Below are 56312 nucleotides of genomic sequence, written 5' to 3' on the forward strand. Positions count from 1 at the left end.
ACGCGTCGTGTACTGGATCCGCCGGCTCAGCGAGCTGGCCATGTACGGCTGGCTCGGCCTCCTCCTGCTGATCGATGTCGTGTTCGCCGCGGGTCTGGGGCCTCAGCAGTGGCTCGTCCCGATCTGCGGAGTGGCCGGCATCACGGCGCTGGTGCTGCGGCGCAGGTACCGTACACAGGGCTACCTCGCCCTGCTCGGCCTGTCGTTCGTGACGTCGATGGCGCTGGCCGCCATCGGCAACGGCGGCCTGCCCGGCATGACGGAGACCGGCTCCCTGCTCATCCTGACCCTCGGCGTGCTGCGGCACGCCGAGCCGGTACGCAACGCCGCCCTGCTGTCCTGCCTCGGCCTCGCCGTCCTGATGGCCGAGGCCGGCGGCCGCGAGTACCACAACGCGGGGCTGATGTTCTCGTTCCTGCTGTTCGCGAGCTGGACGCTGACCGCGGGCGTCGGCGGCTACCTGCGCTTCCAGCAGGAGCGGCGGATCGAGGCGGTCCACTCGGTACGCAGGGCGGAGCGCCTTGAGCTGGCCAGGGAGCTGCATGACCTGGTCGCCCACCACATCACCGGCATCGTGGTGCAGGCACAGGCCGCGCGTACGGTCGCCGAGAGCAGCCCGCAGGCCGTGCTGCCCGCGCTGGACGCGATCGCCTCGGCCGGCTCGGACGCGCTGACGTCGATGCGCCGCATGGTCACCGTGCTGCGCGCGGCGGACGAGGCAGGCAGGACGCCCGGCGTCACGCTGGCCGACCTGCGCATGATGACCGAGCGGTTCTCGGCCGAGGGGCCGAAGGTGGCCTTCGAGATCGGGCAGGGCATCGACGACCGTACGCTGCCGCCCGAGGTCATGACCACCCTGCACCGGGTGCTCCTGGAGGCGCTGACGAACGTGCGCAAGCACGCGGCGCGCACCGCCTGGGTGGAGGCGGAGCTGCGCCGCCTTGAGCAGCTGGTGACGCTGCGGGTACGGAACTTCGGCTCCGGCTCGGATTCGCGCGTGTCCCGGCTCGGCGGCGGGTTCGGGCTGGTGGGCATGGCCGAGCGGGTGGAGGCGCTGGGGGGACGGCTCTACGCGGGCCCGTCCCCCGAGGGCGCGTGGGAAGTGGTGGCCGAGTTCCCGCTCTCCTGACAGGGAGCGGGAGCCCGTCAGTGGTTGGCCAGGAAGGCGAGCAGGTCCTGGCGGGTGATCAGCCCGGCCGGCTTGCCGTCCTCCAGCACAACGGCCGCATCGGCCTTCTCCAGCGCTTCCACCGCAATGGCCACAGGTTCACCAGAGCCGATCGTGGGTAGCGGCGCGGACATGTGATCGGAGATCGGATCGTCGGAGGAGAGCCTGCCGTGATAGAGGGCCTCGAGGAGATCTCGCTCGACGATGGATCCGACCACCTCGGCCGCCATGACCGGCGGCTCCTCCTTCATGACCGGCAGCTGCGACACCGAGTATTCGCGCATGATCGAGATGGCCGTGCCGACCGTCTCGTGCGGGTGCACGTGCACGAACTCCGGCAGCCCCGCCCCCTTGCGGGCCAGCACGTCGCCGACCGTGCCCTCGTCGGAGGACGTGATCAGGAAGCCGTAGTCGGCCATCCAGTCGTCGTTGAAGATCTTCGACAGGTAGCCGCGGCCGCCGTCGGGCAGCAGCACCACCACCACGTCGTCGGGCGCCGCCGTGGCCGCCACCCGCAGCGCCGCCACCACGGCCATGCCGCACGACCCGCCGACCAGCAGCCCTTCCTCGCGGGCGAGCCTGCGGGTCATGTTGAAGGAGTCCTTGTCGGACACGGCGATGATCTCGTCGCAGATCTCCGTGTCGTACGTGGCCGGCCAGATGTCCTCGCCCACGCCCTCCACGAGGTAGGGCCGCCCGGACCCGCCGGAGTAGACCGAGCCCTCGGGGTCGGCCCCGATGATCTTCACCCGGCCGCCGGAGACCTCCTTGAGGTAGCGCCCGGTGCCGGAGATCGTGCCGCCCGTGCCGATGCCCGCCACGAAGTGCGTGACCCGGCCCTCGGTCTGCTCCCAGATCTCGGGCCCCGTCGAGTGGTAGTGGGAGTCGGGGTTGTTCGGGTTGGAGTATTGGTCGGGCTTCCAGGCGTTGGGGATCTCGCGGGCCAGCCGGTCGGAGACCGAGTAGTAGGACTCGGGGTGGTCGGGCGAGACGGCGGTCGGGCAGACCACCACCTCGGCGCCGTACGCCCGCAGCACCGAGATCTTGTCCTGGGCCACCTTGTCGGGCACCACGAACAGGCACCTGTAGCCCTTCTGCTGGGCCACGATGGCCAGGCCGACGCCGGTGTTGCCCGAGGTCGGCTCGACGATCACGCCGCCGGGACGCAGCGCGCCCGACTTCTCGGCGGCCTCGATCATGCGCACCGCGATGCGGTCCTTGACCGAGCCCCCGGGGTTGAAGTACTCGACCTTGGCGAGCACCTGCGCGGGCACGCCCGCGGTGACTTTGTGCAGCCTGACGAGGGGCGTGTTGCCCATCAGGTCGACCAGGGAATCGTAAACGCGCACCGAGGTGTTCACCTTCTTTGCCGAAGCTTGGTCAGCTTGTCGATGGCCGAGGTCCAGTGGGGGTGGCCGGCCCTCGGTTAGTTTCATGCAAACGCTACCGCCGAGTTCGACTGGGGAGGGCACGTACGTGGTGTGGCCGGCTGGCATGGCACGCGCGGCAAGGAAGATCGCTACCGCTGCGGCGTTCGGAGGTGGCGGGCTGACGGCTCTCGGAGCCACGGCGTACGGCCTGCTGATCGCCGAAGGGCTGCTGGCACGCAAGGCCATCGGCCGCCCGCACGGCCTGGACGGCCCGCACTCCGACGGCGTCTACGGCGCCCATTTTCCCGGCGAGCCGATCAGGATGGCCATGCTGGGCGACTCCACGTCCGTCGGCCTGGGCATGACCGACCCGGCGCGGACGCCCGCGGTGCTGCTGGCCAACGGCCTGGCCGCGGTGGCCGACCGGCCGGTCGAGCTGAAGGTGGTGGGCAAGTCGGGCGCGCCGTCGGCGGAGCTGGCCGAGCAGGTGGACGCCGCGCTGCCCATGAGCCCCGACCTGGCGGTGATCTTCGTGGGGGCCAACGACATCATCACGCAGACGTCGCCCGCCACAGCCGTACGCCATCTGGTCAAGGCCGTGCGGCGGCTGCGTGACGCGGGGGCGGAGGTGGTCGTGGGCACGTGTCCCGACCTCGGCACCGTGCGGCCCATCGCGCAGCCGCTGCGCTGGGTGACGCGGCGCTGGAGCCGGCAGCTCGCCGCGGCGCAGACGGTGGCGGTGGTGGACGCGGGCGGCCGTACGGTGGCGTTCGCCGACGTCCTGGGCCCGGAGTTCGCTACAAATCCGACAGAAATGTTCGGACCGGATCGTTTCCATCCATCTGACCGAGGTTACGCGCAGGCCGCTTACGCGGTGCTACCGTCGGTGTGCGCTGCGTTGGGGCTGTGGCCTGAGCCGCGGCCCGCGCGCGGCGAAGCACTGCAACCGATCTACCTCGCGGCGGCTACGGCCGCGGAGGAGCCCGGCACCGAGGTCTCCGCGACCCGGGTCGACGGGCGGGCGACGGGCCTGCACGGCAAGTGGGCGACGTTGTTCCGCCGGCGGCTCGGCGAGGCGGTCAACGACACCTGACACCTGCGCACCCTCGACCGGTCACCCTCCGCTCCCGAGTCGCCACTCCCCGTCCTCATTGGAGTGGATTGCCCGTGCGCCGGCCCTCGTGGAAACCGTCCCTCGCCCTCGCTGGCACCTTCACCGCCGGCCTCGCCGTCGCCGGCTGCTCCGGCAGCGACGCCGCCACCTCCGCCTACCCCTCCTGGCACAACACCAGGATCAACGTCGTCAGCAGGGTGGCGGTGGGCGCCGACGTGGTCGCCGTCACCTCGATGAGGCCGGAGGGCGCGCTGGAGACCGTCGCCATGAGCCTGCGCGACGGCCGGCAGTTGTGGGCCCATCCGGCCACCATGGCGGGCCGCCTGCCCGGCATGGGCGTCTCGGCCCCCGCGCTCGTGCGGCAGGCCGACGGTCACAGCGTGGTGGTGGCGCTCGATCCCGCCAAGCAGGGCCGCTGGAACGCCACGCTCATCGCCCGCGACGCGCGTACGGGGGCGAAGAAGTGGACCAGGCCCGTGCACTCGACGTTCGGCCCGCAGCGCTGCGGCCCCTACGTGTGCCTGTCCGAGCACACGGCGCTGGCCAAGGCCCGCATGGTGGTGCTCGACCCGGCGACGGGCAAGCAGTTGTGGAAGCTGCCCGGCATCTCCGAGGTCGAGTGGTCGGACAAGAGCCGGGTGCTGCTGCTCAGGCTGGCCGCCAACCCCATGGTGGAGTCGTACGAGCTGAAGACCGGCAAGCTGCAGTGGCAGCAGCCGATCGAGCAGGCGCTCGGCCCCGGCATCGACCTGTCGGGCGGCTGGGCGTTCGGGGCGGCGGGCGACGACCTGGTGGGCTACGTCGCCCCGTACACGAACCCGAAGACGAAGAAGGTCTCGGCGTTCGGGCTGTTCAGCGTCAAGATCGCCGACGGGACCATCAACTGGATGCGGCCCTCTGTCGTACGCGTCTATCCGAGCGGCAGCCCGGGGCTCGCCCCTGTCGTCCGTCCCGTCGACCCCAACGGCGCCTACGGCGGCTTCGCCCGGCTCGACCCGGCCAGCGGGCGGGTGGTCGGCCAGATCACCGCCTCCGAGGTGCCCGGCTCCGGCTGGTGGCTGGCCTTCCCCGATCGCATGGACAAGCTGGGCTTCCTGCAGCACCGCGCCAAGGGCACGGCCTTCGACCTGGCGGCCGGCCGTCCGGTGCCGGCGGAGGGCGAGCGCGGCTGGTCGTTCTGCGTCACCGACCCCAAGCCGCTGCCGCTGCGCGGCCAGCCGCCCGGCTTCTACTCCACGGCCGCGCTCTGCGAGTACGACCTCGGCACCGGCAAGCGCATCACTCCCCCTTCGACGCCGCCGCCCTGGTTCACCGGCAGCCAGGAGGGCTGGCGGCTGTGGCGGGACGAGCGGGGCGGCCTGCACGCGGTGAACGACCAGACGGCGAACTCGCCCGGAATGTACGGATAAGAACGGCCCCGTCGGCCCTTGCACAGAGAACTGGAATATAGTTCTACTATTAGCGCCGACAAAGGAGGGGCCATGCCCGAGGCAGTCATCGTCGCAACCGCGCGTTCCCCGATCGGACGAGCCTTCAAGGGGTCGCTCAAGGACATCAGGCCCGATGATCTGACCGTCCAGATGATCAAGGCGGCGCTGGCCAAGGTGCCCCAGCTCGACCCCGCCTCGATCGAGGACATCATGCTCGGTTGCGGCCTGCCCGGCGGCGAGCAGGGCTTCAACATGGCCAGGGTCGTGGCGGTGATGCTGGGCCTCGACGACGTGCCCGGCACCACCGTGACCCGCTACTGCTCCTCGTCGCTGCAGACCACCCGGATGGCCTTCCACGCCATCAAGGCGGGCGAGGGCGACGTGTTCGTCTCGGCGGGCGTCGAGACCGTCTCCCGCTTCACCAAGGGCAACTCCGACTCGCTGCCCGACACGCACAACCCGGCCTTCCTCGGCGCCCGCGAGCGCAGCAAGGGGCTCGCCGAGGGCGGCCACGTCTGGCACGACCCGCGCGAGGACGGCGAGCTGCCCGACGTCTACATCGCCATGGGCCAGACCGCCGAGAACCTCGCCCAGCTCAAGGGCGTCTCCCGCCAGGAGCAGGACGAGTTCGGCGTGCGCTCGCAGAACCTCGCCGAGAAGGCGCTGGCCGACGGGTTCTGGCAGAAGGACATCACGCCGGTGACGCTGCCCGACGGCACCGTGGTGGCCAAGGACGACGGGCCCAGGGCGGGCACCACGTACGAGAAGGTCTCCACCCTCGCGCCCGTCTTCCGCCCCGACGGCACGGTCACCGCCGGCAACTGCTGCCCGCTCAACGACGGCGCCGCGGCGGTCGTCATCATGAGCGACGTCAAGGCAGCCGAGCTGGGCATCACGCCGCTGGCCAGGATCGTCTCGACCGGCGTGACCGGCCTGTCGCCCGAGATCATGGGACTCGGCCCGGTCGAGGCGTCGAAGCAGGCGCTGGCCAGGGCCGGCATGTCGATCGACGACATCGACCTGGTGGAGATCAACGAGGCGTTCGCCGCGCAGGTCATCCCGTCGTACCGGGAGCTCGGCATCGACATCGACCGGCTCAACGTCAACGGCGGCGCCATCGCGGTGGGCCACCCGTTCGGCATGACCGGCGCGCGCATCACCTCGACGCTGATCAACGGCCTCCAGCACCACGACAAGAGCATCGGCCTGGAGACGATGTGCGTGGGCGGCGGCCAGGGCATGGCCATGGTCATCGAGCGCCTGAGCTGAGCGTGCGGGCCGCGCGCCACGACGGCGTGCGGCCTCAGTGCGGGCCGCGCGACCGGGGACGCCTCCCGGCGTGCGGCCTCAGCCGTGGCGGTCGGGGCCGGCGTGGACCGGGGTGATGCGCATGAGGACGCGGCGCTCGCGTTCCATGGCGGCGCGGTAGTCGTCCCAGTCGGGGTGCTCGCCCGAGATGTCGCGGTAGTAGGTGATCAGCCGCTCCATCGCCTCGGGCAGGTGGACGATCTCGGCGGTGCCGTCGACCTGGATCCACTCGCCGAAGAAGCGGTCGGTGAAGACGCACAGCGACACGTGGGGGTCGCGCAGCGCGTTGCGCACCTTGGCCGCGGTCTCGCGGGTGCTGATCACGACGTGGTCACCCTGCACGCCTGCCGTGACCGGCGACATCTGCGGGCGCCCATCGCGGTGCCGGGTCAGCAGGACGGCGTGGTGGTGATCGCGGAGGAAACCGAGGGCCTTGTTGAGATCCATACCCCCATGATGACGCGCCCGCGCTTACGGCACGGGCGCGTGACGGTTGGGCTTAGATGAAGCCCATGCGGTTACGGCGGTGCCGCTCGTGCTCGTGTACGATCGCGGCGGCGTAGCCGTGGGTCAGCCCGTGCTCGTCGGCGAGCCAGTTGGCCCGTTCGTCGCACCTCAGGAAGCTCGGGCCGTTGTCGATGGCTTGGAACCACTCTGGGAGTTCGCGTCCCGTGATGGTCGGGACCCTGGCGATGAGCTTTGTCTGCGTCTCCGGTGAGTGGTTCAAGGACATGGGCACCTCCGCGGATTAAGGTCCTTTGCTTGACACTGCAACACGGACGTGCGAATGGCAAGCCCTCAGTCCGGCATCATTTTGTGACGGCAGGTAGATTTTCCGTCGCAGAGCGAAAGGGCCCCGCCGGTGCGGCGGAGCCCTTCACGAGACGGATGCGAGCAGGTCAGTCGCTACTGGTGAAGTAGCTGATGAACCGCAGCACCTCCAGGTAGATCCACACCAGGCTCAGCGTGAGGCCGAAGGCGCACTGCCAGGCGAACTTCTCCGGCGCGCCCTGCTTGACGCCCTGCTCGATCGAGTCGAAGTCGAGCAGCAGGAAGAAGCAGCCGAGCAGGATCATGGCGATGCTGAAGATCCAGCCGAGCGGGCTGTCGGTGCGCAGGCCCAGGCCGCCGTCGACCCAGATGCCCATGACGAGGTTGACCAGGACCAGGCCGAGCGCGGCGAGACCGGCCGCGATGGTGAACTTCACCAGCTTGGGTGTCACGCGAACGATGCGCAGCGCGTAGACGGTCAGCACCGCGCCGAACGCGAACGCCGTTCCTAGGACCGCCTGCAGCACGATGCCGCTGATCATGCCTTCGAAGACAGCGCTGATCTTGCCGAGGAAGACGCCCTCGAACACCGCGTACGCCAGGATGAGCGCCGGGTTGGTGCTCTGGGTGAACGAGGCGATCAGGCCGAGGACCAGCGCGATGACCGCCGCGCCGATGGCGACCACCGGGGGGACGTCGAGGATCCAGGCCGCGGCGGCGGCGACGACCAGCGCGCCGAGGGTCAGGAACCCTCGGACCACGACGTCGTCCAGCGTCATGGTCCGGTGTGCCGGCCGGGAAGGTGGTGCGTACGACGGCGAGTCGTACATGTTCTGCAGCTGGTCGGGGGACGGGGTGGGACCGGCCCAGCCCGTCGCGGCCTGCTGCCGCGACCTGCTGAATACGGGGTTCTTGCTCTCCATCGCTGCCTCCTGTGACGACGAGCCTACGGTGCGCGCCGCCACCTTGGTCAACTGACGCTCATATGGATGTTCATACGGGATGTCGGCTGCGTTCACAACGATCCGGCCCGCCCCGGAGTTCCCGCGGTCGTGAATTGCCCGCGGGCGGCCTCCGGCAGGGCATCGACGTGCGCCGATGCGCCCAGGGGAAGAGTATGGCCCCTTTCCGTCGCGGGAAAGGGCGGTTGTCAGGCGTAGTCAGGCATTCACAGAAAGGAATCTCCGCAAAGGGCGGAGAAAGCAGAAAATCCGGGGCCTGTCAATGTCGGGGGGCCGGCGAAAACTTTTCGGACGGGCAAACAGCGGCGGTCGGGCGGTCCGTACGCGCCGGAGGTCAGGACCGGCGGCGGGACCGCTCGGCGGCCGCGTGGCCGGGTATCCACCAGCAGTGATCACACGGTGACAGGACAAACTCGATAACAACTCGATATCGGCCGGTAACACCGTAGTGATGGTCTGTCTCGCGATGGCGGTAAACCTCCAGGTCAGAGACCTGGAGTCAATGGAGATGGCAAGTGCCCCCGGCGGGATTCGAACCCGCACGTCAACCCTTTTAAGGGGTTTGCCTCTGCCATTGGGCTACGGGGGCGCCGCAATCATACGAAACAGACCATGCTTCCGAGGAGCACAACTTCGCATCAAGCGTCACAAGTGTGAAGCTTGCGGTGAAGTGATAGCGCTCCAGGGACTCTGTCCAAGAAGAGTAGACCGTCTAGATGGTCCAGTTGGTGCTGAATGCAGCGAGCTTCCACGGCATCCGCTTCGATGGTGACGGTCTCCCCGGATCCTGGCAAATGCCCATGTACGGTGATACGCGTCGCTCTCCGTACGTCGGCGGTCAGCCCGGGGATCGACGCGCACCCCTCACGCCCCTCGTCCCAATCGGCTGCCCCCGCGAGCCTGGGATTGACGAGGACGGTCTCTCCGGCCCAGGAACGACTCCTGGGGTGGCGACCGGCGTCAAAGGCGATCAGCCGCCAGCTGAGGCCGATCTGAGGGGCCGCCAGCCCCGTCGTGGCGGGCGTGCGGCGCAGGGTCGCCAGCAGATCGGCCGCGGCGGCCACCACCTCGGGGTCGCCCGGGTCCACGGGCTCCGCCACGGCGGACAGGACGGGATGCGGGGCGCCGAGCACGTCCCGCACGGTGCCGGCCGGTCTCGGGCCCCGCCGGTTCACAACAGGTCCGGTTCGACGGGACGGAAGGTGATGTCGGAGTCGAGGCTCGCGCCGACGGCCGCCAGCCTGCGCATGAGCGCGGCGACGTCGACGTCCTTCGGCAGCTCGACGTCCGCGATGAGCACGTACAGGCGGCCGGTGAGCCGTGTGCTCATGCCGGTGATGTTGCCGCCGTCCTCGGCCAGCACGGCGCTGACGGCGGAGACGATGCCGGGACGGTCGGGGCCGTGCACGGTCAGCACGTAGCCCAGCCCGCCGCCGTAGCCGCCGCAGAAGTGGCGGCGGGCGGCGATCGCCGAGGCGGTGACCACGAGATCGGGAGCACCCACCCGTTTGGTCAGCTCGGCGGGATCGAGGTCGCCCGAGACCAGGAGCATCATCGCGACGTGCCCGCCCAGCAACGTCATGGTCGAGTCCTGGATGTTCACCCCGCAGTCGGCGAGCGACCCGGTTACCGCGGCGATCACGCCTGGCCGGTCGACGCCCAGCACGGTCACCGCTGACAGACCCACCCGTGGCACCCCTTCCGCTTGCTCCATGGGCGCCGAGAACGCCCCGGCGCATGGATCGCCGGGGCGCTGCCGTACCCGAGCTAGCGGCGAGTCGTCGCCACCGCCGCCCTGAAGCCGTCGCGGGGGTGCTCCATCTCTCCCAGAGAGATCGTCTCTCGCTTGAAGAACAGAGCCAGAGTCCAGTCGACGACCACACGGACCTTGCGGTTCAGCGTCGGCACCCGCGACAGATGGTAGGTGCGGTGCATGAACCACGCAGGGAATCCGCGAAGCTTGACGCCATAGACATTGGCCACGCCCTGATGCAGGCCGAGTCCGGCGACCGATCCGACGTACTTGTGGCGGTAATCGACCAGTTCCTCGCCGCGGAGGTGGCGGACGATGTTGTCGGCCAGCACCTTCGCCTGGCGGACGGCGTGCTGGGCGTTGGGCGCGCAGTACTGGCCCGGGTTGGTCACGTCGGGCACCCCCGCGGCGTCGCCCGCCGCGAACGCGCCGGGCGAGCCCGCCACGGTGAGCATGGCCGTGGTCTTGATCCGGCCGCGCTCGTCGAGCGGCAGGTCGCTGTCGCCGACCACCGGGCTGGGCTTGACGCCGGCCGTCCAGACGAGCGTCTCGGCGTCGAACTCGGTGCCGTCCGACAGCACCACGTGGCCGCCCACGCAGGACTCGAGCCGGGTGTCGAGCTTGACCTCGATGCCGCGCTCGCGCAGTTGCTCCAGCGTCCACCGGCCCATCTCGGGCCCGACCTCGGGCAGCACCCGGTTCGTCGCCTCGACGAGCACCCAGCGGATGTCGGACGGCTTGATGTTGCGGTAGTAGCGGGTCGAGTGCTTGGCCATGTCCTCCAGCTCGGCCAGCGCCTCGACGCCCGCGAAGCCGGCCCCGACCACCACGAACGTCAGCGCCCTGCGCCGCACCTCGGGATCCTCGGTCGACTCGGCCACGTCGAGCAGGTGGAGCACCCGGTTGCGCAGCGCGATCGCCTCGCCGACCGTCTTGAAGCCGATGCCGATGTCGGTGAGCCCGGGGATGGGCAGCGTGCGGGAGATCGACCCGGCGGCCATCACGATCACGTCGTACGCGATCTCGCGCGGCTCGCCCTCGGCCGGCTGGAAGGTGACGACGCGCCCGGCGTGGTCGACCTTGGTCACGGTGCCGTTCAGGATGTGCGCCTGGGGCAGGACCCGCCGCAGCGGGGCCACCATGTGGCGCGGCGAGAGGTTGCCCGCCGCCGCCTCCGGGAGGAACGGCTGGTAGGTCATGTAGGACTGGGGGTCGATGATCGTGATGCGGGCTTCGCCGCCGCGCAGCTCGCTCCGGAGCTTGCGCTGCAGCCTGAGCGCTGTGTAGAGGCCGACGTAGCCGCCGCCGACGATCACAATGTGCTTGTTCATCCTGAGGCCCCATCCCTCGTGGAAAGTGCTTGTGAAAGCATTCACAAGCCTACGTCAAGGGCTCTCGAAGAAGCCAGCCGAGAGGTGGTGGGACGCGTCACACAGCCAGCGACCCGGCCCTGGAGAAGACGTCGTCCAGCATCTGGGCGGTGACGCGGCCGGTGAAGGTGTTCTGCTGACTGGGGTGGTAGCAGCCCATGAGCGTGACGGGCGACCCGCCGTGACGAACCTCCACCTCCACCCCGTGACCGAACGGCGGGCGGCTGCGCGGCAGCTCGTAACCCGCCTCCTTGAGCGCCGGCCACATGGCCTGCCAGGCGTAGCCGCCGAGCGCCACGACCACCCGTACGGTCCCGGCCACCAGCGCGATCTCCCTGGACATCCACGGGAAACAGGTGGCCTTCTCCTGTGGGGTCGGCTTGTTCGCCGGCGGCGCGCAGCGCACCGACGCCAGCACGCGGGTGCCGATCAGCCGCTGGCCGTCGCCCGCGTACGTGCTGGTCTCCTGCGCGGCGAGGCCGCACCGGTGGAGCGAGGCGAACAGCCAGTCGCCGCTGCGGTCGCCGGTGAAGATGCGGCCCGTCCTGTTGCCCCCGTGGGCCGCCGGCGCCAGCCCGACCAGCAGGATCCGCGGCCGCTCGTCGCCCCACCCGGGGACGGGACGGCCCCAGTACGTCTCGTCCGCGAACGCCCGCCGCTTGGTCCGCGCGACCTCCTCGCGCCACTCGACCAGGCGGGGGCAGGCGCGGCAGACGGACTGCGCGGCCGTGAGCTCCTCGATCGTGCCGGCGGCGGCGGCGATGCGTTTCACGTCGGCGGGGTCGAGGGCGACCGGGGTGTCAGCGGTCGCCGGGTCGTCGGGCCAGCCGGTGCCAGGAGGTACGAAGCTCATGACACCGATGGTGCCCGATCACTCGGAGCGCTTGGGCTCCGGCGTGGCGCTCGGGTCCGCTGCGCCCTCGGTGGGGCCCTCGGTGGGGCTCTCGGTGGGACAGGCGGACGGCGTCGCCGCTCCGGCGCTCTCCCGCCGGTCGATCAGCGGCAGCGGGTAGCGGTTGCGCACCGGCTCGCCGCACGACCTGTCGATCTCGAAGCCGAAGGACTCAGGCCAGGTGGTGAACGGCTTGCCGTCCTGGTCGTAGAGGAAGACGTCGGTCAGCGGGGTGCCGTCCTTGGCGTACGTCCGCAGGTTGGCCACCCCCTGGGCGCTGCCACCGCCCACCAGCAGCACGTTCGCGGCCGTCTGGACCTGCGGCGACGGGTCGGCGCCCGCCCCCGCGAAGCCCGCGAGCAGCGCCATGGCGGCCAGCGCGTTCGCGGCCACCGCGGTCAGCACGACGGAGCGCCCCCGTGGCCGCCGGCCGAGCCAGACCGAGGCGATGATCGCGAGCACCACGAGCGCCCAGTCGGGCGGGGTCGCGGGGACGAGCCTGGCCTCGCTCGACAGCATGAGGGTGGTGAGCATGCCCAGGGCGTAGCCGCGCAGCACCCACCAGCCGGGCCTCAGCTCGCGCAGGAAGCCCGCGAGACCGCTGCTCGAACCGGTGCGCAGCAGGGCGGCGCGGGCCCGGCTCAGGAGCGTGGGGGCGCGCCTGACGCCGCTCGCCCCGTAGGCGGCGGACAACTCGGCGGCGTACGCCTCGGGCGGGCCGAGCCTGGTGTCGAGCGGCAGGTCCGACTCGGCGGCGATCTCCGCCAGGTGGTCGTCGAGGTCCTCCAGCAGCTCCTCCCTGTCGGGATGGCCGGCCAGGGCCTCGCGTACGGCCTGTGCGTACTGGTCGGGGGTCATGGTCGTTCCTCCTTGAGCAGGGCTGCCATGGTGGCCGAGAAGGAGGCCCAGGTCTTGGCGGAGTCGGCGTACAGGCGCCGGCCGGTGTCGTTGAGCCCGTAGTACTTGCGGTGCGGCCCCTCGTCGGAGGCCACCACGTACGAGGTCAGCGCGCCCGCTTTGAACAGGCGGCGCAGGGTGCCGTAGACGGAGGCGTCGCCGACCTCGTCGAGCCCGGCCTCCCTGAGCCTGCGTACGACGTCGTAGCCGTAGCCGTCACGCTCGTCGAGCACGGCCAGGACGGCCAGGTCGAGCACGCCCTTGAGAAGCTGGCTGCTGTCCACGCGTCACACAGTACTGTGCAATGCACAGTAGTAGCAAACGGAAAAACCGGGCGGCTCCCGAAGGTACCGCCCGGTTCAGCCGATCAGTACGGCGTCGCGCTCCTGGTCAGGCCAGAGGCATGCGTGCCGCACTTGTCAGAGCGCGTCCCCGATCTTGGTCTCGGGTGCGGGCGCGGAGTCGGTCGGCGTCTCCGTCGGCTTGGGCTCCGGCCTGCAGGGCGCGTAGCGGTCGCTGGAGGAGTCGCTGTTGTCCGGCCCGGTGACGGAGAGCGTCACCACGCCGCCCTTGGTGGCGTGGCCACTCAGAGCGGTGGAGAACCCGGGAATGACGATGGTGCCGCCGTCACGGCCGAAGTAGGTCGAGCCGTCGCTGACCGTACGACCGTTGAGCGACCAGCGGTAGGTGACCCGGCCCGCACCGGTGGAGGTGACGGAGCCGCTGGCCCTGACCGAGCAGTCGGTGCCGGTCGTGGCGTGGGCGGAGGCGGAGATCTTGGTGTGCGGCTTCGGAGCCTCGTAGTCCTTGCACCAGACCTTGTAGTAGGCCCGGTTGGACGACGCGCTGTCGGGGCTCAGGACCTGCAGCTGCGCCCAGCCGCGCTGGCTGTGACGCGGGGAGATGCTGAGGCCGACCTTCCGCGAGTCGCGGACCTTGATCTTGCCGTAGTCGACGGCGTCACCGTTGACCACCCAGCGGTAACGCACCCAGGCCGGGCGCGAGGAGCTGATCACGCCGGTGAAGCCGATCCTGGCGCCAGGGGCGCAGCGACCGGCGTAGGAGCTCGGGCTGGCCCACGCGCGGGCGCTGATGGTGGGGTCGAGCTGGGTGCGCTCGACCTCCTTCAGCGACTGGCAGTTGACCGAGAAGTAGCCCTTCTTGGACGTGACCTTCTTCGGGCCGAGGACCTGAACGGCCTCCCAGCCCTTCTTGACGTCCTCGGTGAAGGTGATGGACTGCTTGACCGTGACGGTCTTGGTGCCCTTGCCCTTGACCGTGACGGTCTTGACCTTGCTCTTGGAGCCGTCGCCGTGCAGCCAGCGGTAGGCCACCTTGGTGGAGCCCTTGACCGGGACCTTGATCTTGGCCGAGAAGTTGACCTTGACCGGGCAGGACCCCTCGTAGGCGCCGGGCGCGGCCTTCGGCGTGGTGGCCGAGACCTTCGCCTTGGACGCGGGCTTGGCGGCCGTGGCCGCCTGGGCGGGCCCGGCGACCAGGCCCGCGGCCAGCGCCGCCAGTGCCGCGGTCGAGGCGCCGAAGGCAGCGGCCTTACGGGCTAACCCAACAGACATCATGTGAGAGTGCTCCATTCCGTGAGGGAAGAGACGCGCTCGGGAACGGTCGCCAAGCCTGCGCCTTTCGCGCACGGCGATATGGCAAAGCCCCCGTAATGCCCCTTTACCTAAGCACAATACAGATCGCACGCTCAACACGATCACGGATTATGAAATGTCCGGATTTCTTCAGCTATCGCGCTAGAGACCATGCCATTCCGTCGAGGATGTCATGCTCACTCACGACAACCTGCGAAAACGCGAAACGACGGACGATACGGTCCAGAATGAGGGCGCCGGCCCCGATCACGTCCACCCGGCCCGGATGCATCACCGGCACCTGCGCGCGTTCACCATGGGTCATCGCGAGCAGCCGCCGCGTCACCTCGTGCACCTGCTCGGCCGAAATGACCGAATGGTGGATGCGCGCCGGGTCGTAGTGAGGCAAGTCCTGCGCGATGCCCGACACCGTCGTCACCGAGCCGGCGAGGCCGACCAGCGTCTTCGCCCGGTGCACCGGCACCTCGGCCTCGACCCGGTCGAGCGCGGCCTCGATGTCGGCCACCACGGCCTCCAGCGCCGGCGCCGACGGCGGGTCGCCGGCGTCACGCAGGTGCCGCTCGGTCAGCCGTACGCAGCCGATGTCGACCGACAGCGAGCCCTCCGCATGCACGGAGCCGACCACGAACTCCGTCGAGCCGCCGCCGATGTCCACCACCAGGTAGGGGGCGAGCGGGCCGCGCGGCACCTCGGTCTCGGGCGACAGCCGGGAAAGGCCCCTGGTGGCGCCGGTGAACGACAGCTCGGCCTCCTCGGCGCCTGTCACCGCCTCGGGCTCCACCCCGAAGATCTTCCGCACGCCGGTCACGAACTCCTGCCGGTTGGCCGCGTCGCGGGTCGCGCTCGTCGCCACCACGCGCGTCGCGACGGCGCCGTGACGCTCGATGAGCTCCTGGTATTCGCTCATCCGCGCGAACGTGCGCTCCAGCGCCTCGGGCGCCAGCCTGCCGGTGCGGTCGACGCCCTGGCCCAGCCGGACGATCTCCATCCGCCGCTCGACGTCGCTCAGCGTGTCGTCGCCGAGGTCGGCGATGAGCAGGCGTACGGAGTTGGTGCCACAGTCGATGGCGGCTACACGCATGGTCCGTCACTCCACCAGTCGGGGAGTGCGTCCAGCGCCTCCCTGCCGAACGGGTTGCTCCCGGGCACCGCCAGCTCGTGGGCCACGAGCGCGTGCAGGCACTTGACCCGCTCCGGCATCCCGCCCGTGCTCTGCATGTCACGCGGCAGCGGCGTCAGGCCCTCCTCGCGGGCCGCCTGGTCGCGCCTGGCCACGTAGTCCTCGTGAGCCGCCTGGTAGGCCGCCGCCAGCTCCGGCTCGGTCGCCAGCCTGGCCTGCATCTCCCGCATCAGGCCGGACCCTTCGAGCGTGCCGATGGCCGAGGCCGCCTTGGGACAGGTCAGGTAGTAAAGGGTCGGGAAGGGCGAGCCGTCGGGCAACCGCGGAGCGGTCTCCACCACGTCGGGGTTGCCGCACGGGCAGCGGTGCGCGACCGCGCGCAACCCTCTGGGCGGCCGTCCGAGCTGCTGCTCGACGACCTCGACGTCCTTACTGTCCAACACGTTCCCTTCCTGTCACCGACCCGCCGCTCGGCTGCTCCGTCGGTTCGCCGCTCGGCTCTTTCGTCGGCTGCTTCGTCGGCTGCTCAGTGGGCTTTTTCGAGGGCTGTTCAGTGGGCTTTTTCGAGGGCTGCTCGTCGGGGACGTCCTGCTGCCCCGTGACGGCCCTGCGGCCCGTGCCCTTGTCGGCGGCCTGCACCGACTCCCACAGCGTCTCGTACCACGGCGGCACCTGCGCAGGCTGCTTGACCGCCGCCTGCGCCCTGCCCTGCTCGGGCTCCATCACCACGTAGCACTTCTCGCCCGGCCCGCAGTAGTGCAGCCGCTCCTTGGCCGTCTTCTTGATCCAGTTGGGGTCGTCGCTCTGCCTGTCGCGGGCCAGCAACGCCTGCTTCTCGGCCTCGACCCTGGCCTTCTCCGCGCGCAGCTCCGAGATGCTGCGGCGCAGGCTGATGTATTCGCGGACAGGGTAGGCCAGGCTCATCGCGATCGCGCACACCACGACGGCCAGGATGGCCGCCCGCCCGGTGAGCTGCGGTCTCTTCGCCACTTGCTGCACACCCCCTCAAGTGCGGCTCGCGGCCGGAGAAATCGGGGTGCCGCGAGCCGTACTCGAAACTAGCGCCGGAAACGCGGGAACGCCGCGCGACCCGCGTAGCGGGCGGCGTCATCGAGCAGCTCCTCGATGCGCAGCAGCTGGTTGTACTTGGCCACCCGGTCGGAGCGCGCGGGGGCGCCGGTCTTGATCTGGCCGCAGTTGACCGCGACCGCGAGGTCGGCGATCGTCGTGTCCTCCGTCTCGCCGGAGCGGTGGCTCATCATGCAGCGGTAGCCGCTGCGGTGGGCCAGGTCCACCGCGTCGAGGGTCTCCGACAGCGTGCCGATCTGGTTGACCTTGACCAGCAGGGCGTTGGCCGCGCCCTCGGTGATGCCGCGCTCGAGCCGCTCGGGGTTGGTGACGAACAGGTCGTCGCCGACGAGCTGCACCTTGCCGCCGAGCGAGGCGGTGATGGCCTTCCAGCCCTCCCAGTCCTCCTCGTCGAGCGGGTCCTCGATGGAGACGAGCGGGTAGTTGTCGACCAGGTCCTCGTAGAAGGCGATGAGCTCCTGCGCCGACAGGCCCTTGCCGTCGATCGTGTAGACGCCGTCCTTGTGGAACTCGGTGGCGGCCACGTCGAGCGCCAGCGCGATGTCCTCGCCCGGCACGTAGCCGGCCCGCTCGATGGCGACCAGGATGAGGTCGAGCGCGTCGCGGTTGGAGGGCAGGCTCGGGGCGAAGCCGCCCTCGTCGCCCAGGCCCGTGGCGTAGCCCTTCTCCTTCAGCACGCTCTTGAGCGCGTGGTAGACCTCGGTGCCCATGCGCACCGCCTCGCGGAACGACTCGGCCCCGATCGGCGCGATCATGAACTCCTGGATGTCCACGTTGGTGTCGGCGTGGGCGCCGCCGTTGAGGATGTTCATCATCGGCACGGGCAGCACGTGGGCGTTGGGGCCGCCGAGGTAGCGGAAGAGCGGCAGGTCGGCGCTGTCGGCGGCGGCCTTGGCCACGGCCAGCGAGACGCCCAGGATGGCGTTGGCGCCGAGCTTCGCCTTGTTGGGCGTGCGGTCCAGGTCGATCATGATCTGGTCGATGATCCGCTGGTCCTCGGCCTCGATCCCGCTGATCTCCTCCTGGATCTCATCGGTCACCGCCAGGACGGCCTTCTCCACGCCCTTGCCGCCGTAACGCTTGCCGCCGTCGCGCAGCTCGACCGCCTCGAACTGGCCGGTGGACGCCCCGCTCGGCACGGCCGCCCGGCCGGTGCTGCCGTCGTCGAGAACGACCTCGACCTCGACCGTCGGGTTGCCCCGGGAGTCGAGGATCTCGCGAGCGTATACGACCTCGATGGTAGCCACGGGATGCGCTCCTAAATCGAAAGGTGATATGCCATCAGAGCCTATCGGTACGGCTGCCCCGCGCAGGCTTCCAGGTCACGACCGCCCAGCTCAGTGCGACGACTCCCAGGCCCGCACCCGGTCGCGGTACGCCCGCGCCGCGCTCCGCAGCTCCGCCTCGGCGTCCAGGCCCGCCTCGGCCGCCCGCCTGACGAGGTCGAACAGCTCCCTGGCCACCCCCTGGCCGACCGCCGCCGACAGCGACTCGGGCGCGCCCGCCCGCTCGGCCCTGCGCACCAGCTGGGCCGCGAGCGACAGGGCGGGCTGCCCCATCGGCACCCCGTCGAGCACCGACTCGGTGCCCTTGGCCGCCCGCTCGGCCGCCTTGATCGCCTCCCAGTTGGCGTTGACCTCGTCGGCGCTCTCGGCGCGTACGGACCCGAACACGTGCGGGTGCCGCCTGACCAGCTTCTCCACGATGCCGGCCGCCACGTCGTCGATGTCGAAGTCGCCCGCCACCCGCGCGTGGAAGACCACCTGCAGCAGCAGGTCGCCCAGCTCCTCGCGCAGCGCCGGATAGTCGCCCTGCTCGATCGTCTCGAGCACCTCGTACGCCTCTTCGAGCAGGTACGGCACCAGCGACTCGTGCGTCTGCTTGCGATCCCACGGGCACTCGGTGCGCAGCCGGTCCATCACCGCCACCAGGTCGAGCACCCGCGCGCCCGGCAGGTCGTAGGAGCCGGGCACCACCTCGATGACCGGCGGCTCGTCGAGCGAGAGCGCGGCGTGGCCGACGGCCCGCATGAAGTCCTCGCCGTCGTGCTCGGCCAGCCACACCACGGTCTCGGCGGCGGCCCGCCGCGCGAGCGCCGCCGGGTCGGGCTCGACGACCTCGGCCTCGATGCCGGCGTCGGCGAGATAGGGCAGGTGCGGGTGGTCGGCCGCGCCGGTCAGCACCGGGCCGGAGCGCAGCGCCTGCCACGCCTGATGGCTCAGCAGGCCCGGCGCGACCCTGGGCGAGGTGGTGACGACGATCAGCGGCACGGTCAGCCCTGCGCCTGGGGCGCCTGCTGGGTGGCCTTGCCGAACCTGCCGGTGTCGACGAACAGCGCCGGGTTCTCCTGCGAGCGCTGCTGGTTGAGCTGGCCGTAGCGCGGGTTGAAGACCGGCTTGATGGAGTTGAACTCCTGCAGCAGCTTCTCCTGCCCGGTCTGGCCGAACTGCTGCTGCAGCTTCGACAGGCCCACCATGGCCCGGCCGTAGTCGCGGGCGTCGGTCGGCGCGACGGCGTTGGCCAGCAGGTTGATCTCGGCGGACTGGTACTGGCCGGGCTCCTTGAGCACGGCGTCCACCTCGCTCTCGCTGACCCGCACGTTGTGGCGGGCCATGAGCTGCTTGGACACGGCCACGTTGACCAGCCGCTGCAGCACGGCCTGGGTCGCCGGCACGCCGAGCGCGGACTCGTCCAGCTGGGCGCGCTTGAGCGCGGCCACGTAGGCCTGGGTGTCATCGCTGAGCTTGTTCATGGAGATGCGCTCGTTGCCCACCACGGCCGCGGCTCCGGCCTGCATGGGCGAGGAGCAGGCGGACAGTGCCACGGCGGCCGCCGCGGCGGCCACAGCCACTCGTATCGACTTCACGTACGTCCCTTCCGACCAGAAAACCGCCGCTAGCTTACCCGGGCGGGTTCGAGGAACATGGCCTCGACCAGGTCACCACACCATTTGAGCAGGTCGAGATCGCGCAGCGGCTGCCCGCCCAGCGGTTTGGTCTTGGGCACCGGCACCAGCAGCGTCTCCGCGGCCTGCTTGTATATCGCCTTCTTGTAGAGCCGGTCGAGCCGCACCTGCTGCGACTCCTTGAGCCTCGCGGGGCCGAACTTGATGTTCTGGCCCTGCAGCGTGACGTCGGTGAGCCCGGCCGCGCGCGCCCTGATGCGGAACCGCGCGACCTCCAGCAGGTTCTCGACCTCCGCCGGCGGCTTGCCGTAGCGGTCGGTCAGCTCGGCGCGCACCTCGTCGATGTCGATCGGGGCAGCGATGGCCGCGATGCGCTTGTACGCCTCCAGCCGCAGCCGCTCCGAGGTGACGTAGTCGTGCGGGATGTGGGCGTTGATCGGCAGCTCGACCTTGACGTCCTGCTGCTCCTCCTGCACCTCGGCGCCCGACAGCTTGGCCTTCTGCTCCTGCACGGCCTCGGCCATCAGGCGGACGTACAGGTCGAAGCCGACTCCCGCGATGAAGCCCGACTGCTCGGCGCCCAGCACGTTGCCGGCGCCGCGGATCTCCAGGTCCTTCATGGCGACGTACATGCCGGCGCCCATCTCGGTGTGCTGCGAGATCGTGGCCAGCCGCTCGTGGGCGGTCTCGGTCAGCGGCTTCTCCGGCGGGTAGAGGAAGTAGGCGTAGCCGCGCTCCCTGCCCCGCCCGACGCGCCCGCGCAGCTGGTGGAGCTGCGACAGGCCGTAGTTGTCCGCCCTGTCCACGATCAGCGTGTTGGCGTTGGGCACGTCGAGACCCGACTCGACGATCGTGGTGGAGACGAGCAGGTCGTACTCGCGCTCCCAGAACCCGACCATGATCTTCTCGAGCTGGTGCTCGTTCATCTGCCCGTGCGCCACCGCGATGCGCGCCTCGGGCACCAGCTCGCGCAGCCGCGCGGCGACCCGGTTGATCGAGGCCACCCGGTTGTGCACGAAGAAGATCTGGCCGTCGCGCATCAGCTCGCGCCGGATCGCCGCGGCGATCTGCTTCTCCTCGTACGGCCCCACGAACGTGAGGATCGGGTGCCGCTCCTCCGGCGGGGTGAGGATCGTGGACATCTCGCGGATGCCGGTCAGCCCCATCTCCAGCGTGCGCGGGATCGGCGTGGCGGACATCGCCAGCACGTCGACCTGGGTGCGCAGGTGCTTCATCGCCTCTTTGTGCTCGACGCCGAAGCGCTGCTCCTCGTCGATGATGATGAGCCCGAGGTCTTTGAACCTGACCTCGGGGCTGAGCAGCCGGTGGGTGCCGATGACCACGTCGACGGCGCCGGTCCTGAGCCCGTCGAGGGTGCCCTTGACCTCGCCGTCGGTCTGGAAGCGGGAGATCGGCTTGATCGTGACGGGGAAGCTGGAGAAGCGCTCGGCGAAAGTGGACATGTGCTGCTGCACCAGCAGCGTCGTCGGCACCAGCACCGCGACCTGCTTGCCGTCCTGGACGGCCTTGAACGCCGCGCGCACCGCGATCTCGGTCTTGCCGTAGCCGACGTCGCCGCAGATCAGCCGGTCCATCGGGACGCCGCGCTCCATGTCGCGCTTGACCTCGTCGATGGCCTCGAGCTGGTCGCCCGTCTCGGCGTACGGGAAGGCGTCCTCCATCTCGCGCTGCCACGGCGTGTCGGCGCCGAACGCGTGGCCCGGCGAGGCCATGCGGGCGGAGTAGAGCCTGATCAGCTCGCCGGCGATCTCCTTGACCGCCTTCTTCGCCCGCGACTTGGCCTTGGCCCAGTCGGCGCCGCCCATGCGGTTGAGCGTGGGCGCCTCGCCGCCGACGTAGCGGGTGACCTCGTCGAGCTGGTCGGTGGGGACGTAGAGGCGGTCGCCCTTGGCGTATTCGATGACCAGGTATTCGCGGGTGGCGCCCTGGACCGTGCGCTGCACCATCTCGACGTAGCGGCCGACGCCGTGCTGCTCGTGCACGACGTGGTCGCCGACCTTGAGCTGGAGCGGGTCGACCATGTTGCGGCGGCGGGAGGGCAGGCGCCGCATGTCCTTGGTGGAGGCCTTCTGGCCGACCAGGTCGAGGTGGGTGAGGACGGCGAGCCCCGGGGTGATGAAGCCGTGCTCGATGAGGCCGGTCGAGACGTGGACGACCTTCGGCTCCGGCGCCTTGTCGAGGTAGCGCCGCAGCCTGGCCGGGACGTCGACGCCCTTGAGCAGCTCGACCATGCGCTCGGCCGGGCCGTGACCCTCGCTGAGCAGCACCACGGCCTTGTCGTCGGCCAGCCAGCTCTTGATGTCGGCCAGCGCCTTGGCGGTGTCGCCGCGGTAGGCCTCGGAGTCGTGGGCGTCGAGCTCGACGCCCGAGCCGAACGGCGCCATCGACCACCACGGCTGGCCGAGCGCGTCGGCGTGCTCGCGGATCTCCTCCAGCGAGCGGAACGCGGCCGCGCCGAGATCGATCGGGGCCTCGCCGCCGGCCGCCGCGTTGATCCAGGAGGCTTCGAGGAACTCCTGCGAGGTGCGTACGAGCTCCTCCGCCCGCCCCCTGATCCGCTCGGGATCGCACACGAACACCGCGGACCTGACGGGCAGGTGGTCGAGCAGCAGGTCCATCTCCCCGGCCAGCACGGGCGCGAACGCCTCCATGCCCTCGACGGGGGTGCCGTCGGCGAGCTGGTCGAGCACCTCGGCCAGCGCCGGATGTTCCTCGGCCAGCCCCCGCGCCCTGGCCCGCACCTGGCCGGTGAGCAGCAGCTCACGGCACGGCGGCGCGAACAGCCCCTCCTCGGCCGCCTCCAGCGAACGCTGGTCGGCCACCTTGAACCAGCGGATCTCCTCGACCGTGTCGCCCCAGAACTCCAGCCGCAGCGGATGCTCCTCGGTGGGCGGGAACACGTCGAGCAGCCCGCCGCGCACGGCCACCTCGCCGCGCCGCTCCACCATGTCGACCCGGTGGTAGCCGTTGTCGACCAGGTTGCGCACCACCTCGTCGAGGTCGGCCTCGTCACCGGCCCGCAACCTGATGGGCTCAAGGTCGCCGAGCCCCTTCACGATGGGCTGCAGCAACGCGCGCACCGGCGCGACGACCACGCTGAGCGGCCCGGCGGCGGCGTCGCCCTTGACCGGGTGCGCCAGCCTGCGCAGCACCGCGAGCCGCTGGCCCACGGTGTCGCTGCGCGGCGAGAGCCGCTCGTGCGGCAGCGTCTCCCACGCCGGGAACACCGCCACCGACGCGGGCTCGACCAGGCTGGTGAGCGCGGCCGCCAGATCTTCCGCCTCGCGCCCCGTGGCGGTCACCGCGAGCACGGTGCGCTGGTCGTGCCCGGCCAGCGCGGCCACCCCGAAGGGCCGCAGCGCGGACGGCGCGATCAGCGCCACATCGCCGCCCTCTTCGAGAGCGGCGGTCAGCTTCGGGTCGGCGCGAACAAGGTCAAGTAGCCCGGAAAGACTCATCAGATACGCCCACAGCCCCACGACGGCAACACGACTACCCCCGGCCGGGTCAGGTCGCGGGGGTTCGTGACAAGCCTACTCGCCGTGAAAGCTCAGCCGACGCGGTAACCAGGCACGGAGGGCCAGCGTACGGTGAGGACCGTGGACGGCGCCTCCGCCCGCCACGAGTGGCCGACGCCCTTGCCCCACACCACATAGTCGCCCGGCTCGGCCAGCAGCACGCTGCGGCCGGGCAGCTCGACCCGGAACCTGCCGTTGATGAGCACCAGCAGCGCGGTGCGCACCTCGCCCTCGACCCAGACGGCCCGCTCCTCACCGGCCTCGTGCACACCCCACTTGATCTCGACGTCCTCGCTGTGTCTTGGGTCACCCGGGGGTTTGAAGTGACCGAGCAGCCATCCCCGGTCGAGGGCCGCGTCCACGCCCGCGTTCCCCACGTAAACCTCATCGCTCACGGGCCAGGACGCTAGCAGGGAAATGCCTAACTGATCCCACTCGGTTGATTACTGTAGGTGACATGTCTGAGGTGCGATCGGTCGCCCAGAGAGGCGACCTCTTCGGTCAGCGGCTCCGCGAGCACTGCGCCGGGCAGCCGATCCGGCGGCTCGACGTCCTGGTCGCCGGGTGCGCCCACGACGAGCCGCTGGTGCTCGACCACATCGAGACCAGGGCCATGGGAGCCGACGAGGACCTGCCCGCGGTCAGGAGGGTGGTGGAGGAGCGGGCCGACCTGGTCTCCTACTCACTCGGCGACCTGCGCTCGGTGCCGCTGCCGCCGCGCGGCTTCGACGTGATCCAGCTGTCGTTCCTGCTGGAGCGTGTACGCCACGCGGAGCTGGTCTTCGACCGGCTGCTGCAGTCGCTGCGGCCCGGCGGGCTGGTGCTGCTGCGGGTCCGCGACCGCCGCTCGGCCTACGGCCTGCTCGACCGCATCACGCCGGGCTGGCTGCGCCGGGTGCTGTGGCGGGCCGTCGTCCGTCCCGGCACGCCAGGGCCGCTGCCCGCCGTGTACGAGCCGCTCGCCTCCAGCGACGGCCTGCACGCGTTCTGCCTGAGCAGGGGCCTGATGATCACCGACGACGAGCGCACGACCAGCGGGCCCGCGCGCGCCCGCCGGCCGGGGGCCGCCGCGGTGGCGCTGGTGTCCAAGCTGACCAGCGGCCGCTACCCCGCCTCCCACGACGAGATCACCATGGTGATCAGAAAGCCCCAGCACCACTTCGCCCGCCTCATCTGACGGTCGTGACAGGTGCCGGGGAACGGCACACTGGTAGCGACCGTGCACACTCGAACAGTTGGGATGCAGATCGTGGAGTGGACCCCCGACCCGCGCGAGCTGGCCGACCTGGAGCTCCTGTTGTCGGGCGCGTACGAGCCTCTGACGGGGTTCCTGGGCCACGACGACCTGCACACCGTGCACGAGCGCGGCACGCTGGCCGACGGCACCCCGTGGCCCGCGCCCGTGACCCTCCACGTCCACGCCGACCTGTCCCCCGGCGACGAGGTCACCCTCCTCGATCCCGAGGGGCTGCCGCTGGCGGCGCTCACCGTGACCGGCCACGAGCCCGACGGGCTGACCTCGGGCCCGGTCAAGGCGCTCGGCACGCCCGAGCACGGCCCGTTCTCCCGGCTGCGGCGCACGCCGGCCCAGGTCAAGGAGGAGCTCGGCGGGCGGCCCGCGCTGGCCGTCACGATGCGGGGGCCGCTCGACGACCTGTCGGAGGTGGCGGCCACCGCCAAGGAGCTCGACGCGGTGATCCTGCTGCTGCCGCTCGCGTACGGCGAGGCCGGCCCCGGTGTCGTGCGCGCCGCGCTGCGCGCCAAGGAGCAGTTGCCCGCGGGCACGCTCGTCGTCCCGGTGCCGCTGGCGCCGCGCGACGAGCCGGAGATCGACCTGGAGCTGCGCGAACACGTCGCCGCCTCCTACGGCGCCGCCGAGCACCTCGCGGGCCCCGACCCCGTGCGCATCCCAGGCCCGCCCCACCGCCGCGGCCTGGTCGTCTTCTTCACCGGCCTGTCGGGCTCGGGCAAGTCCACGATCGCCCGCGGCCTGCGCGACGCGCTGCTGGAGCTGGGCAGCCGCACGGTCACCTACCTCGACGGCGACGTCGTGCGGCAGCTGCTGTCGAAGGGCCTGACGTTCTCCAAGGCCGACCGCGACCTCAACATCCGCCGCATCGGCTTCGTCGCCGCAGAGGCGGCCCGGCACGGCGGCCTGGCCATCTGCGCGCCGATCGCCCCCTATGCGGCGACCCGCGACGAGGTGCGGGAGATGGTCGAGTCGGTGGGCGCCGACTTCCTGCTCGTCCACGTCGCCACGCCGCTGGAGGAGTGTGAGCGGCGCGACCGCAAGGGCCTCTACGCCAAGGCCCGCGCCGGCCTGATCCCCGAGTTCACCGGCGTCTCCGACCCCTACGAGGAGCCCGACGACGCCGACCTGGTGATCGACACCACCCACCTGTCGATCGACGCGGCCGTCTCGCGCGTGCTCGACACGGTCAAGAGCGGCGGCTGGGTGCGCTGAGCGCTCTCAGGGCCGGGGCACGGGCGTCGAGCGGAAGTAGGGGTCGCGTGCCAGGCGGGTGAACGCCTTGTCGGCGCTGCCGTCGGAGTCGAAGCTGGTGTCGCCGCGCGGCGCCTGCGGCGAGTCGAAGTAGAGCAGCGCCTTGATCTGCGGGTAGCGCTTGATCTGGCGCAGCACGGTCTCGTAGAACGTGCGCTTGAACGAGCGGTCGTACGAGCGCTCGAACACGCCCCACTCCGCCACCATGACGGGCTTGCCGGGGAAGCGGGCCTGCATCCACCGATAGAAGCCCGACCATTCCGGATATTCCTTGCGGGTCTTGTTGACGAGGCCGTCGAAGTCCTGCACCCGGTCGTCGGCGTATGGGTCCATCGCCACCCAGTCGACCACGTCGTCACCCGGGTAGAGGTCTTCGAACCACGGCTTGGCCGCCCAGTTGGGCGCCCCCATGTACGTCATGACCACCACCGCGTTGCGCACGCCCTGCTGCCGCAGCCGCAGCACGACGTGGCGGAACATGGCGGCGTAGTCGGTGGCCTGCATGCCGGAGCCCGATCGGGCGTCGACGTCGTTCTCCGGCTCGTGGTGCAGGGTGAGGAAGAACCGCTCGGGGAACGTGCGTCTGATGTGGGCGGCCAGCCGGTCGATCCTGCGGTCGAGCCGGCCCGCGGCGATCTGCGCCCAGGTGTGGTCGAACGACGGCTTCCAGTTGACCATGAGCAGCCGCGGCCTCGCGGGGTCGCGCGCCAGCCTGACCTCAGCGGGCGTGGGGAACAGCTCGCGCTCGCGGTGATAGACGTGCAGCACGTCGGCCGCCGCGCCCATGCGCAGCTCGGCGCCGTGCAGCGCCTGCTCGATCGGCACCCCGGTGAACACCTCGGGCGCCATGCCCCACCAGGCGCCGCACGACGGGATCAGCTTGGAGGTGGCCGTGCAGGCGGGCGAGCCCGCCGCCTGCTTGGCCGCGGGGGCTTGAACCGGCGCCGGGACGGGCGAGCCCGCGGCGGTGGAGCAGGCGGCCAGCGCCGCCGCCAAAGCCACCAGAGTGCCGCCGGACGTTGCTTGTCGTGATATTCCCCGTAGCTGCAAAGTCTTCCAACCCCTTCGTCGAACGACTCCCGGCTCTCACACCTGAACCTTGCCATGTCATTCCTGGAACTTCAGCCAGTGTGAGAGTCTGCCCAGCTCGTGGCGGGTAAAGGCCCACTCCTTAAATACCGAAATATCGCCTTTTCGCGGCATTTCTTCGGCGGGTTATCCAGGAAAAATCTTGAAGTATTGAACCGGGGTGATCACCCTCCGCCCTATAGTGGGCGCACCACTTCGGCGGTGACGCGATGGCGCCAGGCGGCCACGCAACGTACACACTCAGGAGACCATCCCCCATGAGCTCCGGCACCGACCTGGACGCCCACCTCTCGCTGCTGCGCAGGCGGTGGCTCGCCCTCGTGGGCTGCGTCGTCGTCGGCGGCACGGCCGCGCTGGCGCTGCTGCGGCTCGTCCCCGCCGCCTACACCGCCACCACGCACGTGCTCGTCCAGCCGCTCGGCATCGGCGAACCGGCCAACCAGGTGACCGGCCGCCAGCGCGAGGCGCTCAACCTCGACACCGAGGCCCAGGTCGCCCAGTCGGCGGTGGTCGCCGCGCGGGCCGCCCGCACGCTGGGCGTCGACGCCGTCGAGCCGGTCGAGGTGGCCGTGCCGCCCAACTCCTCGGTGCTGCTGCTGTCGGTGACCGCCGCCGACCCCGACGGCGCGGCGGCGCGCTCTGCCGCGTACGCCGAGGCGTACCTCGCCAACCGCCGCGAGAGCGCGCTGACCGCCATGGCCAAGCAGCAGGAGGCGGTGCTGAGCAAGCTCAAGCACGTCAACGCCGGCATCGACCGGGTGATCAAGCAGGTCGCCGCGCTGCCCAAGGGCAGCCCCGAGCACACGATCGCCGTCCAGCGCCAGGGCGTGCTCAACCGGCAGGCCGCCGGCCTGGCCGTCAGGTACGACGCCCTGCGCACGGTCGCCGTCATCCCCGGCTCGATCATCAGCCGGCCCGTGCCGCCCGCCGCGCCCAGCTCCCCCAGCCTGCCCCTCTTCCTCGGCACCGGTCTCATGCTCGGCCTGCTGGCCGGCTCGGCCACCGCCTACGCCCGCGACCGCCTCGACACCCGCCTGCGCACGCCCGCCGACGTCGAAAGGCTCACCGGCCTGCCCGTGCTCGGCGACCTGTCAGGCCCGCGCGAGCACGGCGTGCTGCACGACCTGGCGAGCGCGCTCGTCGCCGCCTGCCCCGGCAAGCGGCTGCTGGTCAGGTCGCTGCCCGCCGACCTCTACGCCTCCTCGCTCGCCGAGCCGCTGGCCGTGAGCGCGCCGCTGGTCGTGCTCGACGGCTCCGACGTCCGCGACCTGTCCAGGGCCGACGCCGCCGTGCTGCTCCTGGGGCTGGGCCAGGTCACCTCGGACGACGTGGTGGCGGCCACGCGCCGGCTGGCCCGCCACGAGGTGCCGGTCATCGGCGTCGTGACCGCCACCGACGCCGTCCCCTCGTTCGTGCCGCTGCTGGAGCCGCATCCGCCCGCCTCGCTCGGCAAGCTCGTCGCGACCGGCGAACTGCGGCTCGCCCAGAGCCCGCAGGAGGAGACGAGCCCCCTGCACGCGCTGCACCAGCGGCGGCCGGGCCGGCCGACGTGATCGGACCCGCGTGGCCCATCGCGGCGCTGCTGGTCGGCTACCCGCTCTGGTGGGCGCTCGGGTTCGGCGGGCTGGCGGTCGTGGTGCTGGCCGTGCCCATGGCGGTGCTGCTGTGGCGGCGGCGGCCGGTCAAGGTCCCGCGCGGGTTCGGGCTGTGGCTGCTGCTCCTCGCCGGCTACCTGATCAGCGGCCTGATGCTGGGCGAGTCGCCGCCGGGCACGTACGGCGATTTCGGGGCGGGCCGGCTGATCGGCTACGGCATGCGGCTCGCGCTCTACTGCGCGGTCCTCGTCATGGTGCTCTACCTCGGCAACCTCACCGAGCGCGAGCTGCCGCAGCTCCGCCTGGTCCGGATGCTGGGGGTGCTGTTCGTCACCACCGTCGCGGGCGGGCTGCTCGGCCTGCTCCACCCCGGATTCGAGTTCACCTCGCCGGTCGAGCTGCTGCTGCCCGAGTGGATCAGCGAGAACCCGTTCGTGCGCAACCTCATCCACCCGACGGCCGCGCAGACCCAGAAGGTGCTCGGGTTCTCCCTGCCCAGGCCGGAGGCGCCGTACGAGTGGGCCAACGCCTGGGGCAGCAACGCGTCGGTGCTGCTGGTGTGGTTCGTGGTCGGCTGGTGGGTGTACGGGCGGGCGCGGCACAAGGTCTTCGTGGCCGTCGTGGTGGCGCTGGCGGCCGTGCCGATCGTCTACTCGCTCAACAGGGGCCTGTGGATCGGGCTCGGGCTGGCCGTGCTCTACCTGATCGTACGGGTGGGCGGACGCACCAGGGCGGCGCTGTGCGCGGCGGTCGCGGCCGGGGCGCTGGCGTTCCTGCTCAGCCCGCTCGCGCCGCTGTTCGCCCAGCGGCTCGACCGTCCCCACTCCAACGACATCAGGGCCTTCACGGTGAGCGCGACCCTCGCCGCCGCCACCCACTCCCCCGTGATCGGCTACGGCAACACCCGCAACGCCACGGGCAACCACCGCTCGATCACCACCGGCAAGACCGGCTGGTGCCGCACCTGCGGGCACCCGCCGCTCGGCAGCGACGGGCAGCTCTGGCTGCTCGTCATCACGCAGGGGTTCACGGGGGCCGCGCTCTACGTGGCGTTCTTCCTCGGCGCGATCCGCCGCCACTGGCGCGACCGCAGCCCGATCGGGCTCGGCGGGGTGCTCGTGATGGGGTTCGTGCTGCTCTACATGTTCGTCTACGACGGGCTCGTCACGCCGCTCAGCCTCTATCTCATCTCGTTCGCCCTGCTGTGGCGGAACGCGCAACCGGCCGGGGGAACGTCATGAGCGACGCCGCGGTGCGGCTCGGGTATCTCGCCGAGACCGTACGCCTGCTGTTTCCGGGCCCGGGCTCGCCCCGCCCGTACACCGTGCTGCCGCACCCCGCCGTGCCGCGCAGGCTGGCGCCGCGCCGCTGGTGGCACCTCGGGTCGCGGGTGGAGGTGCCGGTCGAGGGGTCGATCGCGGCCCACCTGAGCGAGGTGTTCGGGCGCCCGGTCGAGACCGTGCTCCACGTACGTCCCGCGCGCCGCGCCAACCGCAAGCCCATCCTGGAGGCCCGCGCGGACGGCCGGCGGCTGGCGTTCGTCAAGATCGGCGACACCGACCGCGCCCGCCGGCTCGTCGCCGCCGAGGCCGCGGCCCTGCGCAGGCTGGCCGTGCTCCCCTTGCGCACGGTCACCGTGCCCGAGGTGCTGCACCACGGCGACTGGCGCGGGCTGTCCGTGCTCGCCCTGTCGCCGCTGCCGGTGCGCCGCGGCCGGGTGCCGGCGCCGCTGCTGCTCGATGCGGTCAAGGAGATCGCCGCCACCGGCGGGAACCGCCCGGCCTGGCACGGCGACCTCGCCCCCTGGAACCTGTGCCGGGGCCCCGGCGGGCGGCTGCTGGTCTGGGACTGGGAGCGCTACGAGACCGGCGTCCCGCTCGGCTTCGACCTGCTGCACCACTTCTTCCACCGGGCCCTGCGCGGAATGCGCCCGCCGGTCGCGGCCAGAGCCTGCGTCGCCCAGTCCGTACGCCTGCTCGCCCCCCTGGGCCTGTCGGGGGCCACGGCCAAGCGAACGGCGCTGCGTTACCTCATCGCGCTGGCCGACCGGCACGCCGCCGACGGCCACACGCCGCTCGGCCCGCCGCAGTCGTGGCTCAACCCGGCCGTCGATCACGAGGAGCTGCTCCCATGAGGACGACGAAGCGCTCGGTCCTGTCGCTGTCGCGGGTCACCGGACGAGTCACCTCGGGTGCCCGCGTGCTGCCGTCGTTCCTGATCGTGGGCGCGCAGCGGTGCGGCACGACCTCGCTCTACCGGGCCCTGGCCCAGCATCCGCTGCTGCTCAAACCCGTGCTGCACAAGGGCGTCCACTACTTCGACGTGGCCTACTCGCGCGGCATGCCCTGGTACCAGGGGCACTTCCCGCTGCGGGTGGGCGCCGCGCTGCTCACCCACCGGTACGGCCACCGCCCCCAGGCGTACGAATCCTCCCCCTACTACCTGTTCCACCCCCTGGCCGGCCAGCGCATCGCCGCCGACCTGCCCGGCGTCAAGCTGATCGTGCTCGTCCGCGACCCCGTCGAACGCGCCTGCTCCGCCCACGCCCACGAGCTGGCCAGGGGCTTCGAGACGGAGTCCCACTTCGAGCACGCGCTGGAGCTGGAGGAGGGGCGGCTGGCGGGCGCCGAGGAGCGGCTGCGCGCCTCGCCGCACGCGCTGCACCACTCCCACCGCCACCACGCCTACCTGGCCAGGGGCCGCTACGCCGACCAGCTCGACCGGCTTGAGCCGCTGTTCGGCCGCGACCGCATGCTCGTGCTCGACAGCCACCGCTTCTTCGCCGAGCCCGAGACCGCCTACGACCGGGTGCTGGAGTTCCTCGGCCTGCCGCACCTCGGCTATCCCGTCTTCGAGCGGTACAACCGGCGTTCGCTGCCGCGCCCGGTGCCCCGCGCGCTGGCGGCGAGGCTGCGCGACCACTTCGAGCCCTACGACGCGCGGCTCGTCCGCTGGCTGGACGGTGAGCCCTCGTGGCGGCAGTGATCGTCCGCAGGGGCCTCGCGGGGCTGTCCGGCGCGGCCTTCGGCGCGGTGGCGCAGGTCGTGCTCGTGATCGTGGTGACCAGGACCTACCCGGCGGCCGAGGCCGGCGCGTTCTTCACCGCGACCGCGCTGGCGCTGATGGCCGCCGGCATCGCCAAGCTCGACGCCGGCAACGGGCTCATCTACTTCATCGCCCGCGCCAGGTCCTACGACTATCGCGGCATCTCCGGCTACATCAGGGCCGCCGTGCTGCCCTGCCTGGTCGTGGCGGTGGCGGCCGGGATCATGCTGTTCCCCCGGCTCGGGCCCGCCGCCGGGCTGCTGCCCGTGATCGTGGCCGCCGACGTGCTGCTCGCCGCCGGGCGCGGGTTCGGGTCCGTACGGCCCACCGTGCTGCTCGACGGGCTGCTCGTGCCCGGGGGGCAGCTCGTGCTGGTGTCCGCCGCCGCGCTCGCCGGGGCCGGTGGCTGGTGGCTGCTGCCGGCGTGGGCGGCGCCGTACGTGCCGGTGCTGGTCGTCGCGGCCCTCTGGCTGCGCAGGCGGGTGGAGTGGACTCCATACCTGCCGGGGACCGCGCGCGACCTGTGGCGGCACACCGCGCCGCGCTCGCTCGCGGGCGCCATCCAGGCGGTCTTCCAGCGGGTGGACATCGTGATCGTGGCGCTGCTCGCCGGGCCCGCGCCTGCCGCCGTCTACACCGCCGCGACCCGGGTCAAGGTCGTCGGGCAGCTCGCCAACCAGGGGCTGGCGCAGGCCGTACAGGCGGGGCTGGTCAGGGCGCTGGCCGACGGCGAGCGGGAGCGGGCGCGCGAGCTGTACCAGGCCGCCACCGCGTGGCTCGTCGTGCTCACCTGGCCGCTCTGGCTCGCGTACGCGGGGCTCGCGCCGTGGCTGCTGCGCGTGTTCGGCCCCGCGTACGGCGCCGCCGCCCCCATCGCGCTCGTCCTGGCCGCCACGATGATGGTGGCGACCGCCTGCGGCATGGTGGACGTCGTGCTGACCGCCGCGGGCCACACCGGCATCAGCCTGCTCAACCTGCTGGCCGCCATCGCCTGCACGGTGCTGCTCGATCTGGCGCTCATCCCGGCGTACGGGGCGCTCGGCGCGGTCGCCGGCTGGTCGGGCGGCATGCTGGTGAAGAACCTGCTGCCGCTGTGGCAGCTGCACCGCCGCTACGGGCTGCACCCGTTCGGCCGGCACACCCTGCCCGCGCTGCGCGGCTCGCTGCCGCGGCGGTCCGCATGACCGTGCTGGTGACCGGGCTGCCGCGCAGCGGCACGAGCTGGACCGGCCGGATGCTGGCCGCCGGCGGCGAGCTGATCTACGTCAACGAGCCGCTCAACCCCCAGCACCCGCCGGGCCGCTGTCCCGGCGTGCTCGCCGCTCAGGTGACGCACCGGTTCCAGTACATCTGCGACTCCAACTCCGCCTCCTGGCTGCCCGCCTTCCGCGACACGGCGGCGCTGCGCTACCGGTGGCTGGCCGAGTTGCGCGCCAACCACTCCCCCTACGACCTGGCCCGCCTGGTGCGCTACGGCACCGCGTTCGCGTTCGGGCGGCTCACCGGGCGGCGGGCACTGCTGGACGACCCGTTCGCGGTGCTGAGCGCGGGGTGGTTCGCGCGGCGGCTGGGGTGCCGGGTGATCGCTGTCGTCCGTGATCCGGTGTCGTTCGTGGCGAGCTGGCAGCGGCTCGGCTGGTCCGTCTCCCTGGACGAGCTGCTCACCCAGCCGCTGCTCGTCCGCGACCATCCCGAGGTGCTGGAGCTGCGGGCGCTCGCCGGCTCGCCGGACCGGGTGGCCACGGCGGCGGCGCTGTGGCGGGTCACGACGGGCGTCCTGCGCCGCACTCCGGGCATCCTGGTCGTCTCGTACGAGTCGCTCGCCGCCGACCCGGTGCCCGGTTTCCGCGAGCTGTACGCGTACGCGGGGTTGCGCTGGTCCTCCGCCGCCGAGCGCCGCATCACCCGGGCCTGCACCGGCGACGGGCGGGCGGCGGCGTTCGCCTGGTCGGGGCTGTCGCGCACGGCCTACCGCCGCATGGACCCCCGCCTCGCCCTGGCGAACCCGGCCCGCGGCCTCTCCTCCGAAGACGTCGAGCGCGTCCGCGCGCTCACCCGGTGAGGCGGTGGCTCAGCCTCTTCGCCAGGCAGCCGCCGAGCAGGCGGGCCGCGAACGGCAGGTCGTCCACGAGGTAGCGGCGCGCCAGCCGTCCCGGCTCGCTGACCAGCCGGTACGCCCACTCCAGCCCCGCCTGCCGCAGCCAGCCCGGCGCCCTGGCCACGGTGCCGGCGGCGAACGCGATGGCCGCGCCGCAGCCGACGTACCAGGCTTCGGGCAGTTCCCGCCGTAACTCGGTGATGAGGAGGTCCTGGCGGGGGAACCCGAGCCCGACGAACACCAGCCGCGGCGCCGCCGCCACCACCTTCCCCATGACCCTCGCCACCCCGCCGGGTGTGCCGTCGAACCCGTACGGCGGCGCGTGCGCCCCGCTCACCCGCAGGCCGGGGCAGGCGTCGGCGAGCCGGTCCGCTGCCCGGTGCACCACCCCGGGCGAGCCGCCGCCCAGCAGGTACACCGGCCAGCCCCGCTCGGCGGCCAGCCCGCTGAGCGACCAGATGAGGTCGGCCCCGGTGACGCGCTCGGGCAGCGGGGTGCCGAGCAGCCTGGCCGCCCACACCAGCGGCATCCCGTCGGCGACGACCAGATCGGCCGACCGGATGAGGGCCCGCAGTGCGGGGTTCGCGGCGGCGGCGCGGCAGATGTCCACGTTCGGGGTGACGATGCGCCCGCCCCGGCCTGCCCCCAGCGCCGTCCCCACCCGCTGGAGGACCTCCTCCTCGCGTACGGCGTCCACCTCGACGCCGCCGACCCGCACCCGCCCCGGCGTCGCCGGAGAGGGTGGTGCGGCCGTGATCGGCGCGGTCAAATGCCGTGCCCTCGCCGGTGCAGCGCCGCCAGCACCGCGGAGGCGGGGACGAGCCCGGCCGCCACCGCGGCGGCGATCGCGCCGCGCGGCTCCAGCGGGCGGGTGGTGACGGTGCGGGCGGCCCACCGCAGGGCCGCCCGCCGCTGCCCCAGCGCCGCGTGGCTGAAGGCCAGCTGGCCGTAGACCCGTGCCGCGCCGCACGGGTCCACGGCCAGTTCGGGGTGCCGGGCGAGCATCCACTCCAGCCCGGCAATGCGGTCGGCCCAGCGGGCCGCGTAGTGGGACCTCGCCCAGCGCACCAGCACAAGCGGCCGGTCGACGTGGACGAGCGGCCGCCGCTTGGCGGCGCGCAGGGCCAGGTCCCAGTCCTCGTTCTGTCCTGAGGGCGCGCTCTCGTCGGGCCGCAGCGCGCCGCGCCGGAAGAGGAACGTCGACGAATGCACCATCATCATGCGCGACCGGGTGAGGTCGGCCGCGGTCACCGTGTCCGTGCCGGCCAGCCGGGCGACCCGCCGCCGCCCGTGCTCCACCTCGATCCCGCAGCTCGCGAACTCGCCCCCGGCCCGCGTCAGCGCCTCCACCTGCGCCGCGAGCTTGCCCGGCCGCCACACGTCATCGTCGTCACAGAACGCGACCAGCTCGGTCTCACAGGCATCGATCCCGGTGTTCCGCGCCCCGGGCAGCCCCGATGTCCGCCGGTTCCCCAGTACCCGTGACGGCAACCCCCGCAACGACCGCCCCGCCTGAAGCGGGAGCGTTGAGTCGCCGTCGGTGACCACCACGACGTCGAGGGGGCCGGTGTACTGCTGGGCCAGCACCGCCTCCACGGCCTCGCGCAGCTCGGTGGGGCGGTCGCCGCGGGTGGGGATGATGACGCCGATCGAGGGGAGGCGGGTCATGCGGCCCCGCCGCCGTAGCCGTAGCGGGTGCGGAGGGGCCAGGTGAGCGCGTCGACCAGGCGGCGGTCGCGGCCGGGCAGGGCCGAGCGCCAGGAGTCGTCGCGGCGCAGCTCGACCTGCCCGACCCGGAACCGCATGGGGTTGCCCGAGGCCGTGTGGGAGGCGGTGAGCCAGGCGGTGCGGCCGTCGAGGAAGCCGGGCTCGGACAGGCCGAGCCGCCCGGCCAGCGACGTCAGGGCGGGGCCGGGGTCGGCGAGCAGGTCTTCGTACCGGATCCTGGTGACGCGTGCACCGCGCCGGGCGAGCAGCTCGATCGCGGCGTTCTGTGCCGACCAGTGCACGGCGGTGCGGGCGGGGCTCCACCGGGTCATCGGCCGCCCGTCCTCGGGCCGGTGGACGGTCCTGCTCCAGGAGTGGGCGACGGCCCGCGGGTCGCGTACGACGTGCACGACGTGGACGTCGGCTCCGCCGGCGACGAGGCAGCAGGCCAGTGAGGCGTGCTTGCTGGAGTCGATGACGACGGGAGCGTCGGCGGCGGAGTAGAGCCGCAGGTAGGCCCGGGTGTACTCGGCCAGGTCGGGGTGGCCGATGCGGGGGATCCTGCGGGTGCGGTCGATGCGCCCGCGCAGGGCCAGCACGCGCTCGGCGAGCGGACGGGTCCACCCGCCGAAGGCCCGCTCCCCCACCCGCCGCCAGAAGGGGCAGGCGGGGAAGGCGGTGCCGCACCCGCACGGCTCACCGGCGAGCACCCCGCGCTCCCACAGATGCACCACTTCGCCGAGCGCCACCACCCCGGGCAGCTCACCGAGGAGCCGCTCAATCAGGGTGGTGCCGCTGCGGCCGAGGCCGCCCAGGTAGACGACCCTGGGAGTAGCGCGATCTGTCACGGAAGGCAGGGCTTTCGCATCGATGGACACCGAACGCGACGACCCTACAACCCACGGTAATCGTCAGGTCAAGGAACAGAAAAAGATCTACCTGGCCGAGTCGATGATCATGCCGGCGCCGACGGTGCTGTTAGTGGCCTCGTCGACCAGGATGAACCCGCCGGTCAGCCGGTTGCGCGCGTAGTCGTCGACGAACAGCGGCTGGGTGACCCGCAGCGAGACGCGGCCGATCTCGTTGAGCGCGAGCGCGGTCGCCTCCTCGTCGCGGTGCAGCGTGTTGACGTCGAGCCGGTAGTGCAGGTCGCGTACGAGCGCTCTGGCGGTCCTGGTGGTGTGCTTGATGGTCAGCTTGGAGCGCGGCGTCAGCTTCACCCCGTCGGCCATCCAGCAGACCATCGCCTCCAGCTCCTGCGCCGACTGCGGCTGGTTGTTGGGCCTGGCGATCATGTCGCCGCGCGAGATGTCGAGGTCGTCCTCGAAGCGCAGCGTCACCGACATGGGCGGGAACGCCTCCTCCACCGGCCCGTCGAAGGTGTCGATCGAGGCGATGCGGGTGGTCAGGCCCGACGGCAGGTGCACGACCTCGTCGCCCGGCTTGAGCACGCCGCCCGCCACCTGGCCCGCGTAGCCGCGGTAGTCGTGGAAGGCGGGGTCGGTGGCCCGCTGCGGCCTGATGACGTACTGCACGGGGAAGCGCACGTCGGTCAGGTTGCGGTCGGAGGCGATGTGCACGTTCTCCAGGTGGTGCAGCAGCGACGTGCCGAGGTACCAGGGCATGTTCTCCGACCGTGACACGACGTTGTCGCCGTTGAGCGCCGAGATCGGGATGAACGTCAGGTCGGTGACGTTGAGCTTGGAGGCGAACGCGGTGAACTCCTCGCGGATCTCCTCGAAGCGCCCCTGGGAGTAGTCGACGAGGTCCATCTTGTTGACCGCGAGCACGAGGTGCGGCACCCGCAGCAGCGAGGTCAGGAACGCGTGCCGCCGCGACTGCTCCAGCACGCCCTTGCGCGCGTCGATGAGGATGATGGCGAGGTCGGCGGTGGAGGCGCCGGTCACCATGTTCCGGGTGTATTGGATGTGCCCCGGCGTGTCGGCGATGATGAACTTCCTGCGCGGGGTCGCGAAATACCGGTACGCCACGTCGATCGTGATGCCCTGCTCCCGCTCGGCCCGCAGGCCGTCGGTCAGCAGCGACAGATCGGTGTATTCGGTGCCCCGGTCGCGCGAGGTCCGCTCGACCGCCTCGAGCTGGTCCTCGAAGATCGCCTTGGAGTCGTACAGCAGGCGCCCGATGAGGGTGGACTTGCCGTCATCGACGCTTCCTGCGGTGGCAAAGCGCAGAATGTCCATCAGAAGTAGCCCTCTCGCTTGCGGTCCTCCATGGCGGCCTCGGACGAGCGGTCGTCGGCCCTGGTGGCCCCCCGCTCGGTGATCCTGGTGGCCGCGATCTCCTCGATGATCGCCTCGACCGTCGTGGCCGTGGACTGCACGGCGCCCGTGCAGGTCATGTCGCCCACGGTGCGGTAGCGCACCACCGCCTCGAACAGCGGCTCGTCCTCGCCGCGCTGCACCACCTCGGAGTCGGGCAGCAGCATGCCGTCGCGCTCGAACACCTTGCGGGTGTGGGAGAAGTAGATGGACGGGATCTCGATGCCCTCGCGCCGGATGTAGTCCCAGATGTCGAGCTCGGTCCAGTTGGACAGCGGGAAGACCCGGATGTGCTCGCCCTTGCGGATGCGGGAGTTGTAGAGGTTCCACAGCTCGGGCCGCTGGTTCTTCGGGTCCCACTGGCCGAAGTCGTCGCGGAAGGAGAACACCCGCTCCTTGGCCCGCGCCTTCTCCTCGTCGCGCCTGGCGCCGCCGAAGACCGCGTCGAACTCGTGCTCCTCGATCGCGTCGAGCAGCGTCGTGGTCTGCAGCCGGTTGCGCGAGGCGCGCCGGCCGGTGTCCTCGACGACGCGGCCCTGGTCGATGGAGTCCTGGACGCTGGCGACGATCAGCCGGGCGCCCAGCTCGGCCGAGCGCCGGTCGCGGAACTCGATGACCTCGTCGAAGTTGTGCCCGGTGTCGACGTGCATGAGCGGGAACGGGATCGGCGCGGGCCAGAACGCCTTCTCCGCGATGCGGAGCATGACGATCGAGTCTTTACCCCCGGAGAAGAGCAGACACGGACGCTCGAACTCGGCGGCCACCTCGCGCATGATGTGGATGGCCTCGGCCTCGAGCACGTCGAGCTGCGACGTCGTGTAGTCGCGCTGCAGCATGGAAGCTTCCTCCGGCGGGTCAGCGGTGCAGGTCGCGGATGCCGGCGAGCAGGGATGCCGCCAGCTCTGGTAGGGAAACCAGGATATCCGGTAGGGACGGGTCGGCTTGGTTGTAGGTCAGCTCGGAGCCGTCGATGCGGCTGGCGTGGGCCCCCGCGGCCAGCGCGACGGCGACCGGCGCGGCGGAGTCCCACTCGTATTGGCCGCCCGCGTGGACGTACGCCTCGACCTCGCCGGTCAGCACCGCGGAGATCTTGGCCCCGGCCGAGCCGATCGGCACGAGGTCGGCGCCGACGAGGTAGGCCAGCTTCTGGACGAACTCGGGCGGCCTGCTGCGGCTCACCGCGATGCGGAAGCGGCCCTTGTCGTAGGTGGGCAGCTTCGGCGGGTCGGCGGTCGTCAGCGTGCGGCCCTGGGACGGCAGCGCCACGGCGCCGGCGGTGAGCCGCCCGCGCTCCCACAGCGCCACGTGGACCGCCCAGTCGGCGCGCCCCTCGCCTTCGGGGGTCTGCTCGGAGAACTCGCGGGTGCCGTCGAGCGGATCGACGATCCACACCCGGTCGGCGCTCAGCCTGCGCGGGTCGAGCCGCTCCTCGCGGGTGGCCTCCTCCGACAGCACGCTGTCGCTGGGCCGCAGCCGGGCCAGGCACTCCATGAGATGGAGGTGGGAGGACCTGTCGCCCTCGGCGCGCAGCGCGGCGGGGTCGGAGTAGCCCACCCGCTCGCGCACCCGCAGCAGCCGCTCTCCTGCCTCGGTCGCCAGGTCTGCGGCGAGGGCGTGGTCGTCGCGAATCGTCATCAATATGCTCCTTGCCCGCGGGCGACGGCCGACCAAGTCTTCCACAGGATCTGGAGGTCCAACATGAGGGACCAGTTCTCTACATAGCGCAGGTCGAGACGGACAGATTCCTCCCACGATAGGTCAGATCGGCCACTGACCTGCCACAGCCCGGTCAGCCCAGGGCGTACGAGGAGTCGTCTGCGCACGTCGTCACCGTAGCGCGCCACCTCTTCAGGCAGCGGCGGCCGTGGGCCGACGAGCGACATGTGCCCGAACACGACGTTGATGAGCTGAGGCAGCTCGTCGAGTGAATGGCGGCGCATGAACGCGCCCAGCGGCGTGACCCGCGGGTCGTTCCTGAGCTTGAACAGCACGCCGTCGCGGTCGCTGACGAGAGTGACCTTCTGCTGCTCGGAACCGCGCCGCATCGTACGGAACTTCACGATCGTGAACAGCCTCCCGTCCCTGCCCACCCGGGTCTGCCGGAACAGCGCCGGGCCCGGGCTCGTCGCGCGTACGGCCACCGCCAGCCCGGCCAGCAGCGGCGCGAGCAGCACCAGCAGCGCGAGCGCCACCAGGCGGTCGAAGACGTTCTTGACCAGCTGCCGGGCACCGGCCAGCTCGGGGTGCTCGACGTGCAGCAACGGCATCCCGGCGACCGGCCTGATCATGGTACGCGGCCCCGCGACGTCCATCAGCGCCGGGGCCACCACCAGCTCGGTGAGCGTGCGCTCCAGCCGCCAGGCCAGCCGGCGCAGCGCCTGCCCGTCCATCTCGGGGCAGGCCAGCACGGCCACGGTGTCGGCGTCGTGCTGCTCGACCGCGAGCGGCACGTCGCTGAGGTCGCCGGCCACGGCCACGTCGGCGACGCGCTGCCCGTGGTGCCCGCCGGGCAGGCAGGCGGCGACGACCTGCATGCCGTGGTGGCGCTCTCTGCGGAAGAGCCGGACCAGCTCGACGACGGAGGCGGCGTGGCCGACGGCGACCACGCGGCGCATGCACGCGCCGGCCGCCCTGCGACGGTGCAGGTTGCGGCGCAGCGCGTAGCGTGCGGCGAGGGTGAGCAGGGTGACCAGGGGCAGCGCCAGCACGACGTAGCCGCGGGCGACGTCGGTCTTGGTGACGTAGGAGCCGATGGCGGTGGCGGCGGTCAGCGCCACCCCGGCCTGGACGACCCGGCGGAACTCCTCGGGACCGTCGCCGAGCATGCGCGGCTCGTACGCCCGGTTGAGCGCCACGGCCCCGCACCACACGACCGGCAGCACGAGCGAGACCAGGAGATAGGGAAGGACGTAGGGGGTGGGCCCGCCGAACCTGACGGCGAACGCGGCCCCGGCTCCGAGGCCGGCGCCGCACAAATCGCCCAGCACCGCCCACAACCGATATGTACGCACCCAGGAGCGCGTGCGCGGTGCTGCCTTCCCCCAGCAGCCCCCATGGCCGGTCCTCACAGCCATGAGCCCCTCACCGCGCACGCGTGCCTCCAGGTGACCACTCCTGAACGGACAGTGACCGATCGTAGCCGCGCTACGTCCCCGGAACCGGCGAACGAAGCAATGAGACGATCAGCGAGGAGGGCCGGAAATGTGGAGATCAGCCCGGTGGAAGTCGTTCTGGGTGGCCTCGAGGCCGCGGGTCATCAGCGACTCGACCACGTCGGCGGCCCGGTCGACCAGGAACGGCAGATCCTTGCGCTCCATGGTGGCGAAGTCTCTGAGCACGAAGGAGGCCGGGTCCATGCGGCCGGGCGGACGCCCGATGCCGAAGCGCACCCGCAGGTAGTCGCGGGTGCCGAGGACCTTGGTGATGGACTTGAGCCCGTTGTGGCCGTTGTCGCCGCCGCCCAGCTTGGCGCGCAGCGCGCCGTAGGGCACGTCGAGCTCGTCGTGCACGACGATCAGCCGCTCAGGGCCGATCTTGTAGAAGTCGCAGAGCGCCTTGACGGGCCCGCCGGACAGATTCATGTACGTCAGGGGCTTGGCCAGCACGGCGGCGCGCGTCTCGCACACCTCGGCCCTGCTCTTGTGCGCCTTGAACCGCCCGCCCGCCCTGGCGGCCAGCTCGTCGAGCACCATGAAGCCCGCGTTGTGCCGGTTGCCCGCGTATTCGGGCCCCGGATTGCCCAGTCCGGCGATCAGCCAGCGATCCATGAGAGTCCCCTCACAGCGGAACGGGACGGCTCGAGTCCGGCCGCCCCGTTCACGAATGAACCCGTCGCTACTCGGCGGCGGGAGCCTCCGCGGCCTCGCCCTCGGCGGCCTCGCCCTCGCCCTCGCCCTCGGCGGCGGCCTCGACCGGCTTGTTGATGACCTGCAGCACGACGGCCTCGGGGTCGGCGGCGAGCGTGCTGCCCTGCGGGAGCCGCAGCTGCGCGGCGGTGACGACGGTGCCGATCTCCAGGCCCTCGACGTCGACCTCGACGCCGGTGGGGATGTGGGTGGCCTCGGCCTCCACGGCGATGGAGACGAGCTGCTGGTCGAGCAGGCCGTCGGAGTGCACGTCGCCGGCCGTGGTGACCGGGATCTCGACCGTGACCTTCTCGCCGCGGCGGACCAGGAGCAGGTCGACGTGCTCGACGAAGCCCTTGATCGGGTCGCGCTGGACGCCCTTGGGCAGCGCCAGCTCGTCGACGCCGTCACCCTGGAGACGGATCAGCACGTTGGGCGTGCGCAGCGCGAGCAGCACCTCGTGGCCGGGCAGGGTGAGGTGCTTGGGGTCGATGCCGTGCCCGTAGAGAACGGCGGGCACCTTGTCGGCGCGGCGGATCTTGCGAGCGGCGCCCTTGCCGAAGGTGGTGCGCTCTTCGGCGGCGATACGTACTTCAGACACGACATCTCCTAGGGATGTGAGTGTGGACGGCTTGGTCGCGCGCTCTCCCTCACCCGCCCTAGCGGAAGGCGTTACGAGCGCAACCTGTTCAGTCTAAGGGGCTCAGCTGTCTCCCTCGAACAGACTCGTGACCGAGCCGTCCTGGAAGATCTCGGTGATGGCGCGCGCGATCAGCGGCGCGATGGACAGCACGGTGAGCTTGTCGAAGCGGCTCTCCTGCGACAGGGGCAGCGTGTTGGTGACGATGACCTCGGAGATGCGGGAGTTCTTCAGCCGGTCGACGGCCGGGTCGGAGAAGACCGCGTGGGTGGCCGCCACGATGACGTTGGTGGCGCCCTGCTCGTAGAGGGCGTCGGCGGCCTTGCAGATGGTGCCGGCGGTGTCGATCATGTCGTCGATGAGCACGCAGGTGCGCCCGCGCACCTTGCCGACGACCTCGCTGACCTTGACCGAGTTGGCGACGTCGAGGTCGCGCCGCTTGTGGATGAACGCCAGCGGCGTGCCGAGGGTGTCGGCCCAGCGCTCCGACAGGCGCACGCGGCCGGTGTCGGGCGAGACGACGGTGGTGTTGGCGAGGTCGAGCTTGTTCTTGAGGTAGCTCTCCAGCACCGGCATGGCGAACAGGTGGTCGACGGGGCCGTCGAAGAAGCCCTGGATCTGCGAGGTGTGCAGGTCGATCGACATGAGCCGGTCGGCGCCCGCGGTCTTGAACAGGTCGGCGATCAGCCTGGCCGTGATCGGCTCGCGGCCGCGGCCCTTCTTGTCCTGCCTGGAGTAGCCGAAGAACGGCATGACCACGGTGATGCGCTTGGCGGATGCCCGCTTGAGCGCGTCGACCATGATGAGCTGTTCCATGATCCACTTGTTGATGGGCCCGGTGTGGCTCTGGATGACGAAGGCGTCACATCCGCGTACGGACTCCAGATAGCGGGCGTAGATCTCGCCGTTGGCGAAGTCGATGAGTTTGGTGGGGGTGAGGGAGACGCCGACATGCTCGGCGACCTCCTCGGCCAGCTCCGGGTGTGCCCGCCCGGAGAAGAGCATGAGGTTCTTCTCCCCGGGCTGCTTGATGCTGGTCACTCGCTGTTCTCCTGCTCTCGCTCGGCCAGCGCCCGTTGGGCGGCCGCGGCCGACTTCGTGCCCGCGCGCCTGCGCAAGACCCATTTCTCGATGTTGCGCTGCCGCGCTCGTGCAACGCCGATGGCGCCGGGGGGTACGTCGTCGACGATGGTCGAGCCGGCGGCGGTGTAGGCGCCGTCGTGGACCGTCACCGGAGCGACGAGCATGGTGTCACAGCCGACGAATGCGCCGTCGCCCACTGTGGTGTGGTTCTTCTCCACTCCGTCGTAGTTGACGAAGACGGTGGAGGCGCCGATGTTGACGTCGTCGCCGATGGTGGCGTCGCCCGCGTAGGACAGGTGCGGGACCTTGGAGCGTTCGCCGACCTTGGTGTTCTTCATCTCCACGAAGGTGCCCGCCTTGGACCTGTGCCCGAGCACGGTGCCGGGGCGCAGGTAGGCGTAGGGACCGACGTTGGCCTCCGGGCCGATCTCGGCGTGGTCGCAGACGGCGTTGCGCACCACCGCGCCCGCGCCGACGACGGTGGAGGTGAGCGTGGTGGCGGGCCCGACCTCGGCGCCGGCGCCGATGACGGTCTCGCCGTGGAGCTGGGTGCCGGGGTGGACGACGGCGTCGGCCTCGATGCGGACGCCGACGTCGACCCAGGTGCTGTCGGGGTCGATGATCGTGACGCCGGCGCGCATGTGGGCTTCGAGCAGGCGCCGATTGAGGATCTTGCGGGCGGCGGCGAGCTGCACGCGGTCGTTGACGCCCTCGACCTCGACGTGGTCGGCGGCGACGCACGCGCCCACACGGTGGCCGTCGCGGCGCAGGATGGACAGGACGTCGGTGAGGTATTCCTCGCCCTGGGCGTTGTCGGTGGAGACGCGCTTGACGGCGTCGGCCAGCAGCAGGCCGTCGAAGGCGTAGATGCCGGAGTTCATCTCCTTGATCGCGCGCTGCTCCGGCGAGGCGTCCTTCTCCTCGACGATCTCCAGCACGGCGCCGCCGTCGTCGCGGATGATCCGGCCGTAGCCGGTCGGGTCGGGCACCTCGGCGGTCAGCACGGTGACGGCGTTGCTCTCGGCGGCGTGCCGGTCGAGCAGCCCCGCCAGGGTCTCGGTGCGCAGCAGGGGCACGTCGCCGTAGGTGACGAGGACGGTGCCGGAGATCGTGCCGACCTCTTCGAGCACCGTGCGTACGGCGTGGCCGGTGCCGCGCTGCTCACGCTGGACGACGGCGCGCGCGTCGGGGCTGGTGGCGGACAGATGGCCGCCGACCCGCTCGAGCGCGTGGCCGATGACCACGATGAGCCGCTCAGGGTCGAGGTCGCGGGCGGCGCCGAGCATGTGGTCGACCAGCGCGCGGCCGCACAGCTCGTGCAGGACTTTCGGGGTCTGGCTCTTCATCCGGGTGCCCTCGCCGGCGGCGAGGACGATGACGGCTGCCGGGCGCGGCACACTCACGGACTGAGGCTCCCTGTGACTGGACGGATCAGGGCGTTCGGTACGTCAACCGCACCGCTGCACATTGTGCAGCTACCCCCCCGACACCGTGAGGATACCTGGCCTCCCCCCGAACTTCTCTCCGGGGGGAGCACCTCAAGGCTCCCGGAAGAGGACTCGAACCCCTACAAAGTGGACCAAAACCACTTGTCCTGCCGATTAGACGATCCGGGACAGATCGGACACGTGATGTCCGGCACTCCCCTACGATACCGACCCCGCGCGCCGCCGCGCGCCCGTATTCCCCTCTCGCCCGCCCCATAACAGAGCCACAGGAGGGGCGCAAGACACGGATCGTCCGCTACTCGTCCGGGCCCGCTTCACGTTCTCGACATTACGGGCTTAGCTCTTCCGAACCTACGCTGGCGTAGGTTACGGTTGCGTAGCCCGGACATTCAATCTCATACATGCCGTCGGAGGTAGCCCATGACCGTTGTCGCCGAGCGCTCCACCCCTGCCCCCAAGCCGGAGTTCGAACCAGAACCCAAGTCAAAGTCGGAACTCGTCACCTTCGGCCTGGTGGTCGGCCTGCCTCTCGTCGCGATCGCCGCGGCCGTGCCGCTCGCATGGGGATGGGGACTCGGCTGGACGGACATCGCCATCGCCTTCGTCTTCTACGTCGTCTCCGGCCTCGGCGTCACCGTCGGCCTGCACCGCTACTTCACGCACGGCTCCTTCAAGGCCAAGCGGCCGCTGAAGATCGCGATGGGCATCGCGGGCAGCCTGTCGCTGGAGATGTCGGTGCTCGACTGGGTGGCCACCCACCGCAAGCACCACAAGTTCTCCGACAAGGAGGGCGACCCGCACTCCCCGTGGCGCTTCGGCCCCGGCTTCAAGAACATGGCCAAGGGCCTGCTCTACGCCCACATGGGCTGGCTGTTCGAGAGCGAGCGGACCAACAGGGAGAAGTACGCCCCCGACCTGTGCAAGGACGATGACGTCCGCAAGCTGCACAAGTGGTTCGGCGCCCTCGCGCTCACCTCGATCCTGCTGCCCGGCGTGCTGGGCATGCTGTTCACCTGGTCCTGGCAGGGCGGACTGACCGCGCTGTTCTGGGGCTCGCTCGTCCGCATCGGCCTGCTGCACCACGTCACCTGGTCGATCAACTCGATCTGCCACGTCTTCGGCGAGGAGGACTTCCAGGTACGCGACAAGTCGCGCAACGTGTGGTGGCTGGCCATCCCTTCCTTCGGCGAGTCCTGGCACAACCTGCACCACAGCGACCCGACCTGCGCCCGTCACGGCGCGCTCAAGGGCCAGATCGACCTGAGCGCCGGCCTCATCCGCATCTTCGAGAAGCTGGGCTGGGTGTACGACGTCCGCTGGCCGACGCCTGAGCGTCTGGCGGCGAAGCGCATTGCCTGACGATCAGCCGATGAGCGGCGGCACGGCCGTGGCCGTCATTATGGAAACCGTGACCGAACCCCGATCTCGCAGGCGCATGTCCGGTAGCGAGCGAAGAGAGCAGCTGATCAGCATCAGCCGCACCCTCTTCGCGGAGAAGGGGTTCGACGGGACCTCTATCGAAGAGATCGCAGCTACCGCACAGGTGTCGAAGCCCGTGGTGTACGAGCATTTCGGTGGCAAGGAAGGCGTCTACGCGGTCGTCGTGGACCGCGAGATGCAGAAGCTCCTCGGCATGATCACCGAGGCGCTGTCGGCCGCTCATTCCCTGGTGAAGCTGGAGCGGGCCGCGCTGGCCCTGCTCCGCTACATCGAGGAGAGCAGCGAGGGTTTCCGCATCCTGGTCCGCGACTCCCACGCCGCGTCGGGCACCGGCACGTTCGCCAGCCTGATCAGCGAGATCGCGAGTCAGGTCGAGGACGTGCTGGCCGACGAGTTCGCGGCCAGGGGCTACGACCCCAAGCTGGCCCCCATGTACGCCCAGATGCTGGTCGGCATGGTGGCGCTGACCGGGCAGTGGTGGCTCGACGTGCGCAAGCCGGGCCGCGAGGAGGTCGCGGCCCACCTGGTCAACCTGGCCTGGAACGGCCTGACCGCGCTCGACGCCAACCCGTCGCTCACCGTCTCGGGGCGCGCCCTGGCGGCCAAGCCGCGCGCGGCCAGCGAGAAGGAGCTGCGCGAGCTGGAGAAGGCCCGCGAGAAGGAGCTCAAGGAGGCGGAGAAGATCCGCCAGCGGGAGCTCAAGGAGGCCGAGAAGGCCCGCGTACGCGAGCTGAAGGAGCGCGAGCGGCTGCTGAAGGAGGCGGAGAAGGCCCGCGAGCGGGAGGAGAAGATCCGCCAGCGGGAGGCGCGGCTGGCCGAGCGCGCGGCGCGGCTGGAGCAGGTAGATCATCCGGAGTGAGCCTTGAACGGCGCGGGCACCCGGGGCGACGATGGTGTGGAGCTGGGCCGACCCTCTGGGGTGAGCCGTTGCGGCGACGTTAACGTGCTGTTCAACCGAACGGGGCAACATACGCCATATGTCCGCGGAACCGTTCCCGTCTGTCCATGACCTGCCCCTCCCGCAGGAGCGGTTCCTCAACCGCGAGGAGAGCTGGCTCCAGTTCAACGAGCGGGTGCTGGCACTCGCCGAGGACCCCTCGCTGCCGCTGCTCGAACGCGTCCGCTTCCTCGCGATCTTCGCCAGCAACCTCGACGAGTTCTTCCGTGTCCGGGTGGCAGGCATGAAGCGGCGGATGGCGACCGGCCTGCTGCTGCGGACCAAGAGCGGGCTCAAGCCGCAGGAAGAGCTGATCAAGATCGCCGCGGTGGCCGACGGGCTGGCCAGGCGGCACGCGGAGGCCTATCACCGGCAGATCCGCCCCCAGCTCGCCGCCGAGGGCATCGAGATCGTACGCTGGGCGGATCTCGGGCGCGAGGAGCGTACGGAGCTGCGCAAGCTGTTCAGGGAGCGCATCAGGCCGGTGCTGACGCCGCTGGCCGTGGACCCCGCGCACCCGTTCCCCTACATCTCCGGGCTCAGCCTCAACCTCGCCGTCCTGGTGCGCAATCCGGCGACGAACCACACGGTGTTCGCCCGGGTCAAGGTGCCGTCGCAGCTGCCCAGGTTCGTCCAGGCGTCCAAAGACCGTTTCGTCCCTCTCGAAGATGTCATCGCCGCGCACCTCGGGCAGCTCTTCAAGGGCATGGAGATCGTCCAGCACCACGTCTTCCGCGTCACCAGGAACGAGGACCTCGACGTGGACGAGGACGTCACCGAGAACCTCATGCAGGCCCTGGAGAAGGAGCTGCTCAAGCGGCGCTTCGGGCCGCCCGTGCGGCTGGAGGTCGAGGACAGCATCACGCCCGAGGTGCTGGCGCCGCTCATCGAGGAGCTGGAGCTGGCCCCGCACGAGGTCTACCGGCTGCCTGGCCCGCTCGACCTGTCGGGCCTGCACGCCATCGCCGACCTCGACCGGGGCGAGCTGTGCTACCGGCCGTTCGTGCCGGCCGAGGTGATCAACGCCGAGGACGACGTCTTCGCGATCCTGCGCGAGCGCGACGTGCTGCTGCACCACCCGTACGACTCCTTCGCCACCAGCGTGCAGCGCTTCATCGAGGTCGCCGCCGAGGACCCCAGGGTGCTGGCGATCAAGCAGACCCTCTACCGCACCAGCGGCGACTCCCCCATCGTCAACGCCCTCATCGACGCCGCCGAGGCCGGCAAGCAGGTCGTGGTGGTCGTCGAGATCAAGGCCCGCTTCGACGAGCACGCCAACATCTCCTGGGCGCGCAAGCTCGAACGCGCCGGCTGCCACGTCGTCTACGGCGTGGTCGGCCTGAAGACCCACTGCAAGCTGGCCCTCGTCGTCCGCCAGGAGCCATCGGGCGAGCTGCGCCGCTACTGCCACATCGGCACCGGCAACTACAACCCCAAGACCGCCCGCCAGTACGAGGACTTCGGCCTGCTGACCGCGGACCCGCTGGTCGGCGAGGACGTCACCGACCTGTTCATCCACCTGACCGGCTACTCCCACCACTCCGCCTACCGGCGGCTGCTGGTCGCGCCCCACTCCATGCGCAGCGGCCTGATGGCCAGGATCGAGCGGGAGATCGCCCACCAGCGGGCCGGGCGGCCCGCGCGGATCCGCATCAAGACGAACTCGATGGTGGACGAGCCCATCATCGACGCGCTCTACCGGGCGTCCAGGGCCGGCGTGCAGGTGGACATCTGGGTACGCGGCATCTGCATCCTGCGGCCCGGCATCCCCGAGCTGTCGGAGAACATCAGGGTCCGCTCGGTCCTGGGGCGCTTCCTGGAGCACTCCCGCGTCTACGAGTTCGGCCTCGGCCGGCGCCCCGAAGTGTGGATCGGCAGCGCCGACATCATGCGCCGCAACCTCGACCGCCGCGTCGAGGCCCTGGTCAAGGTGACCTCGCAGCAGCACAAGGCGTACCTGATGGAGCTGATGGACCGCGCCATGGACGAGGAGACCAGCACCTGGTGGCTCAACTCCGACGGCACCTGGACCCACCACCCCGGCGCGGACCTGCAGAGCCACCTCATCGGCACGCGCCGCTGGAGGACCGTTGACGACTGACGACCTCATCAGGGCGGCGGGCGCGGTGATCCTGCGCGGCTCGTCCGAGGTGGCCCTCGTGCACCGGCCGCGCTACGCGGACTGGACGTTCCCCAAGGGCAAGCTCCACCCTGGCGAGCACGTCGTCGCCGCCGCCCTGCGCGAGGTGCGCGAGGAGACCGGGCTGACCGTCGTGCTCGGCCGGCCCCTGCCGCCCGTCCACTACCGCAGCTCCGGGCGGCTCAAGCGGGTCGACTACTGGGTGGGGCGGGTGGCCGACGACGCCGGACTGATCCCTGATGACGAGGTCGACGAGCTGCGCTGGGTGCCGGTGGAGGAGGCGGAGGGGCTGCTGTCGTACACGTGGGACGTCGCGCTGCTGCGCTCCCTCGGTGACGCGCCGCTCGACACCGTGCCGCTCGTGCTCGTCCGGCACGGCTCGGCGGGCTCGCGCGACGAGTGGGACGGTGACGACGAGGCCCGCCCGCTCGACGAGCGCGGCGCCGCCCAGGCCGCGGTCCTCGCCGCCGTGCTGCCCGCCTACCGGCCCGGTCGTCTCGTCAGCTCGCCCAGTGCCCGCTGCGTGCAGACGCTGGAGCCGTACGCGCGGGTCGCCGGGGCCGCGATCGAGGTCGATCCGCTGCTCAGCGAGGAGGACCAGGACCCGCGCTGGACCCCTGAGCTGGTGGCCGCGCTGCCCCCGCACGCCGTCGTGTGCAGCCACGGCAAGGTGCTGCCCGGCCTCGTCCAGGCGCTGGCCGGGCAGGACGTACGGCTGCCCAAGGGCGGCCTCGCGGTGCTGCACCGGGCCGGCGAGCGGGTGGTCGCCGTCGAGCAGCACGCAACCTGACGGCCACAGCGGCACGCGACCTGACGATCACAGCAGCACGCGACCTGACCGCCACAGCGGCACGCGACCTGACGGTCACAAAACCTTCGCGACCGCCTTGCAGGTCTTCTTCCACACCTTGGGGAAACCGGCGTGCGCGCGCTCGGCGGCCCCGCGTTCGATGCCGATGAGCAGGCCATAGGTGAAGGTGTCCGCGCCGGCTTCCCTGGCGCGCGCGGCCTCCTCGGCCAGCAGCCCCTGGGCGACCACGCCGTCCTGGTACGCGCCCAGCGCCTCCTGGACGTCCTCCGCCGGCCCGGCCAGCTTTCCGAGACCCAGGGCCTCTGCGGTGTAACGGGCGCGTTTGGCCGCCTTGCGTACGTCGTGCATGGCGACCTCGCGGCGGGCCGGGTCGTCGATGGCCTGGGCGCGGTCGTACGCGCGGGTCACCCGCGCCCATGTGGCTGCGGCGATTTCAGGCAGTTCTCTTTGTGCGGGCCTGTCCGCCGCCTCGCCCCACTCCGGGGCGGCGACCAGGGCGTCCAGGTCGTCGAGGAGCCGGTAGTAGCGCTCGTCGCTGAGTGTCTCCCTGATCCGCCCGTACGCCTGCCGCTCGCGTTCTCGCAGGTCGTCGCCCAGCCGGGTGCGGACGGGGCCGACGACCAGCTCGGGCGCGAGGCCGTCCAGCTCCTTCGTGAACCTGGCCCTGATCACCTCCAGGTCGCGGGCCTCGCCGAGGACGTCGCCGATGCGGCGCAGCTCGTCCTGGATCGCGCGGGTGCCGGTCACGACGGTCCTGAACGCCTTGAGCGCGCTGCGCAGCCGCCGGGCGGCCACCCGCATCTGGTGCACGGCGTCCTCCTCGGCGCGGCGCACCCGCGGGTCCTGCGCCAGCAGCGCCTGAACCTGATCGCGCAGGTACGCGAGCACGACCTCGCCGGCGCTGCCCGGCTTCGTGGCGGCCGTGGTGATAGGGACGGGTTCGAGCAGTTTCGCCAGCTTGCTGCCTGCCTGCGACGGGGTCGCGCCTGACTTGCGCAGCCGCTTGCCGACCTTGGCCAGCAGCTTCTTCGTGCCGCCCGCGAGCAGCTCGGCCTCGACCTCGCGCCAGCGCACGACCTTGGGCTCGTCCCCGAGCACGGTGCCCTTGACGCGGTCGTCGGCGATCTCCACGAGGGCGGCCCCGTCCTCGTGCAGCACGGTCACGTTCCTGCGGGTGTCGAGCTCGGCCACCGGCACCAGCTCGGCGCCGCGGGTGTAGCCGCGGACCAGCTCGGCCAGCTCGGCCGGGACCGTCTTGCGGCTCAGCGGGCGGGTGATCTCCTGGCGGACGCCCTTGGCCTGGGGCAGCTTCAGATGCCAGCCCGCGTCGGCGCCGCCGCGCCGCCGCCTCAGCGTCACGCCGCGGGCGGCCAGCCGCAGATCCGGAGTGTCGTAGTAAAGGGCAACGAGATGCCGGCTCTCCGGGCCCGTGACCTCGGCCAGAGCGCTGAGGTCAGGGAGCTCGTAGTCCGGAGAGACGTCGAATTTGTCCTCTATCTCGATGCCCACCGCACCTCGCAAAAGTCCGGTCCAGCACCATCATGCCACTTCACGGGCCGTGTGGCCGCTTCGTCACTTCTGCACCACCACGAAGATCCGCCGGAACGGGAACGGCGTCCCGTAGCTCCGCGCCGGGTACGCCTCGGCGAGCAGTTTGCCCAGGTCGTTCTTGAACCGCCGCTGCTCGTCCTGGTCGAGCCGGTCCAGGATCGGGCGCAGGGCGGTGCCGGAGACCCAGTCGAGCACCGGGTTCTCGCCCTGCAGCATGTGCACGTACGTCGTCTCCCAGGCATCCACCATCGAGCCGCCCTGGTTGAGCAGGTCGACGTACTCCAGCGGTTCGCTCACCGGCGCGCCCCGCGTGAAGCCGCCGAGCCGGTCGGACCAGGCGCGCGAGTCGCACAGCTCGCGGATGGCGACGTGGCTGGGCGCGTCGAAGTTGCCCGGCACCTGGAAGGCCAGCCAGCCGCCCGGGGCCAGCCCCTCCATCCAGTGCTCCAGCACCGCGTGGTGGTCGGGCACCCACTGCAGCAGCGCGTTGGAGACGATCACGTCCACGGGGCGGTCGGGGCGCCAGGTGGAGGCGTCGGCGACCTGGAACCTGACGTCCGACCCCAGCTTCCTGGCCTTGCCGATCATCGCGGGCGAGGAGTCGAAGCCCTCGATCGTCGCATTGGGCCAGCGACTGGCCAGCTCGACGGTGAGTTCACCACTGCCGCAGCCCGCGTCCACGACATAATCGGGCTCGACCGCCCCCACTCTGGAGATCAGCTCGATGAACGGCCGCGACCGCTCGTCCGCGTAGACCGCGTATGTCACAGGGTCCCAGATATCTCTTGACATGAAGATAATTGATATCGAGAGAGATATCTCGATGTCAAGACAGTACACTTGTGTGTCATGACGGAGGATGCTAGAGACGAGGTCGATCGCCTCGTCGCGGCGTGGCGGACGGAGCGCCCCGACCTCGACGTCGAGCCGCTCCAGGTGCTCTCAAGGGTGTCACGGCTGGCCAAGCATCTCGACCGTGCCAGGCGGGCCGCGTTCGCCGAGCACGATCTGGAGCCGTGGGAGTTCGACGTGCTGACCGCGCTGCGGCGGGCCGGCAAGCCGTACGAGCTGAGCCCTGGCGCCCTGCTGCGGGCCACGTTGGTGACGTCGGGCACCATGACCAACCGCATCGACCGCCTCGCGCAGGCCGGTCTCGTACGCCGCCGCCCCGATCCCGAGGACCGGCGCGGCGTGCTCGTCTCACTGACGGAGACGGGGCTGGCACGAGTGGACGCCGCGTTCTCCGACCTGTTGCGGCGCGAACGGGAACTCCTCTCGGGCCTCGGTCCCGCCGACCAGCGCACCCTCGCCGCCCTCCTCCGCACCCTCCTCACCCCCTTCGACTCCCCCCTCTGACCCTTCGCGCGCCGAGTCCCTCGGACCGGCCGCCTTTCATAGTCAGATGATCGATATATATTGATCGTATGAGACAGATGCAGGAGCCGACCTTCCTCATCCTGACCGCGCTGGCCGCCGGGCCACAGCACGGATACGGCGTCATCACCGACGTGGAGCGCATCTCCGACGGCCAGGTCCGCCTGCGCGCCGGCACCCTGTACGCCGCCTTCGACCGGCTCCAGGCAGAGGGCCTGATCGCCGAGGACCGGGAGGAGATCGTCGACGGCCGGGTACGCCGCTACTACCGGCTGACCGGCGACGGCGCGACGAGGCTGGCGGCCGAGGCCGAGCGGCTGCGCAGACACGCCGCAGCAGCCACCCAACGCCTGCGCGCCATCGGCGCGGGAGGGCCGGCATGAGCCCGTTGGAAGCCCGCTACCGACGGCTGCTCGCCTGCTACCCCCACGACCACCGGGCGCGGCACGAGGCGGAGATGGTGGGGGTGCTGCTGGCGGGGGCACGCCCAGGCCAGACCCGTCCTGACCTGGCCGATGTGGCCGACCTGCTGCGGGGCGCGGTGCGGGTGCATGTCCGGCGGGCCTTCGGGCCGGACTCGGCGAGCGCCTGGCGCGACGGGCTGGCCGTCGCCGTGGGGCTGTGGCCGTTGCTGATGGCGGTCGCCGAGATGGCGACGGTGTCGCTGCGGTTCGCAGAATCCCTGCGCTGGGGCACGGCCTTCCTGGCGGAACCGCGCTCGATCTGGCTCCTGACCGCGCCTGCCCTGATCGCGGCCCTGCCCGCGCTGGCCGTGCTGTCCGGCCGCCGGCGGATCGCGGTGCTCGGCGTGGTCGCGTTCGCGCTGTATCAGGCCGGCCCGATACCGGTTGCTGAGCTGAGCCTGGACCGCCTGCTCTTCCCGAACTACGGCCTCCTCGTGCTGGCCGAGACGGTGGCGCTGGCCATCGCCTTCATGCCGGCGACCCACCGCGCGCTCCGGATGGTCCCCCGGCACGCTCTCCTGCTGTGGGGGGCGCTCGCCCTGGTGGGGCTCATCGCCAGCAAGGCCATCGTGCGCGCGCGCTGGGTGGACGCGATCGCCGACCACGTCCTCACGTCGTGGAAGCCGGTGCCGTGGCTGGTGGTGCTCGCGCTGGCGGCTGGGTACGCGTGCCGCTCCGCCGTGGGACGGCGAGCGGCGCTGCTGCTGTTCGTGCCCGCGGCGGCCCTGGGCGACCTCGGCGACCTGCCGTTCGTCCCCACCTCAACGGCCCTCGCACAACTCGGCTGCACAGCCCTGGCCTTCACCGCTGCGGCCTGGCTGGGCAGCTCCCGAAGGCGGGCCCCCGCCTGAGAGGCGGGCGGGGGCTCGCGTTTCTGCGTGGTGTCAGTCGCCCAGGCGGTCGGCCACTTCGAGCCACTCCGCCTCCACCGCTTCCTTCTGGGCTGCGATCTCGCGGAGTTCGGCGTCGAGCGAGCCAAGCTTGGCGTAGTCGCTGGCCGCTTCCGCCATGGCGGCGTGCAGCCGGGACTCCTGGTCGCTGAGCTTGTCGAGCTGCCGTTCGAGGCGGTTGAGCTCCTTGCGGAGTTCGCGTTCCTCCTTGGCCGACAGCCCGCTCGGCGCACCCGGGGCGCTCGGCTGCGGGGCGGCCGGCTCGGGGGCCGCCGTTGGAGCGCCCAGCCCGAGCCGGGCGGTCACGGCCGTGCCGGCGGCGCGGCGTTCGAGGTATTCGTCCACCCCGCCCGGCAGCAGCGACAGCTTGCCGTCGCCCAGCAGCGCCACGCACTTGTCGGTGATTCGCTCCAGGAAGTAGCGGTCGTGACTGACCAGGATCAGCGTGCCAGGCCAGGCGTCCAGCAGGTCTTCCAGCTCGTTCAGGGTCTCGATGTCGAGGTCGTTGGTGGGCTCGTCGAGCAGCAGCACGTTGGGGTCGTCCATCAGCAGCCGCAGCAGCTGCAGCCGCCGCCGCTCGCCGCCGGACAGGTCGCCGACCACCTTCCACTGCGCCTCGCCACGGAAGCCGAGGCGTTCGAGCAGCTGGGAGGCGGTCCACTCGCGCTTGCCGACCTGGAGGTACTTGCGGATCTCCTCCACCGACTCCAGCACGCGCCGCGTCGGGTCGACCTCGGCCAGTTCCTGCGACAGGTGCGCGAGGCGTACGGTCCTGCCCCTGACCACCCGCCCCGAGTCGGGTTTGATCGTGTCGGCCAGCAGGCGCAGCACCGACGACTTGCCCGACCCGTTCACCCCGATCAGCCCGATCCGGTCACCCGGCCCGAACTGCCACGTGAGGTGGTCGAGCACGAGCGGGCCCGCACCGGGGCCGCCGGCGTGGAGGGTGACGTCTTCGAGGTCGTAGACGGTCTTGCCGAGCCGGGCCGCCGCGAAGCGCATCAGCTCGACGGTCTCACGCGGCGGCGGCTCGTTCGCGATCAGCGCCTGGGCGGCCTCGATGCGGAACTTCGGCTTGGACGTACGGGCGGGCGGGCCGCGCCGCAGCCACGCGATCTCCTTGCGCATGAGGTTCTGCCTGCGCTCCTCGGCGGCCTGGGCGATGCGGGCCCGCTCGGCCTTCGCCAGGACGTAGGCCGCGTATCCGCCCTCGTAGCGCTCGACCCGGCCGTCCACGACCTCCCACGTACGGGTAGAGACCGCGTCGAGGAACCACCGGTCGTGCGTCACGACCACCAGCGCGCTCTTGCGGTCGGCCAGGTGCCCGGCCAGCCACGCGATCGCCTCGATGTCGAGGTGGTTGGTGGGCTCGTCGAGCATGATCAGGTCGTGGTCGTCGATGAGCAGCTTGGCCAGCGCCGTACGCCTGCGCTCGCCGCCCGACAGGTCGCCCGTCCTGGAGTCGAGGTCAAGGTCGCCGATCAGGTTGGTGAGGATCTCGCGTACGCGCTGGTCGCCCGCCCACTCGTGCTCCGCCAGCCGGCCGAGGACCGTCTCGCGCACGGTGCTCGCCGGGTCGAGGGTGTCCTGCTGCGACAGCCAGCCCACGCGCAGGCTGCGGTTGTGGGTGACGCGGCCGCTGTCGGGGCGTACGGTGCCCGCCAGCACGGACAGCAGCGTCGTCTTGCCGCCGCCGTTGCGGCCGACGACACCGATGCGATCGCCGGCCTCGACACCGAGCGAGACGTCGGTGAGGAGCGGCTTGGGGCCGTAGGCGTGGGAGACGGACTCGAGATTGACCAGGTTCATGGCCTTCCCAGGGTATCGGCTTCCCGCCCGTCTCCTCGCTTCCTCCACGTCCGCCCCCAACCTCGCCATTACACACCGTTGCTTTTCGACTCCTCCGCGTTACCATCATGGGTGACCGGTGTGACCTTCCCCGGCTTCCCCCCGATCACGGAGTGCCGCATGGAGCGAACGGTTCTGGTCGCCGTCACCGAACGTCCCGATGCCGACTCGGCGCTCGCCGAGCAGCTCCGCCGCGTCTGCTCCGCGATGGACGAGCTCGG

General features: G+C 71.1%; 54 protein-coding genes and 2 tRNA genes (2 of these 56 running past the window's edge). 20 read left to right on the forward strand and 36 right to left on the reverse strand.

All coding sequences use genetic code 11. The features are described 5' to 3' along the window. A protein-coding gene (locus ACFFR3_RS17515) for a sensor histidine kinase (protein ID WP_364371634.1) crosses the window boundary here: on the forward strand, positions 1–1129 show its 3' portion. The gene continues 14 nt to the left of window position 1, outside the view; 1129 of the gene's 1143 nt are visible here — the last part of the coding sequence; its start codon lies off the left edge, out of view; it ends in the stop codon at positions 1127–1129. A 17-nt stretch (positions 1130–1146) separates the two neighbouring features. On the opposite strand, the gene ACFFR3_RS17520 is transcribed toward ACFFR3_RS17515, so the two are convergent. Then, positions 1147–2517 (reverse strand): cystathionine beta-synthase, encoded by a 1371-nt coding sequence (locus ACFFR3_RS17520; protein ID WP_345390202.1) that lies wholly within the window; start codon positions 2515–2517, stop codon positions 1147–1149. A gap of 145 nt (positions 2518–2662) precedes the next feature. Here ACFFR3_RS17520 and ACFFR3_RS17525 point away from each other — a divergent pair, with 145 nt between their 5' ends. From ACFFR3_RS17525 to ACFFR3_RS17535, 3 genes are all read left to right on the forward strand, one after another. Further along, complete coding sequence (locus ACFFR3_RS17525) at positions 2663–3631, forward strand: SGNH/GDSL hydrolase family protein (RefSeq protein ID WP_364371638.1); 969 nt, start codon at positions 2663–2665, stop codon at positions 3629–3631. Between the two features lie 74 nt (positions 3632–3705). Further along, positions 3706–5061, forward strand: coding sequence for an outer membrane protein assembly factor BamB family protein (locus ACFFR3_RS17530; RefSeq protein WP_364371641.1), 1356 nt, complete (start codon positions 3706–3708; stop codon positions 5059–5061). 72 nt (positions 5062–5133) lie between these two features. Further along, a complete protein-coding gene (locus ACFFR3_RS17535; protein ID WP_345390211.1) occupies positions 5134–6351 on the forward strand; it encodes an acetyl-CoA C-acetyltransferase in 1218 nt (405 codons plus the stop codon). 78 nt (positions 6352–6429) lie between these two features. Here ACFFR3_RS17535 and ACFFR3_RS17540 read toward each other — a convergent pair whose 3' ends face one another. The 19 genes from ACFFR3_RS17540 to ACFFR3_RS17630 all read right to left on the reverse strand — a co-directional run bounded on the left by ACFFR3_RS17540 (position 6430) and on the right by ACFFR3_RS17630 (position 23699). After that, positions 6430–6837: a PPOX class F420-dependent oxidoreductase gene (locus ACFFR3_RS17540; protein ID WP_364371644.1), complete on the reverse strand. Its 408-nt coding sequence runs from the start codon at positions 6835–6837 to the stop codon at positions 6430–6432. A 52-nt stretch (positions 6838–6889) separates the two neighbouring features. Beyond that, the gene (locus ACFFR3_RS17545; protein ID WP_080045101.1) at positions 6890–7123 is read right to left on the reverse strand and encodes a DUF4287 domain-containing protein; all 234 of its coding nucleotides are present in this window, start codon (positions 7121–7123) and stop codon (positions 6890–6892) included. Between the two features lie 166 nt (positions 7124–7289). Continuing rightward, entirely contained in the window at positions 7290–8084 is a 795-nt protein-coding gene (locus ACFFR3_RS17550) for a Bax inhibitor-1/YccA family protein (RefSeq protein WP_364371648.1), read from the reverse strand. A gap of 555 nt (positions 8085–8639) precedes the next feature. Next, positions 8640–8712, reverse strand: a tRNA-Leu gene (locus ACFFR3_RS17555). Positions 8713–8761: 49 nt separating this feature from the next. Continuing rightward, entirely contained in the window at positions 8762–9298 is a 537-nt protein-coding gene (locus ACFFR3_RS17560) for a peptide deformylase (protein ID WP_364371656.1), read from the reverse strand. Then, positions 9295–9810, reverse strand: coding sequence for a glycine cleavage system transcriptional repressor (locus tag ACFFR3_RS17565; protein WP_345390223.1), 516 nt, complete (start codon positions 9808–9810; stop codon positions 9295–9297). The genes ACFFR3_RS17560 and ACFFR3_RS17565 overlap by 4 nt, the downstream gene beginning before the upstream one ends. Positions 9811–9890: 80 nt before the next feature. Beyond that, positions 9891–11207 carry an NAD(P)/FAD-dependent oxidoreductase gene (locus ACFFR3_RS17570; protein ID WP_364371659.1) on the reverse strand — a complete coding sequence of 439 codons (1317 nt, stop codon included), beginning with the start codon at positions 11205–11207 and terminating at the stop codon, positions 9891–9893. Between the two features lie 97 nt (positions 11208–11304). Further along, positions 11305–12099, reverse strand: a complete 795-nt coding sequence (locus ACFFR3_RS17575; protein WP_364371662.1) for a uracil-DNA glycosylase — start codon at positions 12097–12099, stop codon at positions 11305–11307. An 18-nt stretch (positions 12100–12117) separates the two neighbouring features. Then, positions 12118–12996 (reverse strand): serine/threonine-protein kinase, encoded by an 879-nt coding sequence (locus ACFFR3_RS17580; protein WP_379483441.1) that lies wholly within the window; start codon positions 12994–12996, stop codon positions 12118–12120. Continuing rightward, positions 12993–13319, reverse strand: coding sequence for a PadR family transcriptional regulator (locus ACFFR3_RS17585; protein ID WP_345390232.1), 327 nt, complete (start codon positions 13317–13319; stop codon positions 12993–12995). Before ACFFR3_RS17585 ends, ACFFR3_RS17580 begins: the two co-directional genes overlap by 4 nt. A gap of 135 nt (positions 13320–13454) precedes the next feature. After that, on the reverse strand, positions 13455–14612 hold the full coding sequence (locus ACFFR3_RS17590) for a hypothetical protein (protein WP_345390235.1): 1158 nt from the start codon (positions 14610–14612) through the stop codon (positions 13455–13457). A gap of 172 nt (positions 14613–14784) precedes the next feature. Continuing rightward, on the reverse strand, positions 14785–15732 hold the full coding sequence (locus tag ACFFR3_RS17595; RefSeq protein WP_345390238.1) for a Ppx/GppA phosphatase family protein: 948 nt from the start codon (positions 15730–15732) through the stop codon (positions 14785–14787). Beyond that, entirely contained in the window at positions 15723–16211 is a 489-nt protein-coding gene (locus ACFFR3_RS17600; RefSeq protein ID WP_345409400.1) for a DUF501 domain-containing protein, read from the reverse strand. The genes ACFFR3_RS17595 and ACFFR3_RS17600 overlap by 10 nt, the downstream gene beginning before the upstream one ends. Then, on the reverse strand, positions 16201–16761 hold the full coding sequence (locus ACFFR3_RS17605; RefSeq protein WP_379483442.1) for a septum formation initiator family protein: 561 nt from the start codon (positions 16759–16761) through the stop codon (positions 16201–16203). Before ACFFR3_RS17605 ends, ACFFR3_RS17600 begins: the two co-directional genes overlap by 11 nt. A 68-nt stretch (positions 16762–16829) precedes the next feature. Next, positions 16830–18107 carry a phosphopyruvate hydratase gene (gene eno / locus ACFFR3_RS17610; RefSeq protein WP_345390244.1) on the reverse strand — a complete coding sequence of 426 codons (1278 nt, stop codon included), beginning with the start codon at positions 18105–18107 and terminating at the stop codon, positions 16830–16832. Positions 18108–18197: 90 nt separating this feature from the next. Continuing rightward, positions 18198–19130 carry a nucleoside triphosphate pyrophosphohydrolase gene (locus ACFFR3_RS17615; protein WP_345390247.1) on the reverse strand — a complete coding sequence of 311 codons (933 nt, stop codon included), beginning with the start codon at positions 19128–19130 and terminating at the stop codon, positions 18198–18200. Between the two features lie 2 nt (positions 19131–19132). Beyond that, positions 19133–19726: a SurA N-terminal domain-containing protein gene (locus ACFFR3_RS17620; RefSeq protein ID WP_364371680.1), complete on the reverse strand. Its 594-nt coding sequence runs from the start codon at positions 19724–19726 to the stop codon at positions 19133–19135. Between the two features lie 29 nt (positions 19727–19755). Then, positions 19756–23244 (reverse strand): transcription-repair coupling factor, encoded by a 3489-nt coding sequence (mfd, locus tag ACFFR3_RS17625; protein ID WP_379483443.1) that lies wholly within the window; start codon positions 23242–23244, stop codon positions 19756–19758. A gap of 92 nt (positions 23245–23336) precedes the next feature. Continuing rightward, positions 23337–23699, reverse strand: coding sequence for a signal peptidase I (locus ACFFR3_RS17630; protein ID WP_345390253.1), 363 nt, complete (start codon positions 23697–23699; stop codon positions 23337–23339). 62 nt (positions 23700–23761) lie between these two features. Here ACFFR3_RS17630 and ACFFR3_RS17635 point away from each other — a divergent pair, with 62 nt between their 5' ends. Continuing rightward, entirely contained in the window at positions 23762–24481 is a 720-nt protein-coding gene (locus ACFFR3_RS17635) for a methyltransferase domain-containing protein (protein WP_345390256.1), read from the forward strand. A gap of 63 nt (positions 24482–24544) precedes the next feature. Beyond that, positions 24545–25768, forward strand: coding sequence for an adenylyl-sulfate kinase (gene cysC / locus ACFFR3_RS17640; RefSeq protein WP_364371685.1), 1224 nt, complete (start codon positions 24545–24547; stop codon positions 25766–25768). A gap of 6 nt (positions 25769–25774) precedes the next feature. Here cysC and ACFFR3_RS17645 read toward each other — a convergent pair whose 3' ends face one another. After that, positions 25775–26809: a glycoside hydrolase family 26 protein gene (locus ACFFR3_RS17645; protein ID WP_345390259.1), complete on the reverse strand. Its 1035-nt coding sequence runs from the start codon at positions 26807–26809 to the stop codon at positions 25775–25777. A gap of 344 nt (positions 26810–27153) precedes the next feature. On the opposite strand from ACFFR3_RS17645, the gene ACFFR3_RS17650 reads away from it, so the two are divergent. The 6 genes from ACFFR3_RS17650 to ACFFR3_RS17675 are packed head-to-tail and all read left to right on the forward strand — an operon-like array spanning position 27154 to position 33598. After that, on the forward strand, positions 27154–28449 hold the full coding sequence (locus tag ACFFR3_RS17650) for a Wzz/FepE/Etk N-terminal domain-containing protein (protein ID WP_379483444.1): 1296 nt from the start codon (positions 27154–27156) through the stop codon (positions 28447–28449). Further along, positions 28446–29732, forward strand: coding sequence for a hypothetical protein (locus ACFFR3_RS17655; protein ID WP_379483445.1), 1287 nt, complete (start codon positions 28446–28448; stop codon positions 29730–29732). The genes ACFFR3_RS17650 and ACFFR3_RS17655 overlap by 4 nt, the downstream gene beginning before the upstream one ends. Next, positions 29729–30625: a hypothetical protein gene (locus tag ACFFR3_RS17660; protein WP_345390274.1), complete on the forward strand. Its 897-nt coding sequence runs from the start codon at positions 29729–29731 to the stop codon at positions 30623–30625. Before ACFFR3_RS17655 ends, ACFFR3_RS17660 begins: the two co-directional genes overlap by 4 nt. Next, the gene (locus ACFFR3_RS17665) at positions 30622–31476 is read left to right on the forward strand and encodes a sulfotransferase domain-containing protein (RefSeq protein ID WP_364371697.1); all 855 of its coding nucleotides are present in this window, start codon (positions 30622–30624) and stop codon (positions 31474–31476) included. The genes ACFFR3_RS17660 and ACFFR3_RS17665 overlap by 4 nt, the downstream gene beginning before the upstream one ends. Next, entirely contained in the window at positions 31464–32720 is a 1257-nt protein-coding gene (locus ACFFR3_RS17670) for a lipopolysaccharide biosynthesis protein (protein ID WP_345390277.1), read from the forward strand. Before ACFFR3_RS17665 ends, ACFFR3_RS17670 begins: the two co-directional genes overlap by 13 nt. Next, a complete protein-coding gene (locus tag ACFFR3_RS17675) occupies positions 32717–33598 on the forward strand; it encodes a sulfotransferase (RefSeq protein ID WP_379483446.1) in 882 nt (293 codons plus the stop codon). Before ACFFR3_RS17670 ends, ACFFR3_RS17675 begins: the two co-directional genes overlap by 4 nt. Here ACFFR3_RS17675 and ACFFR3_RS17680 read toward each other — a convergent pair. The 12 genes from ACFFR3_RS17680 to ACFFR3_RS17735 all read right to left on the reverse strand — a co-directional run bounded on the left by ACFFR3_RS17680 (position 33588) and on the right by ACFFR3_RS17735 (position 44804). Next, the gene (locus tag ACFFR3_RS17680; protein WP_345390280.1) at positions 33588–34403 is read right to left on the reverse strand and encodes a WecB/TagA/CpsF family glycosyltransferase; all 816 of its coding nucleotides are present in this window, start codon (positions 34401–34403) and stop codon (positions 33588–33590) included. The two genes, ACFFR3_RS17675 and ACFFR3_RS17680, sit on opposite strands and share 11 nt — an antisense overlap. Further along, positions 34400–35302, reverse strand: coding sequence for a glycosyltransferase family 2 protein (locus tag ACFFR3_RS17685; protein ID WP_364371709.1), 903 nt, complete (start codon positions 35300–35302; stop codon positions 34400–34402). Before ACFFR3_RS17685 ends, ACFFR3_RS17680 begins: the two co-directional genes overlap by 4 nt. Then, positions 35299–36189: a sulfotransferase family protein gene (locus ACFFR3_RS17690; RefSeq protein ID WP_345390283.1), complete on the reverse strand. Its 891-nt coding sequence runs from the start codon at positions 36187–36189 to the stop codon at positions 35299–35301. Before ACFFR3_RS17690 ends, ACFFR3_RS17685 begins: the two co-directional genes overlap by 4 nt. An 87-nt stretch (positions 36190–36276) precedes the next feature. Next, positions 36277–37542, reverse strand: a complete 1266-nt coding sequence (gene cysN / locus ACFFR3_RS17695; RefSeq protein WP_345390286.1) for a sulfate adenylyltransferase subunit CysN — start codon at positions 37540–37542, stop codon at positions 36277–36279. Then, positions 37542–38456: a sulfate adenylyltransferase subunit CysD gene (gene cysD / locus ACFFR3_RS17700; RefSeq protein ID WP_379483447.1), complete on the reverse strand. Its 915-nt coding sequence runs from the start codon at positions 38454–38456 to the stop codon at positions 37542–37544. The genes cysN and cysD overlap by 1 nt, the downstream gene beginning before the upstream one ends. A 19-nt stretch (positions 38457–38475) precedes the next feature. Continuing rightward, positions 38476–39255 (reverse strand): 3'(2'),5'-bisphosphate nucleotidase CysQ, encoded by a 780-nt coding sequence (locus ACFFR3_RS17705; protein WP_345390289.1) that lies wholly within the window; start codon positions 39253–39255, stop codon positions 38476–38478. Further along, positions 39255–40694 (reverse strand): sugar transferase, encoded by a 1440-nt coding sequence (locus ACFFR3_RS17710; RefSeq protein WP_364371718.1) that lies wholly within the window; start codon positions 40692–40694, stop codon positions 39255–39257. The genes ACFFR3_RS17705 and ACFFR3_RS17710 overlap by 1 nt, the downstream gene beginning before the upstream one ends. Before the next feature lie 108 nt (positions 40695–40802). Next, a complete protein-coding gene (gene pth, locus ACFFR3_RS17715; protein WP_345390295.1) occupies positions 40803–41387 on the reverse strand; it encodes an aminoacyl-tRNA hydrolase in 585 nt (194 codons plus the stop codon). A gap of 67 nt (positions 41388–41454) precedes the next feature. Further along, positions 41455–42066, reverse strand: a complete 612-nt coding sequence (locus tag ACFFR3_RS17720) for a 50S ribosomal protein L25/general stress protein Ctc (RefSeq protein ID WP_345390298.1) — start codon at positions 42064–42066, stop codon at positions 41455–41457. Positions 42067–42168: 102 nt separating this feature from the next. After that, entirely contained in the window at positions 42169–43146 is a 978-nt protein-coding gene (locus ACFFR3_RS17725) for a ribose-phosphate diphosphokinase (RefSeq protein ID WP_364371723.1), read from the reverse strand. Beyond that, positions 43143–44591 carry a bifunctional UDP-N-acetylglucosamine diphosphorylase/glucosamine-1-phosphate N-acetyltransferase GlmU gene (gene glmU, locus ACFFR3_RS17730; RefSeq protein ID WP_379483448.1) on the reverse strand — a complete coding sequence of 483 codons (1449 nt, stop codon included), beginning with the start codon at positions 44589–44591 and terminating at the stop codon, positions 43143–43145. Before glmU ends, ACFFR3_RS17725 begins: the two co-directional genes overlap by 4 nt. 141 nt (positions 44592–44732) lie before the next feature. Further along, a tRNA-Gln gene (locus ACFFR3_RS17735) sits at positions 44733–44804 on the reverse strand. A gap of 252 nt (positions 44805–45056) precedes the next feature. Here ACFFR3_RS17735 and ACFFR3_RS17740 point away from each other — a divergent pair. The 4 genes from ACFFR3_RS17740 (at position 45057) to ACFFR3_RS17755 (ending at position 49943) form a co-directional block, all read left to right on the forward strand. Beyond that, a complete protein-coding gene (locus ACFFR3_RS17740) occupies positions 45057–45995 on the forward strand; it encodes an acyl-CoA desaturase (protein ID WP_364371729.1) in 939 nt (312 codons plus the stop codon). Between the two features lie 40 nt (positions 45996–46035). Continuing rightward, the gene (locus ACFFR3_RS17745) at positions 46036–46935 is read left to right on the forward strand and encodes a TetR/AcrR family transcriptional regulator (RefSeq protein WP_379483464.1); all 900 of its coding nucleotides are present in this window, start codon (positions 46036–46038) and stop codon (positions 46933–46935) included. A 118-nt stretch (positions 46936–47053) separates the two neighbouring features. Further along, positions 47054–49114: an RNA degradosome polyphosphate kinase gene (locus tag ACFFR3_RS17750; protein ID WP_345390304.1), complete on the forward strand. Its 2061-nt coding sequence runs from the start codon at positions 47054–47056 to the stop codon at positions 49112–49114. Beyond that, positions 49104–49943 carry an NUDIX hydrolase gene (locus ACFFR3_RS17755; protein WP_364371735.1) on the forward strand — a complete coding sequence of 280 codons (840 nt, stop codon included), beginning with the start codon at positions 49104–49106 and terminating at the stop codon, positions 49941–49943. The genes ACFFR3_RS17750 and ACFFR3_RS17755 overlap by 11 nt, the downstream gene beginning before the upstream one ends. A 75-nt stretch (positions 49944–50018) precedes the next feature. Here the strand turns inward: ACFFR3_RS17755 and ACFFR3_RS17760 are convergent, their stop codons facing one another. After that, positions 50019–51473, reverse strand: a complete 1455-nt coding sequence (locus tag ACFFR3_RS17760) for a CYTH and CHAD domain-containing protein (RefSeq protein ID WP_345390310.1) — start codon at positions 51471–51473, stop codon at positions 50019–50021. Positions 51474–51536: 63 nt separating this feature from the next. Beyond that, on the reverse strand, positions 51537–52283 hold the full coding sequence (locus ACFFR3_RS17765; RefSeq protein ID WP_364371738.1) for a trans-aconitate 2-methyltransferase: 747 nt from the start codon (positions 52281–52283) through the stop codon (positions 51537–51539). Positions 52284–52364: 81 nt separating this feature from the next. On the opposite strand from ACFFR3_RS17765, the gene ACFFR3_RS17770 reads away from it, so the two are divergent. The 3 genes from ACFFR3_RS17770 (at position 52365) to ACFFR3_RS17780 (ending at position 54204) form a co-directional block, all read left to right on the forward strand. Continuing rightward, positions 52365–52871 carry a MarR family winged helix-turn-helix transcriptional regulator gene (locus ACFFR3_RS17770; RefSeq protein WP_364371741.1) on the forward strand — a complete coding sequence of 169 codons (507 nt, stop codon included), beginning with the start codon at positions 52365–52367 and terminating at the stop codon, positions 52869–52871. Between the two features lie 68 nt (positions 52872–52939). Continuing rightward, positions 52940–53272, forward strand: coding sequence for a PadR family transcriptional regulator (locus ACFFR3_RS17775; RefSeq protein ID WP_345390321.1), 333 nt, complete (start codon positions 52940–52942; stop codon positions 53270–53272). After that, positions 53269–54204, forward strand: coding sequence for a hypothetical protein (locus ACFFR3_RS17780; protein ID WP_364371744.1), 936 nt, complete (start codon positions 53269–53271; stop codon positions 54202–54204). Before ACFFR3_RS17775 ends, ACFFR3_RS17780 begins: the two co-directional genes overlap by 4 nt. Before the next feature lie 33 nt (positions 54205–54237). Here ACFFR3_RS17780 and ACFFR3_RS17785 read toward each other — a convergent pair whose 3' ends face one another. Continuing rightward, positions 54238–56052 carry an ABC-F family ATP-binding cassette domain-containing protein gene (locus tag ACFFR3_RS17785; protein WP_345390330.1) on the reverse strand — a complete coding sequence of 605 codons (1815 nt, stop codon included), beginning with the start codon at positions 56050–56052 and terminating at the stop codon, positions 54238–54240. A 159-nt stretch (positions 56053–56211) separates the two neighbouring features. On the opposite strand from ACFFR3_RS17785, the gene ACFFR3_RS17790 reads away from it, so the two are divergent. After that, a protein-coding gene (locus tag ACFFR3_RS17790; protein WP_379483449.1) for an Orn/Lys/Arg family decarboxylase crosses the window boundary here: on the forward strand, positions 56212–56312 show its start. It continues 2137 nt past the right edge of the window; the window shows 101 of its 2238 coding nt (coding positions 1–101); it begins with the start codon at positions 56212–56214; the stop codon falls past the right edge of the window.

The organism is Nonomuraea salmonea, assembly GCF_042428605.1.
In the GTDB taxonomy this organism is placed as follows: Bacteria; Actinomycetota; Actinomycetes; order Streptosporangiales; family Streptosporangiaceae; genus Nonomuraea; species Nonomuraea salmonea.

Bases quoted from the DNA above. Each gene is read 5' to 3' on its own strand.
- ACFFR3_RS17525 (WP_364371638.1), top strand. From the start codon at position 2,663: ATGGCACGCGCGGCAAGGAAGATCGCTACCGCTGCGGCGTTCGGAGGT.
- ACFFR3_RS17535 (WP_345390211.1), top strand. From the start codon at position 5,134: ATGCCCGAGGCAGTCATCGTCGCAACCGCGCGTTCCCCGATCGGACGA.
- ACFFR3_RS17540 (WP_364371644.1), bottom strand. From the start codon at position 6,837: ATGGATCTCAACAAGGCCCTCGGTTTCCTCCGCGATCACCACCACGCC.
- ACFFR3_RS17545 (WP_080045101.1), bottom strand. From the start codon at position 7,123: ATGTCCTTGAACCACTCACCGGAGACGCAGACAAAGCTCATCGCCAGG.
- ACFFR3_RS17550 (WP_364371648.1), bottom strand. From the start codon at position 8,084: ATGGAGAGCAAGAACCCCGTATTCAGCAGGTCGCGGCAGCAGGCCGCG.
- ACFFR3_RS17570 (WP_364371659.1), bottom strand. From the start codon at position 11,207: ATGAACAAGCACATTGTGATCGTCGGCGGCGGCTACGTCGGCCTCTAC.
- ACFFR3_RS17575 (WP_364371662.1), bottom strand. From the start codon at position 12,099: ATGAGCTTCGTACCTCCTGGCACCGGCTGGCCCGACGACCCGGCGACC.
- ACFFR3_RS17580 (WP_379483441.1), bottom strand. From the start codon at position 12,996: ATGACCCCCGACCAGTACGCACAGGCCGTACGCGAGGCCCTGGCCGGC.
- ACFFR3_RS17590 (WP_345390235.1), bottom strand. From the start codon at position 14,612: ATGATGTCTGTTGGGTTAGCCCGTAAGGCCGCTGCCTTCGGCGCCTCG.
- ACFFR3_RS17595 (WP_345390238.1), bottom strand. From the start codon at position 15,732: ATGCGTGTAGCCGCCATCGACTGTGGCACCAACTCCGTACGCCTGCTC.
- mfd (WP_379483443.1), bottom strand. From the start codon at position 23,244: ATGAGTCTTTCCGGGCTACTTGACCTTGTTCGCGCCGACCCGAAGCTG.
- ACFFR3_RS17635 (WP_345390256.1), top strand. From the start codon at position 23,762: ATGTCTGAGGTGCGATCGGTCGCCCAGAGAGGCGACCTCTTCGGTCAG.
- cysC (WP_364371685.1), top strand. From the start codon at position 24,545: ATGCAGATCGTGGAGTGGACCCCCGACCCGCGCGAGCTGGCCGACCTG.
- ACFFR3_RS17650 (WP_379483444.1), top strand. From the start codon at position 27,154: ATGAGCTCCGGCACCGACCTGGACGCCCACCTCTCGCTGCTGCGCAGG.
- ACFFR3_RS17660 (WP_345390274.1), top strand. From the start codon at position 29,729: ATGAGCGACGCCGCGGTGCGGCTCGGGTATCTCGCCGAGACCGTACGC.
- ACFFR3_RS17665 (WP_364371697.1), top strand. From the start codon at position 30,622: ATGAGGACGACGAAGCGCTCGGTCCTGTCGCTGTCGCGGGTCACCGGA.
- ACFFR3_RS17675 (WP_379483446.1), top strand. From the start codon at position 32,717: ATGACCGTGCTGGTGACCGGGCTGCCGCGCAGCGGCACGAGCTGGACC.
- ACFFR3_RS17685 (WP_364371709.1), bottom strand. From the start codon at position 35,302: ATGACCCGCCTCCCCTCGATCGGCGTCATCATCCCCACCCGCGGCGAC.
- cysN (WP_345390286.1), bottom strand. From the start codon at position 37,542: ATGGACATTCTGCGCTTTGCCACCGCAGGAAGCGTCGATGACGGCAAG.
- cysD (WP_379483447.1), bottom strand. From the start codon at position 38,456: ATGCTGCAGCGCGACTACACGACGTCGCAGCTCGACGTGCTCGAGGCC.
- ACFFR3_RS17705 (WP_345390289.1), bottom strand. From the start codon at position 39,255: ATGACGATTCGCGACGACCACGCCCTCGCCGCAGACCTGGCGACCGAG.
- ACFFR3_RS17710 (WP_364371718.1), bottom strand. From the start codon at position 40,694: ATGGCTGTGAGGACCGGCCATGGGGGCTGCTGGGGGAAGGCAGCACCG.
- pth (WP_345390295.1), bottom strand. From the start codon at position 41,387: ATGGATCGCTGGCTGATCGCCGGACTGGGCAATCCGGGGCCCGAATAC.
- ACFFR3_RS17740 (WP_364371729.1), top strand. From the start codon at position 45,057: ATGACCGTTGTCGCCGAGCGCTCCACCCCTGCCCCCAAGCCGGAGTTC.
- ACFFR3_RS17745 (WP_379483464.1), top strand. From the start codon at position 46,036: ATGGAAACCGTGACCGAACCCCGATCTCGCAGGCGCATGTCCGGTAGC.
- ACFFR3_RS17750 (WP_345390304.1), top strand. From the start codon at position 47,054: ATGTCCGCGGAACCGTTCCCGTCTGTCCATGACCTGCCCCTCCCGCAG.
- ACFFR3_RS17770 (WP_364371741.1), top strand. From the start codon at position 52,365: ATGACGGAGGATGCTAGAGACGAGGTCGATCGCCTCGTCGCGGCGTGG.
- ACFFR3_RS17775 (WP_345390321.1), top strand. From the start codon at position 52,940: ATGAGACAGATGCAGGAGCCGACCTTCCTCATCCTGACCGCGCTGGCC.
- ACFFR3_RS17780 (WP_364371744.1), top strand. From the start codon at position 53,269: ATGAGCCCGTTGGAAGCCCGCTACCGACGGCTGCTCGCCTGCTACCCC.
- ACFFR3_RS17785 (WP_345390330.1), bottom strand. From the start codon at position 56,052: ATGAACCTGGTCAATCTCGAGTCCGTCTCCCACGCCTACGGCCCCAAG.